The sequence below is a fragment of the Acinetobacter puyangensis genome (assembly GCF_900096995.1).
Classification (GTDB): Bacteria; Pseudomonadota; Gammaproteobacteria; order Pseudomonadales; family Moraxellaceae; genus Acinetobacter; species Acinetobacter puyangensis.
Genome location: NZ_OANT01000008.1, coordinates 57672 through 115342 on the forward strand (window position 1 = coordinate 57672; position 57671 = coordinate 115342).

The window sequence follows — 57671 nt, forward strand, 5'->3', positions numbered from 1 at the left end:
TGATTTCCCTAGCCTAAAATAGCGTCGATTATTTGTTTTATGCAAGCGATACAGCCCTTAAAATCCAGTGTACCTTCAATGTCACAGCCAAAATCCGATGCTCCGATTGGAATCTTTGATTCGGGCATTGGCGGACTGTCGGTTGCTTTGGAGGTGCTAAAATATCTACCGAACGAGCATATTGTCTATTATGCCGATACGGCAAATGTACCTTATGGCAGCAGAAGTGATCGCAATATCCGTGAATTAACTGCGCAGGCGATTGAATGGTTGTATCGACAGGGTTGCAAGATCGCAATCGTGGCATGTAATACCGCATCTGCCTTTAGTCTGGATTATTTGCGTGAACATTATGGGGAACAGTTTCCCATCATTGGGCTGGTGCCTGCGGTCAAGCCTGCGGTGATTCAGTCTCAAACCAAAACGATTGCTGTACTGGCAACGCCTGCCACTTTTCGCGGTAAGCTGATTCAGGATGTCATTCAGCATTTTGCAGTCCCTTGCGGGGTAAAAGTGATTCCGGTGACCTGTCCGGAGTTGGTGCCGCTGATTGAGCAGGGCCGTGCCTTAAGTGCAGAATGTCTGTTGGCATTGCAACAGCATTTGCAGCCAGTGGTTGATTTGAGTGCAGACTATCTGGTGTTAGGTTGTACCCATTATCCTTTCTTAAAGTCGGCGATTCAGCAGCTTTATGGTGAACGCTTGATCATGGTGGATTCAGGGCCGGCTGTTGCAAGACAATGTGGGCGGATTCTGGCAAAGTTCAATTTACTTTCTGATCATGCTGCACCTGATCAGACCAGATTAATGTGTGTTTTTAGTGCCAATAATAGTCAGACGATGCAGCCAGTGGTGCACAATCTGGTTGGTACACCTGAGGCATGGCAATTTGTAGATCTCAAAAACTTTATCCAAATGTCAACGGATTAACATTTTTTGCGGACAGAAATAAAAAGTTGTATATAATTGCATCTGATAAAGTGATTGTTTTTATACCTAGTTTTAATACATAGTTTTATTCAGGTAGGGGTAATGATGAATTGTAACAGTCAAGTGCCAGTCATCTCAGTAATGGAATAACGAGTGTTTTAAGGTTGCTTGCTTTGGTATTACTGTCTCACCGTACATGAAGATTACCTAGCCATCATACTATCTCCATGATGATCGATCATATTATAGACTGCAATAAAAATGTTTTCATCAATACAATGAGAGTTGCGCTATTAGGGGTGATGAATGTAAGTTTGACGTTCATTTTTTGTTTTAGGTTCGTAGTAAGATTTTAAGCAAAGGTTTTTTGATGACTGAAAAACGCTATCACGTTTATATTTCAACTGCATTTTATGGTGATGTGAAAGCAGAACGCTTAAAAATGGAGTATGCATTATTAAACATGGGTGTATTTCCATGGGAATTTAATGAACGTCGTACCTCATTAAATACTGCGCAAGCGCGTAGACAAATTGATGATTGTGATTATGTGATCTTTTTGCTGGGTGGTAAATATGGTGATGTATCAGCCTCTGGCATCAGTTATATGCATCTGGATTTTTTATATGCGCTGAATAAACAGAAAACGATCATTAGTTTTATCGACATTGCACCAGAGCAACGAACCGATTTGGAACCGGAAACTAATCCGGAAAGCAGCAAGAAATTTATTAATTTTCGTGCCCAAATAAAAAAAGATAGTCAATATTGTATTGAATATAATGGATTATTAGATCTTGAGCGTGCTGTTCGCAATACTTTTATCAAAGCGATAAAAGAAACGCCAGCATTGGGTTGGGTCAGACCAAAAGATAACGATCTACTACAAAATGAAATCCAGCGCTTACGCCAGAAAATTACAAAGCTGGAACAGCACAATACCCAGACAAAATATGAAATGAGTACGTCTGTAGTGGAGCCAGCTGTAGGAAGTAGCGACGAGAAAATTTTGGTGAGTTATCGTACCCATGCCTATCAGGATGGCAATTTAAAAGATATACATGCACAAAAACAAATGACTTGGGTACAGTTACTAAACATTCTCGCATCGCATTTTAAACAGCCTGCACTGGAAAATAATTTCCTGCGTATCTTAAATCATTATTTAGAAAGTACTGCACTGGCCGATGCCCGTGAAATATTACCGCGTGCCCATGCCGTCGCTCGTACTCAGATTGATGCCCGTAGTTTGCAACAAATTAAGCTACAAATGAAATGGAATAACTGGATTGTACCGCAACATGATTCGGATTCGGGTAGTCGTATCTATTGGCAGTTGACGACGGAAGGACAGCGTTTCATCTCCCAGAAAAAAGCCTGAGTGATGTGTTTTGCGGCTTGAAACAGGCGTCTAGAAATTGTATTTTGCTTGTGGACAAAACCTGTTAAGGTAGTGATAAATATCTTTTAGAGATCGTGGTATGCCTAAACCTAGAGTTGCTATTATTATGGCAAATTTGGGAACGCCTGATGCACCGACAGCAGATGCAGTTCGTCGTTTTTTAAAGCAATTTTTATCTGATCAACGGGTGATTGAAATTCCTCGTCTGATTTGGCAAGTTATCCTGCATTTATTTGTTTTACCTTTTCGTCCAAAGCGTGTTGCCCATGCCTACGCGAGTATTTGGCAAGAGGATTCGCCTATGCGTTCGATTTTAATGAACAAGGTGAAGGTGGTACAACAACAGTTAAGTCAGGAATATCCGGATCTGGACATCGAAGTTATTCCAGCCATGACCTATGGCAATCCCGGTATTCAGCAAGTGCTTGATCGTCTGGCGGGACAGCCCGTCGATCAGATTATCCTGCTGCCGCTTTTTCCGCAATATTCTGCGACTTCGACTGCACCATTATATGATGCCTTAGCAAAATGGATTCCGAACCAACGCAATCTGCCGGGATTAAGTATTATTCGGGATTATTATGCCCATCCGGAATATATTGATGCACTGGCAAAAAGTGTACGCGATTATCAGCAGCAATATGGTGTGGCTGAAAAGTTATTGATGTCATTTCATGGTATCCCGCAACCGTATGCCGATAAAGGTGATCCCTATCCACAGCGATGTCGTCAGACAGCCGAACGTGTGGCGAAAGCATTAAATTTAAGCGATGAGCAGTGGGCGATAAGTTTTCAGTCCCGTTTTGGCAAACAGGAATGGGTGAAACCCTATACCAGTGAGCTATTGGCAGAATGGGCCAGACAAGGGGTGAAATCTGTACAGGTCATCAGTCCGGCATTTTCTGCTGATTGTCTGGAAACATTGGAAGAGTTGGCAATTGAGAATAAACAGATTTTTTTAAATGCGGGTGGACAGAACTATACTTATATCGCAGCATTAAATGAACAACCAGAACACATTTCGTTATTTATGAGTTTATTACGGGCCCAGTTAAATATGGTGTCATATCATTTTGCGCAATCCTGAGGAGATCCCATGTTACGTTGCCAGATTGTTCCTGTCACTGCATTCGCACAAAATTGCAGCATTGTTTGGGATGATGACAGTATGGACGCTGTATTGATTGATGCAGGTGGTGAACCGGAAAAACTGCAACAGGCTGTACGAGATTTAGGCGTAAATGTGAAGGCCTTATGGATTACCCATGGTCATCTGGATCATATCGGGGCTGTAGGTACCTTGGCCAAAGCCTATGCTGTGCCAGTGATTGGGCCACAAAAAGAAGACCAATTCTGGGTGGATAGCCTACAGGAAGTTTGTCGGAATTACGGTTTTCCAGTGCCTGAACCCGTTCATATTGATCAATGGTTAGAAGGCGGCGAAATTTTAAAGCTGGGGAATTATGAATTTGAAGTGCGTTATACGCCAGGCCATACCCCGGGACATGTGGTGTTTTACTGCAAGCAGATGAATATTCTCTGGACTGGTGATGTGTTATTTAAGGGATCAATTGGGCGCACTGATTTTCCACGTGGCGATTTTGATACCTTGATTGATTCGATTAAAACCCAGTTATTTACCTTGCCAGACGATACACAGTTTATTTCAGGTCATGGGGCAATCAGCAGTATCGGTCAGGAAAAACAATTCAATCCCTTTGTTTCTGGAAAAGCTGGCTAAATCAAGAATGCTGATTATGCGAGATAAAGCCAATTTTGATTGAAAATTTTGATATCAAAGTCCAGACTATTACATATCTCTTGCAGATTAAATTGATTTTTGTCTTCTGGTAATTGTATTAGGATAGGTAAGCGTGATACACCATTATCCCCAGTTGGAAATGCATAATGGCGTTCTTGTTGATTAATAGAAATGAATGATTCAAATTCTAGATAAACTGAAAGGTTTGGAAAAACCTTTGGAACTCTAATAATATCTAAATAAGCAGCATTTTTTATTTCATTCATTTTGGCTCTTAAACGTGCATCTTTTGTCAATAGGGTTTGCTTTTTATTGAAAAAACTTTTCAAAAAAGATTGTTCTCTATCTTCAATTAGCCTTTTATTTTCTTTTATTTCTAATAGTATCTCCCTATATTCTTTGAGGGCAGACTTACTGATTTGTTTTAATTGAAGGACGGGTTCAAGCATTTTCTGACTTTTTTGTTCCCATTCTTCAGATGACATCATGACAAAAATATTTTGACGACGTTTTTTTAATAAAATTAAATAAGCACTTAAGCGACTTTCTAAAAAATGAGCCTGCTTATTGAATATTATCCCAGGTTGAGATTGGAAATCATGGAAATAACTTAGGATATCACTCATAATTTTTTTAATACTGATATATAAATAATTATATTCATCCGAGTGATTAATCTGTTTTTTTAAAGCAAATGTCAAAGGCTCTAATATATGAATAACAAGTTTATGTTCAAAATCTAGCAGTTTTTGTTGAATGAGCTTATCTAATGTTAGATGTGTTGCATCCAGGGTTTCAAATAAAAATACTAAAAGTTGTTCACTATTATATAGTTCAACTTTTTCCACCAATTGGGTTATAGATAAATTTACATGTTTTTCAATACTAATAATTTTATTAATTTGTAGTTCGAACTGTTCTCGATGATATGAATTACTAATTAAATCTAGATTCAGAGCTACACCATGAAAATAAACTTTATCGGTATTTAAAAAGCTTTCTTCTTGCAAAAAGCGACGAATGGAAAAGAAATTATTATGTAACGTATTGGTTGGCGCAAGTGCAAAAATATACTTTGATGTCTTAATAATCTCCAGCTGACGTATATGTTGCTGCTGTCTTAAAAAATCTCGGAGTAAAGGATCTGTGTGTTGAGCGAGTTGTCTTGGTGGCATGGTTTTAAACCAGTAGCCTAATAATTTTTGTTTGAGAAAAACTTCTATAATAAATACCTTAATGGCATCTGTGGTCAAATTTCGAGTATTGGGTGTGAGTTCAATCTCTTTTTTTGCAAATATTATATCGGCACACGTATAAATAAAGTCTTTACGGATTGATTGTTTTATTTTTTGTAAACTTAAATCTTCTTGAATATCAATCTCATCAATCTGAATTAGCATACTTTCCAGATAATCTGCAATTTGAAAAGCATTATTATACTTTTTCAATTGTTCAAGAGAGTTGAGTATCCTCAGGGCAAAATTTTTTATATTGATGTCTTGCAGATGATCAATTGTTTTAAGAATAGAAATTTTGTTTTTATAAACAAAAGTATCGTCTTTTTTATTCCATTCAATACCTTTTGAGCGCAAGATCTGTTGATATATATTTTCTTTATCTTGTTGATTTATAGTGACGAAAATATCTTGGAGTGAAAGTTTCCAGTAAAGGTCTAAATGAGGATCAATTTGTGAAATTTGTTCTCTTAATTGATAAGGAATATAGTCGCTCATTTTTTACTCAATTTATGAATTTAATTGACAACGATTTAATATTTTTTAAACTGACATAAATTTACGCTTAATATTAGGTAAATTATTCTATCTTTTGGATAGAAGACTAAATTAGTCTTGGTCATACTCTGGAGTATCGTTGGACTTTGCGTCTTGTGTGGGAACACGATATTCTTCATTTGCCCAGGCACCGAGATCAATCATCTTACAACGTTCTGAACAAAATGGACGAAATGGATTGTCTGTCCACTGGCTTGGCTTGCCACAGCGAGGACAGGGGAAGATTTTAATAGCAGCTGTTACCATGGTCAAATCATTCTTTCTTTGATAAACACAGACAAATTGTAACGTAATTGTTAGACTTGTAGGTGAAATTCTTGTGTCTGCATGTATGTATGTCTTATCCAAATATTCGTCCGTTTCAATACCAATACTTAAAAGCGCCTCGTGATTTTCAGGCCATTGAAAATAGTTCAATTTGTCTGGAGATTGGTGCCGGTAAAGGTAAACATGCCTGTTTATTTGCTGTTGCAAATCCTGATCGACATTTGATTGCGATTGAACGCACCCGGGATAAATTTCAGGCCATGCAGAAGCTGCATCAATCACTGGCGCTGCACAATATATTACCAATCCATGCAGATGCTATTCCCTGGGTGGTGCATGCGCTTTATCCACAGCAAGTTGAACAATTATTGATACTTTATCCGAATCCGGAACCGCATAATCCAACACAGCGCTGGCTGAATATGCCTTTTTTTGAATATCTACTTTCCAGAGTAAAATCGGGTGCGACCATTACCTTGGCAAGTAATATCGAGGATTATATTCATGAGGCAGAGCAGCAGTTAAAGCAAGTCTGGCATTTGCCCTATCAAAAAGAAAAGATTGCTGCGGATTCGGCACGTACTCATTTTGAAGTGAAATATTTGCAACGCGGTGAATTATGCCAACAATTAATTATCACCAAACCTGAAGGATATCAGACCCGATTTGATCAGGTCTTGCCACGTTGCGGGCAGGATCAATGAAAGCAAGAGTGGTCATCATTGGCGCAGGTCCGGCAGGTCTGGCCTGTGCAGAAATTTTATCGGAATATGGTCTGTATGATATTGCTATATATGAACAGAAACCGTCCGCAGCACGCAAATTCTTGATGGCAGGAAAAACAGGTTTAAATATTAGCCATCATGAACCCTTTGAGGATTTTATCACGCGTTATGATCATGCCGATTGGTTATACCCGATCATTGAAAAATTTGATGCAAATGCGATTCAGATGTGGATGCAGGATTTGGGAATTTCTTCGTATGTGGGCAGTTCAGGACGTATCTTTCCCAATGAAATGAAAGCAGCACCTTTGTTGCGTGCATGGCTAAAACGCTTGCAACAGCGTGGTGTCAGCTTTTTCTACCGTCATCAGTGCCTTGCCATAGAACAGCAAAAACTGACTTTGCTTGATCTTAAACATGATCAAACGGTGCAAACTCATGCTGATGCAATCGTACTAGCGTGTGGTGCGGTATCCTGGCCGCAACTGGGCAGTGATGGCAAATGGCAAGGCTGGTTGCAATCTTCTTTAATTATGCCATTTCAGGCCAGTAATGTTGGGGTGCTGGTCGATTGGTCATCTTATATGGCTGATTATTTTGGACAGCCGTTAAAACGGATTCGCGCGTGGATAGATGGAGAAAATCCACAGTTCGGTGAAATGGTGATTAGTCATTATGGACTGGAAGGCGGGTTGGTTTATCGTTGTAATCGTGCCTTAAGAGCGCAGTTACAGCGGCAGGGTGAGGTGGCAGAATTATGTCTGGATTTATTACCAGATTTGAGCTTAGACCAGATTGTATATAAATTACAACAAGGCAAAAAACAGTCCTTAAATACTTTATGGCAAAAGATCGGTCTGGATAAAACCAAAATTGCCTTGATTCGTGATGTGGTGCCTAAACAGGACTGGACTGATCATAAAAAAATGGCACAGCATATTAAACAGCTGGTGATATCCGTGCGGGGCTTTCGCCCGATTGAAGAAGCGATTAGCTGTGCTGGTGGGATTAAGCTTGATGTGTTGGATGAAAATTTAATGATCATTGGTCGGCAAAGCATTTTTGCCTGTGGTGAGATGCTGGATTGGGATGCGCCAACTGGTGGTTATTTATTGAATGCATGTCTGGCAACGGGGCGGCGGGCAGGTGATGGTGTACATCGGTTTTTAACGCGTTGATCCTGAAATTTTGCTTTGTTGAAGTTTATTTAAAATTCATGTTTTTGTCGGAAATTTATGTTTAAGTGAAGAATAAATCATTCATATTCGACATGACACTACAGTCATAATACATATGAGATTATTTCTAAATCATTAGGACGATTAATCATGACAAAAGCACTGCAATTCTCTAAATTAATTTTTGGTGCCAATGTATTTGGCTGGACTGTTGATCAGGCAGAATCCTTTAATCTGCTGGATTATGCACTTGAGCACGGGATCAGCAGCATTGATACAGCGGATATGTATTCGGTCTGGGTACCCGGGCATCAGGGTGGAGAATCCGAACGTATTATTGGACAGTGGCTTAAACAAACCCCGTCGAATCGGGACAAAATCACCTTAATCACCAAAGTTGGCATGAAAATGTCGGATACGCAACAAGGTCTATCTAAAAAGTACATTAAACAGGCCATCGAAGATTCGTTAAAGCGTTTAAATACCGATTATGTCGATGTATATTTAAGTCATTGTGCGGATGAACATACCCCGATCGAAGAAACATTATCAGCTTATGCCGAGCTTTTACAGGAAGGCAAAGTTTTAAATATTGGTGCATCTAATTATTCAGGCGCACAACTTTTGCAGGCATTGCACACCAGTGCCGAAAAAGGATTGCCACAATATAGCGTATTTGAACCTGAATATAGTTTGGTCGATCGTGAGCAATATGAAACCGAATATCAGCCAGTCTGTGAAAGCCATGATTTAAAAGTTATTACCTATTTTAGTCTGGCATCGGGCTTCTTAACCGGTAAATATCGCACGCTGGCAGATGTGGAAAAATCTTCCCGTAAAGACATGGTGCTTAAATATTTTAATGAACGTGGCTTAAATATACTCACGACTTTGGATCAACTGGCTGCCAAGTATCACGCAGAAGTATCAGAAGTTGCTTTAGCCTGGACCATGGCCCACCCAAGCATTACTGCCCCTATTGCTTCGGCAACGTCTATCCAGCAATTGGCATCTTTGGTCAACGCTACGCAGTTGACTCTGGAAGATGAGGATATCGCTTTATTAACACAGGTTAGTCAGTACTAAATGATAGAACTTTGGGACTTGGCAATGATTGCCAAGTCTGCTTGATTTTTATTTAGCAGTTAATGCTGTACCTTCAAAACGCACGCCTTCCCAGCCATTTTCAATAAATTGACGAATATTTTGGTGATCTGTACCATTCGGTGTATCCAGAACGGCCTGATAATGCTCGGCAAATAAACTTAAGGTTTGAGCCTGATCTAAGCCATTTAATTTTGCAAAGCTGAATACTTTGGCGCTGCCTTGATTCTGGTCTGCTGCATTATGTTGTTCACCGTTTGTAAATGCGGTTGGGGTATGTGTATAACGTGCATCAATATAAGCAATAACATCGTTAAAATTGAATGTACCTGATTGAAGTTGCTGTAATAAATCTTGAGCCATTGTGCTATTCCATGTAAAAAATTGACAAAAGAGTAGCAAGTAACCATCAAAAGAACAATCTGCTATCAACCAGCCTAACATTTAAAACACGATTTTAGTTTGCAAGATGGATTTAGCCTGCCGTATAGTGAGTGAAAACAAAACAATATATGGATGTGAAATGAAGAAGAAAACAGTGTTGATTACAGGTGCTTCAAGTGGATTGGGTGAAGCATTTGCAAAATATTGTGCCAAACAGGGATGTCATTTGGCCTTGGTCGCGCGTCGTCTGGAACGTCTGGAGCAACTGGCAGAGCAGTTACGTGAACAATATGCGGTTCAGGTCGAAGTCGCACAGCTTGATGTTACCGAGCATGACAAAATTCTACCTATTTTTATCGGCCTAAGTGATTTATTGGGACAGATCGATATTGTCGTGATCAATGCCGGCATTAGCAAAGTTCGTCATCTTGGTGATGATCGTCTGGATAAGGACATTGAGGTGTTGAATACCAATCTGATCGCTGCCATTGCCTGTTCTGATGCTGCACAGAAAATGTTTAGAATTCAAGGTCAGCCGGGTCATATTGTGGCAATTTCCTCTTATAGTGCGTTTATCGGCTTGCCACAGGCTGCGGCTTATTCGGCCAGTAAGGCCGCATTGGCAACATATTTTAATGCCATTCGCACGGGGTTGAGCAAACGGGGAATTGCTGTGACGGTTGTCTATCCGGGTTTTGTCCAGACCGAACTATTACATGGTTTTAATCCGCAACTGCCTATTGTGGCGCAGCCTGAGGCTGTGGCACAGCAGATTTATACGGCCATCATCAAGCAAAAAGCAGAGGCCATTGTGCCACCATTGCCATGGAAAGTTTTATATGGTTTGCAGCAAGTGACGCCGAAACCTGTATTGCGCTGGATCACACAATTATTATAACAATTTATGATTTAACGTAGGATTTTAAAGTGTCAAGGTTGAGCAAAGGTGCGTGGCAAAGTAGAATAAATCTCAATTTCATCAATTATTTTTTAAGTATTGGAACACATTGTTATGGCTGCACAACAACATACTCAACAACAAGCACAATCCATGGCTGAATTTGAACAACAATTACGAGACAAAGCGCAAAAAGGTGATCCGGTTGCCTGTTTTCAAATCGTTGAACATTTTGAGCGTAAAGCACTTGCAGCCAATAAGCTTGAAGCACAAAACCGGATTAATCTTTTACTTGAAGCATCCAATAAAGGCGTCGGAGCGGCCAGTTTATTGTTGGGACGCTGGTATTTAAATGGTCATTATGTCAATAAAGATCCAGCCAAGGCGATTTTGTTTTTTGAACATGCTGGCAATGTATGTAAAGATTCCTATGGCTATTATCAACTGGCAGAGATGTTTCAAACCGGTGTTGGGGTAAAAGCCCACCCTGAAAAAGGTCTGGAATATTTGAAAAAAGCGGTTGATTTGCATAATCCCGATGCAATTTTTACCTATGCCAGTCAGGTACTAAAAACCGATGCAGACAAGGCATTACAACTGTTAAAAGACAATTATAAAAAACAGCATCATGTACGCAGCTTACTGTTTTTAAATGATTCGCCTGAAGTTGATCAAAGCAAAGTACAGACCTTTCTGGAAAATCAGCATCAGAATGATCCACTTATCAGTGCATTACTGGCATTTCGTTATTTAAATCAAGGCAAAATTGAACAAGCCAAACAACTTGCCGATTATGCAGCCAGGCAAAACAATGCAGTGGGTTGTCATGTTCGCGCCCTGATTGAATTACAGGATGAACATGGCTCACAGGAATTAGCACAGCAATGGATGCTAAAAGCTGCACAACTGGGACATGTGGATGCATCTTATCGTGTGGGTATCAGTTTATTGGCTCAGGCCGAGCAACAAAACGATCCGGCCCTTGAAGAAAAAATTGTACACCAGGCCCTACAATTTATTGCACAAGCTGCGCAGGCCGGTTTTGCACCTGCACAATTTTCTTTAGGGCAATGCTGGTTACAGGGTATCGGTGTTGAAAAAAATCAGCAAGAAGGTTTGGGCTGGATTGAACGTGCGGCACAGCAGGGTCATGTTGATGCCATGTTTACGCTGGCTTTGAATCTCCCGGTTGATCATGCACAGCATCTGCCATTATTGCAGGCTGCGGCACAGGCAGGTCATGCTAAGGCTATGCTTTGCGTAGGACTTTATTTACAAAACCATGCGCAACCTGAACAAGCTGTTGAATGGTTTAAGCATGCCAAAGAACGTGGTGATCTTCGTGCCGACTTTATGCTGGGTATGGCTTATTTAACCGGTAATGGCGTAGCAGCCGATGCTAAACATGCGGTTGAAGTATTGAATCAGGCGGGTGAAGCAGGTGATATTGATGCCTATTTTGCTTTATATCAGGCGTATCGGGATGGCAACGGCGTACGTAAAAACAAGAAATCCCAAGCTAAATATTTAAAACTCGCACAGCAAGGTAATCATCCAGAGGCATTAAAAATAGAACAAGCTTGATGATAAACTGATTTTTTGAGTCTATTGCTCCTTTAACTTTAAAAGGAGCAATATAAAATTAAAAAATAAGTATTTGAATTTATTTTAAATATATCAATTTTTATACCATAAATAGTGTTGTTGAAAATAGCCCAATAAATACTCTAAAAATAAATGTGTTTTCGGTGGAATGAACTTTCGATGAGGAAAAACAGCATAAATTGTTGTGGGTTCAACTTGGTGGTCAGGTAGTACTTGCACCAGTTTTCCGCTTTTTAAATCATCGGCCACATGCCAGATGGAATGATTAGAAATGCCTAAACCAGATAAAGAGGCTTGTCGGATGCCTTCACCAGAATTTGAAATAAAATATCCACTGACATTGAGCTGTTGCATTTTTCCATGTTGATCAATGAAATTCCATGTATCAATCAAACCATGTTCGTGTTGTTGCAGAATGCAACGATGAGCGGCTAGTTCAGATAAATTTTTGGGTATGCCATATTTTTGCAGATATGCAGGCGCAGCACAGAGTAAACGTTGGTTTGGGGAAAGTGATTTTGCAATAAGGCTAGAATTTTTTAATTTTCCAATGCGTATGGCAAGATCAATGCTGTGCTGGATAAGATCTAAATTCTGATCACTTAGATCCAGATAAATTTTAAGTTCGGGATGTAACAAGGAAAACTGGGCAATAATAGGCGTTAACACCTTTTCCCCAAAAGTTGCCGAAGTTGTGATTCTTAAAGTACCGGAAAGAACAGGTTTTTTTAATTGTTGATGTAGATTGAGAAAATCATCGATCCAGATTCTACCATGCTCCAGTAGGGTGCGTCCTTCATCAGTTAAGCTCAGTCTACGGGTGGTGCGATGTAACAATCGCAGTTGCAAATTGTGTTCTAAACGCTGGATTTTCTGGCTGGCAACAGATACAGAAATATTTTCCGCTTTGGCCGCTTTGCTGATTGAACCTAAATCCGCTACTCGAATAAAAAATTGAAAATCTTCTGTATTCATTATCAATAAAATCAGGAAAGTATTTACGCATTATCGTGGTTTTTTAAATAGTATCCTAGCGTTATTGTGTTTCTAAGTTCATTCACATGTAATGATAGAGGCACAAGATGAAATACAATTTTTTAGGTCATTCCGGTTTAAAGGTTTCGCAACTTGGTTTTGGTGCTGGTACGTTTGGTGGTCAAGGTGAAATTTTTGCTGCCTGGGGCCAAGCCAGCCAAGCAGAAGCCAATACGATGATTCAGCTTTGTCTGGATGCAGGCATAAATTATTTTGATACCGCAGATGTTTATTCTCATGGCGAATCCGAAAGAATGCTGGGTAAAGCACTTGTTTCTGAAAGACAAAATAATATCATTTCTACAAAAGTGGGTATTCGTACAACTGATCATATCAATGACGCTGGCTTTAGCCGAAATTATTTGACAAGTGCTGTTGAACAATCCTTGAAACGATTGGGCACAGATTATATTGATGTTTTGCAATTACATCAGTTTGATAGCTTTACTGCCTTAGCTCAACTGATGAAATCCCTTGATGAACTCGTGCGTAGTGGTAAGGTACGGTACATTGGGGTTTCAAATTTTTCTGGTTGGCAATTAATGAAAGCTTAAGCAATTGCCGAGCAATATGGGTATGAAAAATTTACAGTGAATCAGGTCTATTATTCTTTAATTGGTCGTGATTATGAATGGGAGTTGATGCCGCTCAACCATGATCAGCAGATTGGCGCAGTGGTCTGGAGCCCTTTAGGCTGGGGACGATTAACAGGTAAATTTGACAGAACCCATCCTATTCCCGCACATAGTCGCTTGCATGATACTGCGCAATTTGCACCGCCTGTCAATGAAGAACATTTATATCAGGTGATTGATGTATTGCGAGACATTGCAGATGAAACAGGCTTTTCCATTCCGCAAATTGCCTTACATTGGTTATTACAACGCCCTACGGTGTCGAGTGTGTTAATTGGTGCAAGAAATCAGGCACAGCTTCAAGAGAATCTAATGAGTAAAGATATTCTTCTCTCCGACCAACAAATAGAAAAATTGAATCAAGTCAGTGCAGTTTATCCACCTTATCCTTATTATCCCTATTGGAATGGTCAATTTACTGAGAGATTTAATGGGTTGGTCACATCCCAGTTTACGCAATAAATGAAATTCTCCTTTTCAAAGCTCCGCAAGGGGCTTTTTTTGCATAAAAAAAGCGAAGTCACACAAGGAGAAGTGACTTCGCCGGGGGAGGAGAACGAGAATAAAGGATTTAGCTGCGTTTAAAACGGGCAAAGCGTTTGTTAAAGGATGCAACACGGCCTTCATTGTTGGCTTGACGTTGTTCGCCAGTATAGAAAGGGTGTGAAGCACTGGAAATATCCAATGTAACATATGGATAGGTTTGACCTTCGTATTCACGAGTTTGGGTTGGTTTTAGGGTTGAGCCAATGATGAAATACACATCGGCATTGGTATCGTGAAACAGGACTTTTTGATAAGCAGGGTGTATATCTTTACGCATGGTGATGACCTCAATTTCTATAATTTTATTGCTTGTTGTAATGTTATAGTATTACATATAGATTATTCAAGTCTAAATTGTAATTATTTTTTTGTTGTGGATTGGATGGTTGATGTTGTTAAGTTAAGGGAAATTTGGATTTAACAGTAGTCTAAAAATTATGTTCTACATCAAAAGCACACTCATTTTTTCTAAATCTTGGTCAATGGATCAAAAAATAGTAAAAAGTATCAGGATTGGTTGGAAAATAGTCGAAATTTTTCAGTTGGCTATTGGGGTGAAATTAGATGTACTGCAAGTTATTGAAATGAATTGAGTATTTTGCATAAGGTCATATTGTGTTAATTTCAACAAACTTTAAAAGATTTAAACGGAATATATGAACTTAATTTCAGCAGTTTTATTAAAGGAACATTCTATTAGTAGATGTGTTCAAGATGGAAGTGGAAATCCTAAACCGTTTCCAATTCTTGCTATTGATGGGATTCCATTAAATATATGGATAAATAAAAACACTAATATTATCGAAGAAACAAGTACTCTAGTTCCAGCACAAGGATGGTTGTATGACTTTGACAATAATCTGTCTTTAAGTAATGCATGGAAACTTCTAAAACCTGAAGCTTCTGAATATGGTGCTGTCTCTACAGTCGTACCAATTTTAATTTGTCCTGATGATTTAGATCTTGTATGTAGTGTAATTATGGTTGAACAAGTTGTTAATGAGTCCGAAGTTAAATGGATTCGCTTTGGGAGAGCATGGGCTAATATAAATGATCTAGTAACATCGGTAATTTGGGAGAATCCTTTTTCTTCTCCTGTCTTAACATTCAAATTTAGTAATTTTGAAAAAGCATACAATGACTTAAAAAGCTTAGATAAGATTTGGAATGAGACTATTTAACATATGGATATTATGCAGAGTGCATAATTAAAAGTTATTATTTTTCAATAAATTAAGGTTTTAAAAATCAACAGTAATCCATAAGAAAAGCGATTTGGAAACAACTCGCTTGTTTCTTTAAGTAGTTTTGGCATCTTCTACCAAGAAATTTGATTAAAAATAACAATTTTTAGCTTGATAGCTATATTTTTGTGATACATTATTGTATATACAATTTTGAATGTTTTTTATGCAACAGTATTTTGAATGGGATGAGGCGAAGAATCAGAAAAAACATGATGTTTCTTTTGAAACAGCAAGCCTCATTTTTGCAGACCCGTTAAGGATCTCAATCCAAGATCGACATACTGATGGTGAACAACGTTGGCAAACCATTGGCATGGTTAAAGGCGTACTAATGTTACTTGTGGCTCATACCATCTTTGATGAAGAGGATGGTGAAATTATACGAATCATTAGTGCAAGAGAAGTGACCAAAGCGGAGCGAGAAAAATATGAGCATGGTTAGATATACACGCAAAGAACTGAATGAAAAATTCAGTGACAAGCAAGATGCTGAAATTAAACGCTTGCTTGCAAAGGGAACTATGCCAGATGATCAATTAGATTTGTCTGATATTCCTGAAATTACAGATTGGAGTAATGCTGTTCGTCATGGACAACTTTATCGTCCAGTGAAGCAACAGACTTCCATTCGTCTTGATGCTGATGTCCTTGCGTGGTTTAAAGCCCAAGGTAAGGGTTATCAAACACGTATGAATGAAATCTTACGGGATGCTATGCTGAAAGAGTTAAAGAATCATCGATAAAATTAGTAAAAAGTATCAGGGTTGATTGGAAAGTAGCCGAAATATTTCAATCGGGAAAAGGGTGAAATTAGATTCAATATAACTTATTGAAATAAATAAACTAATTTAAGTATTTTGCATAAGGCGTATTATGTTAATTTTAGAAAAATTAGATTCTAATTCCTTTAGAGATCATTAATCCAATGTTCAAATTTATTATTCCTATCCTTTTAATTATTAGTCCAATTACCTATGCTGGCTATAATGTGTATATAACAAAAAAAGAATTCTATCTTAATGATGGAGAATGTATTACTAAACAAGAATGGAACACATATTTAGAAACAGACCCAACAATAACGGTAGATCTTCAAAATTCAGAAGAAGACTTTCTTGTATCCATTGATGAACAAGAGTTTCTTCTATGGTATGATCGTAATTCTTGTGACTTATTAACGAAAAATCCAACACCTGAAGCTATTGGTAAAATGATTGATATATCAAAAAAGTTAAAAGCTACTGTACAAGGTGAAGAATCAGAAATTTATCTAACTCCTAATGATGTGATTAAACGATAACTTAACATAAAACCACTCATCCAAACCATTTAACCTAACCCGATGGCACCAAATCTTCAAATAAATCATTCAGATTGTCATGCACTTTAAGATGAATCAAATTCCAATAATGTCCCGATACAGTACGGTTAATCATCAGAGTATCGGGTGAGGGTTGGAAACAATCCCAATATTTAAACGATTGTTTTGCCAGTTTTATCCCATCATGATGTGCAGAGTTCGCAGCAAAATCATAATTCGTGACCAACGGACGCATCAGAATTTCAAGCCAAGCCAAATACCAGTCCTGCGGAATTTGTCCTTTTTCCGTACGCACATTTAATGTGTGTAAATCATCTTCAATTGCCGGAATATTCTGTTGTCTTGCGGCATTGATCAAATGTTTATACGTACTGACGATTTCATTGCTTAAAGTTTTGACACCGCCATAATCATAAATAATTACGCTGCCATCTTCTCTAAATGCGAAATTACCGGGATGTGGATCGCAGTGGAAACGCTTCAGATAAAATATTTCTTGTCCAATCGCCTGAAACAAGCGTCGCCCCAGTTCATTGCGTTTTTGCTGTGACCAAGTGCTGGCTGTTTCAATACTTTCGCCAGTTTCTTGGCTTAATGTCAGGATACGGCGTGAGGAATAGTCGGGATAGACCTGCGGAATAATGATCTTTTCATCAAGTTGTTGATGAAAAGTACGAAATACCTGTAAGTTTTGCGCTTCGATTTCGTAATTTAGCTCGGTGTATAGACTTTCCTGAATCTCATGAAATATTTCATCTTGTAGCTTTCGGTCAATTTTAAGAACGCCCATCAGGCGCAATGCCAAACGCACTTGTTTTAAGTCGCTGTCGCAGGCTTCATCCACGCCCGGATATTGCACTTTTACTACGACGGCCTGTCCATTGTTTAAGATGGCTTTATGCACTTGACCAATGGATGCTGCTGCAAAGGGCTCATTGTCAAAGTGTTGGAAAAGTTGCTCGAGTGGTTTACCCAGTTCATTTTCAACTTGCCGTTTGATTTGATCAAAGGGCATGGAAGGGGCTTGACGCTGTAATTTGGCAATTGCAGTCTGAACTTCGGGTGGGAAAATATCTTTATATTGTGAGGCAATTTGTCCCACTTTCATCACTGCGCCTTTCATTTCACCCAGTGTTTCGGCTACTTTTATGCCAATTTCTTGATAGAGTTGCGTGCGTGATTCGAGTTTTTTGTCTTCATCGGCATTGATATTTTTAATCGAGTTGGAGACCGCCTTGCCTGCAATGCTGGCGGTCATTCCCGCAAGTTTCATAAAACGGCGACCTGCCGATGAATTCGAGTTTGCCATCGTAATCTCTGTAGAACCTCTAAATTTTAATTAAGTATGTCGAGATTTAATTCGTTCATCATGCTGCTGGCAATTAATACCTATGCAAAACACCGTGATGACGTGTTTTGAATGTACTTTGCTTCACGGCTCTTGGCAAGGCATGTTATGTGAGGAATGGTTACATGATGGTGAATAGCACATTAAATGGCTAGCAATTGCTACGCTAACCAAAAATGAGTGGTGATAAAAGTATAGTTAGCGTTTGCCTGTCGCAAGTTTATGATTGGTCATGATTAATCGACCAATCAAGAGAGTACAGGCAATCACCAAACCTACAATTAAACCAATCCAGACGCCTGCCGCCGAAAAATCGGCATAACGTGTTAGATAAACACCGACCGGAAAGGCAACGATCCAGTAAGCCACCAGTGTAATCCACATCGGACCTCTAGTGTCCTGCATACCGCGTAAGCATCCGGCAGCAGCGACTTGCCAGGCATCCATCAATTGATAAACAATGGCATACAACACCAGACCATAGGCAATATTAAATACCTCGGGATTATCATTATAGGCATGAATAATCCAGCTGCGGGAAAACCACAAAAAGATCATGGTGATCAATGCAAACAGTGTGGCAACCACAAAACCTAACTTTTGTACCTGACGCATGGCATCCCAGTTTTTGGCCCCGTAATATTGTCCGATCCGAATGGTCAAAGCAAGTGCAAGAGAAAGCGGGATCATAAACAATTGTGAAGTAATTGATATGGCAATCTGATGTGCAGCAATCACAATATCGCCAAGTGGACTAATCACCAGTGCAGCGGTACTAAAAATACTGACTTCAAAGAAAATTGCCAAGCCGATAGGAAAGCCCAGCATAAAGATACGTTTTATCCAGAAAGCATTGAGTTTCTCAAATTTCTGGAATAATCTGAACTCCTGAAATACCTTGGCTTTCTTTAAATAAATGATTAGAACAAATAGCATGGACCATTGCAAAATCGCATTTGCAACACCACAACCGGCACTTCCCATGGCCGGAATACCGGCAAAACCATGCATAAATAAGTAATTCAGTGGAATTAAAATCGGTAATGCCAATAGACTGATTGCAGTGACGATCCGTGGATGTCCCAAGGCTTCGCTATAACAACGTAATGCTGTATATAGCGTAATGGCTGGAATGCCAAAAGCGATGGCATGTAAAAATAAGGCTGCTTTTGCATGCAGATTTTCAGGAATTTTCAATAGATCAAAAAATTGCGGCATAAGATGCAGAATCATCATGCCTGCAATACCTAAAAAAATTGCAATCCATAAAGCCTGATGGGTGATGGTAGCAATATCTTGTTTTTGTTTGGCACCTAGTGCGGCAGCAATCAAGGGTGACGTTGCCATCATAATGCCACTACATAACAGCATTACCGGCATCCAGATCCCGACTGCAACAGCAATTGCCGCTAGATCGGCTGCCGATAACTGTCCTGCCATGACAGTATCAATCAAGCCAAAGCCCGCTTGTGCAAACTGGGTAATCAAAATAGGAATTATCAGTTTTAATAATTGTTTAATCTCAAAACCTAGATTGGTTGTTATTGACATAAAAATCTCAAAAAATTAATGTTGTAGCGTAAAAATAATACCCACTGCAATGAGTCCTGCACCAAAGGCACGTTGCCAGTTGATGGGATTTTTCTCCACACCCAGTAAGGCAAATTGATCAAGCAACATAGATGTAATGATTTGTCCAAATAAAACCACACCAGTAAATGTTAGAAACCCAAGTTTAGGTGCACTATAAATACTCATACTGATAGCATATACACCCAATAAACCGCCCGTCCATAACCAAAGGGGAACGTGTGTAAGTTGCTGTAGGGTTGGCTGATCAGCAGGTTCAAATAAAACCAACAGGGCAAGGCATATTGTACCGATTAAAAAAGAAAAAAATGCAGCTTGAAGCGGGCTGTTTAGATATTGTTGTAATTGGCTATTCACCGCAGTTTGGCTCGCCATTGCAATGCCGATGGCAATGCTCAGTATTAGAAGTAAAATCATATGAGATCGGCGCATATATAAAATATGTCAAAGAATGATGAGCTTCATTGTAATGGAACTCAGTTGGATAAGCGAAAGAGAAAAGTTAATACTGTACGCTTAAATAGAATAGTAATCATTATTATCTGAGTATATAATATCCACATTCCTTACAGATATTGATGTGATGACTTGCCCATGAATAGATCGAATGATGATGAATCAATCCACACAACAAAGCCAGAATAAGCAAGCTTTTACTCGGTTTTATGCGGAAAACTATAGCTGGCTGTTTAACTGGTTACGTAAAAAATTACAAAATGGCAGCAAGGCTGAAGATGTCTTACAAGACACTTTTACCAAAATTCTTAGTCTTGAGCGTTTGCCTTATATTCAGGAAGCAAAAGCGTATCTGACAGTGACAGCCAGTCGCATCATCATTGATCAAGCCAGAAAAGAGAAAATTGAACAGCTTTATTTACAGTATTTAGTTGAAAATCAGCAAGCAGATGATGAATGCTCACCTGAGCAGATTCTGCTTGAGATTGATGTGCTGAACCGAATTGCCAGTGTCTTGCGGGGACTGGAAGAGCGGCCTCGCAAAGTTTTATTGTTGCATCATATTGAAGGAAAATCTCAGACTGAAATTGCACTCATCTTAAACATCACTCGGAAAACCGTAAAAGCGGATTTGGTCAAAGCCATGATGTACTGCAATAGACAGTTAAAAAGCGAAATATGCTAAGTTACGCTTTTATATTCCACCTCTACTATTGATCTGTTTATGTCCGATTTGTCGAACCAGCAAGATCCACAGCATGATGCTCAACTTCCGGAAGAAATATTAGAGCAGGCAGCGCTGTGGCTGGTGACATTGGCTGATGAAGAAGCGACTGATGAGGATATTCAGGCATTTAAACAATGGCAACAACAGGATGTGCGGCATGTCGAGGCTGTGGCAGAAATGCAGCAGACCATGGGACTTTTTCATGAGGCACAACAGAGCTCACAAAAACATATTGCCAGTCAGGTGATTGAACAGGTTTTGACAGATACGCAATTAGACGAGCACAATAAAAGTTGGTCACAACCCCGTAATTTATTGCTTTTGGCAGGCATGGCAATTTTGCTGACGTTATTGTCATGGCAAATATTACCGACGGATTACTGGCTTGCTGATGCACGTAATGGTTCACAGGATTGGTCGGAACAGATGTTATCAGATCAAAGCCAGATCCATATGAGTGGTAAAACTGCATATAATGTCAAATATAATGCGGATCAACGTACCATCGAATTATTACAGGGCAATATTCTGGTTGATGTGGCAAAAGATGCGCAACGTCCCTTTGTTGTACAGACCGGATTTGCAAAAATTAAAGCACTGGGTACACGGTTTATTATCCATCATAACGAGCAACGTACCACATTGATCATGTTGCATTCTGCAACCGAAGTGGCACCAGTTGAAATTAATCAACACGCAGTTATCGTCAAGGCAGGACAGCAAGTCAGTATTGATGAACATGGGGTAAGTTCTGCATTACCGATTCAGCCTAGTACGATTGACCAAGCATGGCAACAACATGCTTTGGTCGTAGATAAAATGCCGCTTGATCAGGTTCTGGATATTTTACAAAGTTATCAATCCAAGACTTTATATTATCGTGCCGAAGATTTGCAGCATATTCAGGTCAGTGCGATTTTGCCTTTGAATGATTCTGCACTGACTTTATTACAGCAAAGTCTGGATATTCGCATCGATAAGACTTTACTTGGACAGATTAAAATTGAGGCTAAAAAATAAAATTTTAAGATGGAATAGGTGGTGATGGGATTTAAATGATGTTCCGCTCTAGGTATGCATTTTATGATACAAGAAATATTTAAAAATAAATAACTTTATAATTCAATATGTTGAATTGCTAATAAGAAAATTCTAAAAAAAGATTACCCATTTTTGTGCAATACGCAGTCTTAGTTAGTGAAAGTTTTTAATCACAAATGATGGGGATAATATGAATCAATCGCAAAATACTTTAATGAAACTGGGCTTAAAGCCTATGATACTTTCGATCCATATGATTCTGGCAGCAGGCGTAGCGATCACGACGCAAAGTGCGATAGCAAATACAGCGCCTGCCATTGAATATAACGTAGCGGCTGGAACATTAACGCAGGCATTGAATCAGTTTGCTTTGCAGTCTGGGGTAAAGGTATCGGTAGATAGCCAAAAACTGGCAGGATTACACAGCTCGGGTTTACAGGGAAAATATTTGATTGCGGAAGGTTTTGCAGAGTTATTAAAAAATAGCCCTTATCAAATTCAGAAAATTGATGATGGCTATACTATTGTTGAAAAAATAAAAACACTACCTACTCAAGCACGTGATATGGGACAGTTAAAACCGATTGATGTTTATACACAAGGTTAGGCAAATCGGAATCCGAATGTGGCGCAGTTGCCGGTGATTACTGTAAGTGCAGAACAAAGTACAACTGAAGGAACAGCTTCATATACAGCCAAAAGTAGCAGTACCTCAACCAAGCTGAATCTATCGCATCGTGAAACACCACAAACGGTCAAAGTGTTAACCCGTGAATATTTAGATGACAAAAACATTGATTCCTATCAACAACTCATAGATCAAATAACAGGCGTCACACTTATACGTTATGATACTCGAGGAACCCCTTCTTCAAGAGGATTTAGTACGAATTATATGCTATTTGATGGTAATCCGCTGGGAGTGCAGACTCTTCACTGGATGTTGCAGATTTTAGTCTTACCATTTTTGACCGTATCGAGGTTGTCAAAGGAGCCAATGGTTTAATGACAGGTGCAGGTAATCCGGCAATGGGGATGAATTTTATCCGTAAGCGTGCCAACTCCAAGGAGTTAACTGGTTCATTGGAGCTATCGGGAGGTTCATGGAATGATTATAGTAGCACTGCCGATTTATCTTTTCCCTTAAACAGTGATGGTTCAATCCGCGGACGAACTATATTTAGCTATCAGGATAAAGATTCTTTTCAGGACGTACGTCACACGACCAGAAAAACGGCTTATGGCGTAGTAGATATGGATTTAACCGAAGCTACTTATCTATCATTAGGCCTCAGTTATCAGGATGCAGAACGATATGGCGTAACATGGGGAGGTTTACCTGCATTTTATAGTGATGGCACACGTACCAATTTTGACCGTTCTACCAATGTAGGGACCGACTGGACAGAACGTAGTTACTCCCGAACCGCTGTATATGCCGATTTTAAACAGGAATTATGGAATGGAATTAGTTTTAATTTAAACGGTATCTATGGTCAGTCCAAAACTTGGGGAAAAATGTATAGTGCTGGTAGTGCAGTTGATAAGACAACAAATTTGAGTACAACCAACTCAAGTACATCAGCCAGAGAGAATAATGATAATGACCTAAATATGGATGGTCATTTTAAAATTCCATTTAATTTATTTGGATTAGAGCAAGAAGTCTTATTTGGAGCCAGCTTTAATCGATATGAAGTCGAAGATGATCTTTCAGCAACCATCACTCTAACTTATCCTACTGTTGATTTTAATAACCCTAACTATAATCCAATTGTTTCAATTGCACCTTATAATGCGAGCTCTCCAAATACAGTGACTCAGACAGCTACCTACTTTGCTAGCAAACTACATATATTTGAACCGTTAAAAGTCGTTGCGGGTGCTCGTTTTTCCAATTGGAAATATGAACAAGATAATGGTGTAGGGAATCGTAAATTCAATGATCAATTTACCCCGTATTTTGGAGTGATTTACGATTTTCTGCCAGATCACTCATGGTATGCCAGTTATACCGATATTTTTACTCCTCAAAATCGCAAAGAACAAAATGGTCAATATCTTGACCCAATTACTGGTAAACAATATGAAACAGGAATTAAAAGTGACTGGTTTGATGATCGTTTGCATACCTCATTATCTGTTTTTCAGATCCAACAGGATAATACTGCCGAAGCGATTGATAACGTATATGTAGTAAACACGACTGATCAGGCTTATCGAGGAGTTGATGGTGTTAAAAGTAAAGGCTTTGAGCTGGAAGTTGATGGTGAAATAACGGATAGCTGGCACATTAATTTTGGTGTTGCCAATTTTGATGTAAAAGATGCAAAAAGTAATAAGGTTAATACAACGTATGCGAGAACGACTGCCAATTTATTTACCAAATATACTCTGGATAAATGGTCTGTCGGTGGCGGTTTAAGCTATAAAAGCAAATTTTATAGTGATGTTGCTACATATAACCAGCGTGTACAACAAGATGGCTATGTCTTAGCCAATATGATGTTAGGTTATGACGTCGATCAAAATATTAAAATCCAGTTGAATGTAAATAATCTTTTTGATAAAACCTATTATGAAACTGTAGGCTCAAGTATTATTTATGGCTCACCACGTAATGCTACATTGAGTTTGAAGTATAAGTTTTAAATCTCTTAATGTGACTATATGTGTAAATACTTAACTTTCATTTATCCTGACAAGGATAATTATAGAAAGTACCTCACATGGATGCGGCAACAATCAGAAAAATGGCTGCCAAATTGGCTAAAGGTCTAAAAGACCTAAACCAAATGACAGCAGCCTTTAAAAATTCATGATAGAAACTGTATTCAATACATAGCTTTCAGATTATCTCAGGTATTAAAAAAGATTAGATGATGATAAATTATCATTATCTACTGAATAATATTGTGCTTATCACAGTAAAATTTAAATATATTTCAATTTCTTAATATAAGTTAACAAAACAATTCGAAAAATAATGAGCTTTTTTCAATCTCGTTTGCTATGTATATAGGAACAGGAAGTTTTAAGCATATTTTTGGATTAGTGACGTTGAGATAGTAAGTCTTAAATTTTAATGCTTAGGATTTATACCTTGCGATGCAGTGCATCTCACCCTTACAACACAAATTTAATTCATGAGGAGGGCGTATCGTATACGCCCGATTTCTGGGTTTAAAAAAGATGTAGGTAAACGTCAGTTCTTATGAGGAGATTGAAATAGCCTATTTTGCTTCCGTTTTGAAAAATTAAACGTGCGTACGGCCAGCTTCAAATAGGAACCATGTACGGCGTTCTGTTTCATCAATCCAGTTTTCAATCAGACTTGATGAGGCAATGTCGCGATATTCATCGGTAACATTATGTGCTTCACGTAATTTTGCAGTGAGATTTTTATTATCTTCACGTAATTCGGCAAGCATATCCTGTGGATCGACAAAATCTGAATCATTATCCACGACACGTTGGGTGCGGCTGACATGGCCAATCGAACGTAATGTGGTGCCCCCGACTTTACGAATACGTTCTGCAATTGGATCGCTCATGGCAAATATTTGTGTGGCTTGCTCATCAAACAATAAATGATAATCACGAAAATGCGGACCACTGACATGCCAATGAAAGTTTTTGGTTTTTAAGTAGAGTGCAAATACATCTGCCAGTAGACCATTTAAGGCAGCAGAAATATCACGGGTGGCTTCTTTGGATAAATCACTTGGAGTACCTAAAGCGGTACGATGTTTTGCGATTTCATGTTCAAGTTTACTATTGTTTGTCATTGTATTGCCTCTTTTATCTTTTTAGATGATGTCTGGATATCGACATTTTTTATTTCAGGGAGAGAAATTTACCGATCAGGATAAATTTTTAATCCATGAAATATCTGTTACTTATACTAAGCCTAGTCTTATCGATAGAGGGTTTGTTTTGGTAAGCATATGTAGGCTATGTTGGGCTTTGGTATAGAAAATGTGTGATGATCTGGACTTTTATTTAGAGGGGGTTGCAACCAAAAGTTTTCAATTCTGATATAACATTTTAAAAAAGAGTTGTTATGATCATGCCTTGAGTAAATTTTATGACATGATTGGTTATGGCTGCACAATTAGAAATTAGTTCACATGGCAATGAAAAACCACTTTCACCTGCACAGCGCAAGTTCAATCGGTTGCTGAAAAAGATCGAGAAGCAAAAACAGGAATTACATGACTGGAAAGAGGCCCAACAACAGATTCAGAAACAAGCTGCACAGGAACTTTTACCTAAATATGCGCAGTGGCATCAATACCTGTTTCAGCAAGTTGAGCAATTACAGCATTATAAACAACATTACAAAGTCGCAAAAACACATTTAAGCAAACTCGATTATCTTATCGAAAATCTGGTGTATATGTTATTGCATGTAGATACCTTAAAACCACTACAATACGAGTATTTAAAGGAAATTTATAAAGATTATTCGCAGCAAGAGATAGATTTGCCTAATGCCGCTGAATTAGCTAATGAACAAATCAATGAAGAAGACATCTTGGATTTTCAAAAACAAATGATCATTGATGATTTTGCAGAGAAATTTGATATAGATCCAGCATTGATCGATTTTGACTTTGATCCTGATGATCCTGAAAGTTTTGTAGAGAAATTTGCACAGATTTTACAAGCGGATCAGCAGCAAAAACAGCAGGAGTTTATTTCACAATTCCATTCAGAAGATCAGGCGTATTTTAATAAAATGCTGGAACGTGATCGTAAAAAAGAACAAAAGAAATTGGATAAATTGAAGCTGGCACAACAGCAGGCAAAAAAATCATTAAAAAGTATTTACTTACAACTTACAGCATTAATTCATCCGGATCGTGAACAGGATGAGCAAAAGAAAATTGAAAAAACAGAATTGATGCAAAAAGTCACTGAGGCGTATAAACAAAAGGATTTATTGGCATTATTGCAAATTCAGATCGAATTAGACCAACTCAATGCCGACAATATTGGCAAATTGGCGAAACAGCAATTGGAGTTGTATAACTTAAATTTGGAGCAACAATCAGGGAAAATTCAGGAGGAAATAGAAAGTATCATTTACTCATTTGATTGGCGTAAAACGATTTCGCCTTATAAAACCAAAATTACCGTGAGTGATTTGAAATCTAAATATCGAATAGAGTTAAATGAAGTGAATCAATTTATTCGTTTGTCACAAAACCGGGTGGAATTATTTTCCAGTGCGGAATCAATCAAGGTGTTTTTACGCCATTATCGGATTGATGAAGATCAACATTTTGATCTGTATTATTAGCATATCGCAGTATCTTAAAATGGACATGCTACACTATGTGATAAATTTTTGAGTCAAGCTGTATCCATGTCCTATCAGCCGCAAGCCATTCCATTATCATTATATATTCATATGCCGTGGTGCGTCCGAAAATGCCCCTATTGTGATTTTAATTCGCACGAACTGGCAGATGGACAACTGACACTGGATCTGGAGCAGCAATATTTACAGGCACTGGTTGAGGATTTTCGTTCACAACTGCAATTTGTGCAGCAGCGCAGTATTCAGAGTGTATTTATTGGTGGCGGTACACCATCGTTAATTTCTGCAACAGGCTATCAATGGCTGTTTGACCAACTCCGCCAACTTACAGCATTTTCCTCTGATTGTGAAATCACCATGGAAGCCAATCCCGGTACACTGGAACATGCACCATTTGAACAATATCTAAAAGCAGGGATCAACCGACTTTCGATTGGTGTACAAAGTTTTAATAGCGAGCATCTGGAAAAGTTGGGACGTATTCATAATGCGGAAAATGCCCGGTCTGCGATTGCCAATGCTGCCTTGGCAGGCTTTAAACGTATCAATGTTGATTTGATGCATGGTCTACCGCAGCAAACCTTGCAACAGGCATTATTTGATCTGCAAACAGCGATTGATCTGGGTGCAACGCATATTTCCTGGTATCAACTGACCATTGAACCTAATACCGTCTTTTATCGTTCACAACCGACTTTACCGAACGACGAGGTGTTGGAGCAGATTCAACAACAGGGCGAGCAAGTATTAAGTCGGCATGGCTTTTATAATTATGAAGTATCGGCTTGGGCCAAGGAGTTACCAAGTCGGCATAATCTGAATTATTGGCAATTTGGCGATTATCTGGCAATCGGTGCAGGGGCACATGGCAAAGTTTCTTTGCAAGACGGTATTTACCGCTTTCAGAAAACCCGCTTGCCAAAAGATTATCTGGCAAAAAGACCTGCTGATCATTTGCAATTCAAAAAAATTGCAGAGGATGAAATGCCATTTGAATTTATGATGAATGCTTTGCGTTTAACTTCCGGCGTGGCGAGTGCGTATTATGCGCAAAGAACAGGTCAGGATTTGCAACGGTTACAACCGATATTGAATCAGCTTCGAGAAAAGCAATTATTATTGCCTGATGCCGAACAACTGGCGTGTACCGCATTGGGTAGAATGTATTTAAATTCGGTACTAGAAGATTTTTTATGAATGTATGCCATTGATCAGCGACAATAAAAAAACCTCCCATCAAAAATGATGAGAGGTTTTTTAGAATTCTGGTGGGTCGTCCGCGGCTCGAACGCGGGACCAACAAATTAAAAGTCTGCTGCTCTACCAACTGAGCTAACGACCCCACAAGATCAAAACTTAAGATGGTGGGTCGTCCGCGGCTCGAACGCGGGACCAACAAATTAAAAGTCTGCTGCTCTACCAACTGAGCTAACGACCCTGAACAAACATTCAAACGTTGTTTGAATGTGCAGTGCAAGAAAAGAAGAAGTCTTCTAGCACCATCTCGTTTTGATGCTGCGTATTGTAGCAATTTATTTCGTGAACACAAGGAAAAATTAAGGTTTTAGGATATATTTGGCTATAAATAAGCCATCTAAAGCCGGATTTTTGCACTTAAACATCTGATTCGACTTTTGATCTCAAATCTAGAGTAAAAATCAGACCCGGAATGTTTTTATACAGGCCGGGTTTAGCGTGGATATTTAAAAGCGATATTTAGATGCTTGAATATCTTTAAAAATTTCAGGCGTGATTTCGCAATATTGATTTTCTCCGGGTAATAAAGCATATAACGTTTCATTACAGGCTTGCGGATCAAAGGCTTCATCTTTTAGCTTGTTTTTGGAATATTTAAAAGTGGCGGTGGTTTCAACCTGTTGCTGAATGCGTAAAAACACAGGAACGGCATAGGCCGGTAATTCAGCCTTAAACTGGCTTGCCATCTGCACCAAGTCCTGCTCATCAAGCGATTGCTGATCTTTGAGGGTGATGGCTGCCATGCCTGCACGTCCATTGGTATTGGGAATCTCTACGCCATACACCACGGCTTCTGAAATTTTAGCGTAGTCTGCAACGATATTTTCGACTTCTGTGGTGGAGACGTTTTCACCTTTCCAGCGGAACGTATCGCCTAAGCGGTCAACAAATTGTGCATGACGGAACCCAATATCCCGTACCAGATCACCCGTATTGAAGTAACTGTCTCCTGTTTTAAAGACGTCTTTAAAAATAACGGCTTTATTTTTTTCGGAATCGGTATAACCGTCAAATGGGCTACGAGAGGTGATTTTTCCGAGCAATAAACCTGTTTCGCCGGTTTTGACTTTTTGGCAGAAACCATTTTTGTCACGGATTGGCGCATTCGTTTCTTTATCAAATTTGATGATGGCATAAGGTAGGGGTGAAAAACCGACGGTATTGTCAAAATTAAACAGGTTGCTGAATCCAATATTACCTTCACTTGAAGCATAGAGTTCCAGTACTTCTTCAATGCCAAAGCGTTGTTTAAAGTCATTCCAGATATTGGGACGCATACCATTGCCAATCATTTTGGTAACGCGATGCTGGCGTTCTTTTTCCGAAGGGTCTACGTCTATCAGATAACGGCAGAGTTCGCCGACATAACCAATGGCAGAGGCATTATATTTTTGCACATCATTCCAGAAATTGGATCTGGAAAATTTACGCCGAATAGCGAAAGCCGCCTGACCTGCGATGACACCACACCAGCACACCACCATACCGGTTGCATGATAAAGCGGTAATGTCGAATACATGACATCATCTGCATTTAGATTGAGAATATGACCATAAGTGCCATAAGCCAATGTCCAGCGACCATTGCTAAATACCACTGCTTTGGGTAGACCGGTTGTTCCTGAGGTATAGATATAGAACAATCCATCATTCGCATAGACATGTTTTGTGGTGGGTGGATTGAATTTTGCGTAAGCGGAGATTTTCTCGGCAAGATTGCTAAAGAAGGTCGGCGCCTTGCCTGCATCCTGTTGGGTAGCCTGATCGGCAAACCAGTAAAAACGATCGGCTTTGAGATGCAGTTGTTCACGAATATTTAAGATCGCATCTTGGGTTTCCTGTCCTGCAACCAAGGCAATCGGTTTGACCAGATTAATGCTGTGGGTCAGTACCTTATTGGTTTGAGAGGTATTGACCAGTGCACTAATGACACCGATTTTTGCCAGCCCCAGAATGGTTGCAATCAGTTCTGGACGGTTTTCCAGCATGACGGCAACGACATCTCCTTTTTTGGCACCGATAGAGAGGAAATAATAAGAAATTTGGTTCGCCCATTGGTTTAAGGCATCGTAGGAAAATTTTTGCTCTTCATATAAAAGTGCTGTGCCTGAAGGATTTTTTTGTACTGCTTTTTCAAAAGCCCATGCCAAGCCCGTAGGTGTGGTTGCTTTGCGTAAGTAAACTTGGCGTAAACCATCTAAAATATGTGGCAGTTTCCTTGCAACACCTGGAACACGCTTAACAACGTCCGTTATACCAATGACTTCATGCTTAGCACTTGGGTTCATACTGAGAGTTCCTATCTATTCTTTTATATACCAATACTTGAATTTTAAAAACCTGACCATTTTATACAGAAAATCAATCCTTAAAATGACGGAAAGTGACGAAAGAGTTACTCACTGGTCAGGTTGTAGACTATAAAAAAACCTAGTCAAGGTCATTGACTAGGTTGTTTGGCATTAGAGGCAATTATGCATCTGTTACTGGGGGTGTTTTTTTCGGTGGACGTCCACGGGGACGACGAGGGCGAGCTTTGTCATCCTCTACTTTCACTTTACGACTACGGGTCGTTTTGGCTTTGCTTTCTTCAGGCGCTGCTTCAGCTGTTGTTTCTGGCTGAGTCTCATCCAAAGCAATTTCAACCTGAGCTGTTTGGTCCGCAGTATCCGTTGAGGTCGCAGCAACTGGTTCTGCATCTACAGGTGTTTCTGTCACGTCACTTGCTTGCTGTGTTGCAACATCAGGAGACGTTAAGGCGAAGTCCTGTTCGGCAGGTGCATTATCGACTGTCTCAACCTCTGCAATAGTTGCTGTTTCTGCAATGTTTGATTCAGCAGGTGTTGTCGTTGCCGGTTCAACAGTTGCTTTTACCTGAGCTTGTGCATCTGCCAACAGTGCTTGTTTGGCCTGACGACGACGTTCGCGTGGGTCATTGGCAACACGAGAACTTGGTGTTGGTGGTGTTAAAGGCAAGGCTTCAACCGGTTCCGGATTGACCTGAGTCGCCAGCTTGACATCGCGTGTTACAGGTTGTTGAGGTTGCTGATCTTCTTCACTTTCCTCAACGGTCGCAACCACAAAACTTTCAAGGTGCTTTTGCAAGGCACGATTAAAGGTCGGGATCAGACCAAACTGATCAATAAAGATTTTACTGTCTTCATTGAAAACCAGTTGAATCAGACTGCCTACATTATACTGAGCAAGACTTGCCAGTGCCTGTGGTGTTAATAATGCAGCCTGAGCCTTTTTGTTGGCTTGTGCAGCACGTTTTTCTGCTTTAAGACGGCGACGTTCACGTGGATCATTGATGGCACGTTTCGGTTCCGACTGATCCACTTCTGCCTGTTTCTCTGTTTTTGCAGCTGCGACAGCAGTTTCTTTTGGTACTGCTGACGACTGGACTGCATTTTCAGTGACTGGCGCAGTTGATTCTGCAATCACAACAGTTTTGGCTTTTGCAACAGGACGTTTATTTTCCTGTGTTTTAGCTTCAGATCCTGCATGCGTTGCACTGCTATCGGATTGACCGAGTGCCAAAATTTCTGTTTGAGCCGTATCAAGATTGACCAGCAATGCCGTAGGTAAAATTTCCGGCTTGGTCTGTTCGATAATATGCACCTGAACGCCATGATCCTGTGATAGACCTTGTGACTGATCCTGTAAATGGTCTTCAGCTACCGGCGTTGTCTGATTTGCTTGCGCTAAAACAGACTGATCACGATGACGCTGTGGACGAGGCGGACGACTTTGATTGCGTTCACGACGTGGCACACCCACATGTTGCTCTTGTTGCTCCGCCCCATGATTTTGCTCATTCGGGCGTTTGTTGTTACGGCGTTGGTCTTTATTGCCATTGTTGTTTTGACGAGGCTGTTCCTCTAGCACTTGTGCTGCGACAGGTGCTTGTTCAAAACGCTGCTCACGCTGATCGATGCGAGGTTCACGCTGTTCATTGCGTTGTTCAAAACGTTGCTCATTGCGAGGTTCGCGCTGATCGCTACGAGGTTCTTTACGGTTACGCTTATCTTTACGACGAGGTTGACGTTCTTCCTTGTCATGTTGTTCTATGTCGGCTGTCACTTGAGGCGCAGTTGCTTGCTGACCCAGATAGGCATTGCCGTAATCGGTATCTGGTGTGGCAGATGCAGGTGCAGCAACTGGTGTGGCGATTTGACCGTATTGTCCACGACTTACTGCGCCATTATTGACCAGTTGTTCAATGGCTGCGGCAGCATGTTGAGCAGTACGACTTTGATCAACGGTTTGAGCCTGTTTTTGTACAAATAGGTTTTCCAGCCATGCGCATGGGCTGGCAGAAGGCGCTTTACTTTTTACGACTGTGGGTGTTGCAGCTGGTTGTGCTGCGGTGGCAATTTTTGGTGCAACAGGCTGTTCTATTGCTGCTGGTGCAGCTTCATGCAACTGTTCTTCGATGTGCCAGCCAGTAGATTCGTAGCCTAGATCTTTTTCGCTGGAACGTGTAGCCGCAGTACGTTCATAACTGGTTGGGGCAAACCCTTCCGGATTGTACTGGATTTCGTAATGCGGGGTTTCCAGATGCGGATGTGGCAATACGGTGACACGTACACCGGAGGTTTGTTCCAGATAAACGATGCTGTGACGTTTTTCATTTAACAAGAAGGCTGCAATTTCAACCGGAACTTCAACCTGTACTTCACCGTGACGTTCACGTAATGCAATCTCTTCTACTTTACGCATAATCGACAGAGAGAGCGAGCGCAGATCACGCACCATGCCGGTACCGTGACAGCGTGGACAAACATAACCGGTGGCTTCTTCCAATGACGGACGTAAACGTTGACGGCTCATTTCCATCAAACCAAAACGGGACAATTGTCCGAATTGAATACGGGCACGATCACTTTGAGTGGCTTCACGCAGTTTGGCTTCAACCATGCGTTGATTGCGCTCTTTACCCATGTCGATAAAGTCGATCACAATCAGGCCACCCATATCACGCAAGCGCAATTGACGGGCAATTTCTTCGGCAGCTTCAAGATTGGTATTAAGTGCAGTATCTTCTACATCCTGACCACGGGTTGCCTTGGCAGAGTTAATGTCAATTGCCACCAGCGCTTCGGTTTGGTCAATGACAATCGAACCACCGGACGGTAATTTCACTTCACGTTCATAAGCAGTCTGGATTTGGCTTTCGATGGCAAAATGGGCAAACAAGGGCTCATTTAAGGTATAGGTTTTAAGTTTATCCAATTGACGTGGCATGACTGCTTTGACAAAGTTATAGGCTTCGTTATAGGCATTTTCACTGTCTATCAGGATTTCTGCGACATCATCACGCAGATAATCACGAATTGCACGTGTTACCACACCGGCTTCCTGATGCACCAGCATCGGTGATGTCCCAGCTTTTGCGGTGCTTTGAATTTGTGCCCAAAGATCCAGCAAATGCTGTAAATCAAGCTGCAATTCTTCCTTGCTGCGGCCAATCCCTGCGGTACGTACAATCACGCTCATACCTTTGGGGATATCCAGCGCAGCCAGAATTTCTTTTAGCTCTTCACGAATTGATCCGGAAATCTGACGGCTGATGCCACCCCCTTTGGGATTGTTTGGCATTAATACCAAATAGCGACCAGCAAGTGAAATGAAAGTAGAGAGTGCAGCACCTTTGTTGCCACGTTCTTCTTTTTCCACTTGGACCAGTAATTCTGTCCCTTCGGTAATCAGTTCACGGATATTGTGGTTGTGGCGAGGATCACCATTTAAATAAGAATTGGCGATTTCTCTTAAAGACAAAAAGCCCTGACGTTGTGCGCCATATTCGACAAAAACGGCTTCTAAAGAGGGTTCAACACGGGTCACATGACCCTTGTAGATGTTGGCTTTTTTCTGTTCTCTTGTACGGTTTTCCAAGTCAAAATCGTATAAGCGATTGTCAGTGACAAGTGCAACACGAACCTCTTCGGCATGTGTTGCATTAATCAACATACGTTTCATGGGTGTAATACCTTCTAGTGATATACACCAACAAATTGGCAAGGTGGCGCAAATGCCTAACAGACTCAATTATCGATAATTTGGGTAATTGAGCTTAGGGTGGATTTTGAACATATCATGATGTCAAAGCCACAATAATCATTGAACCTCAAGCTACCTGAATATTCACTGGTAAACATGCTGTATATAAGGTGATCTAAATGGTGATCTTTCGCAATGCTATATCTTATTTGTCATCTATTCATGGCATTCTCATCATGAAATAGGCGTATGGCAGCAGACCTTAATATATCGTTTCGAGTTACCTGAATATCTCTCTAGGGCGCAATTTGTGTGATGCAATCAGTTTACATATAAACTAACAAGATTGTTGTTAGCGACAATTTGTACGGAGCAATATGATTTGTGCGATTAATTTGCAAAAAACACAAACACATCACCAATTTGCCGATATAATTTGCCCTCGGCAAAGGCATATTCTTTGAGGACCGACACGCAATCTTATGTGCATCATTTAATCGCTTAAAAGTCGATTAAGTCACGAGATGGACTGTTACGCTGGTATCCGTGCGCTGAATATAGCAAATGCTTCACCATCTGCCTATGGGGTAGATCCTTTTTTTTAAACATAAATGCTGTTTATTTGTTTAGAAAATATCCAAAAATGAATTTTTTAGAGCAATAGACCATATGACTGAATCCAAACCTTCCCATTCTGATCAACCTTGGCAGAATGTCACCTGGTTTGATGTGACAGAACATCAAGAGGGGCAGAGAATTGATAATTTTTTATTTAGTCGCCTCAAGGGTGTACCGAAAAGCAGGATTTATCGATTGATTCGGGAAGGCGAAGTGCGTGTGAATAAAAAGCGCATTAAAGCTGATACCAAGTTAAATATTGGTGATCAGATTCGGGTTGCACCGATTCGGTGTAAACAGACAAATAGCCAACAGGCCAGTACCGAACAACAGCCGCCGATTGGAGACAAAATCGCAAAGGGCTTGCTTGATCGTATTGTTTTTGAAGATGAAGGTCTGATTGTGGTGAACAAGCCTTCCGGTATTGCCGTACATGGCGGCAGCGGTGTTGCCTATGGTTTGATCGAAGCATTGCGTCATGCAACAGGGAAAAAATATCTGGAGTTGATTCATCGTATAGACCGGGATACTTCCGGGCTGGTGATGATTTCCAAAAAGCGCAGTGTGCTCAAAGCTTTGCAGGACGATTTGCGTGCGCATCGTATCAAGAAAACCTATGCTGCGATTGTGAAAGGTGTGGTGACCATGGATGAGCAATTGATTGATGCCCCCTTGTTGCGTTATGAACTTGCCAATGGTGAGCGTCGTGTTCGAGTCGCCAAAGACGGTAAACCCAGCCAAACCGAATGGCGTGTAGCGGAGCGCTTTAAACAGGCAACCTTGATTCATGCCTCACCTTTATCCGGACGTACCCATCAGATTCGTGTCCATGGTTTAAGTATTGGCCATCCATTGCTGGGTGATGATAAATATGGGCATCAGACGCCGTTTCGTGCAGTAGAACCACGGCGGTTATGCTTACATGCCAAGCGCTTGCAGATTCCGGGTTATCCTGTGATCGAAACAGCTTTACCCGAAGATATGCAAAATGTGCTTGCGCAATTACGAAAACTTTAGACAGGAACAACAGGTGAACGCAGGGTCTGATTTGGGTGATTTTAGTGTGATGGATTTTGATTTAATCGTATTTGACTGGGATGGTACGCTCTATAATTCGGTTGGTCAGATTGTCAACAGCCTGCAATTTGCAGCACAGCAATATCAGCAACCTTTAACGGATGATGCCGCAAAAAGTGTGATTGGTTTGGGGCTGCCGGAGGTAATGCAGACTTTATTTCCAGATGTCCCGCATTTACAGCAGAATATTTTGGAAGCGTATTCTGCCCATTATGTGGAAAATTCCGGACAGGATGCATGGTTTGATGGCGTAGCAGAGTTACTGCATGGCTTAAAAAAACAGCATAAAAAACTGGCCGTGGCGACAGGCAAAAGCCGTAAAGGTCTGGATCGGGTTTTACATCACACCGCGAGTCTGGATTTATTTGATGTGACCCGCGCCGCCAGTGAAACACGTTCCAAACCTGATCCATTAATGTTACGACAGATTCTGGCAGCAACAGGTATTACAGCTGATCGGGCGATCATGATTGGCGATACCAGTTATGATCTGCATATGGCACAAAATATCGAGATGCCAAGAATTGGCGTGAGTTATGGTGTACATTCGGTTGATGTGTTGACACAGTTTAAGCCGCTTGCGATTGCCGACAATGTTCAGCAATTACATCAACTCTTATTATCTGATTGATGAATGGATTAAATGCGATGATAACTTCGTGTATTGACAGGTATCATTATGCTGCTGGTTCACACTGTGTATGATCAAAAAAATCTGCCTGAGTTTTGCATCAAGATCAATTTTTATTTGAAATTCGCTATCATTTGGGCAGATAATTCCACAAATTTTTGATGTTCCTGACTATGTCCATTTCTAAAGATATTTCGCTTTCTGCTATTGTTGCAGGCTTTATTGCTGTGGTAATCGCTTATGCCAGTTCTGCGGTCATTATTTTTCATGCTGCACAAATGGGGCAACTGTCGACATTGCAAACCGCGTCATGGCTGGCTTCCGCCTCACTGGGCTGTGGTGTGGTAACGCTGATTTTAAGTCTAAAATTAAAAATGCCGATTATTACTGCATGGTCTACACCGGGTGCTGCATTACTGGTGACCGCATTACCCTTATATTCCTTGAGTGAAGCGGTAATGGCCTATATCGTTTCGGCGGTTTTGGTGATTATTTTTGGGGTAACAGGACTATTTCAAAAAGTGATGCAAAAAATCCCGATGAGTATCATTGCTGCCATGCTGGCGGGGATTTTATTACAGTTTTGCTTGCAGGCATTTATGCAGATTCAATTGCAGCCCGTTTTGGTTCTGTTAATGTGCATCACATATTTTATTGCGAAATTGCTTTTACCCAAATATTCCATTGTATTGACCTTATTGGTCGGGATTGCAATTGTTTTACTACAAAATGATCTGGCATGGTCCAGTATTTCATGGGCAGTTGCACAGCCGGTCTGGACCACACCGACTTGGTCATTGTCTGCGATTTTTGGTATTGCCTTGCCTTTATTTATTGTGGCGATGACCTCGCAAAATGCCAGTGGACTGGCGGTCATGCAAACGTCCGGCTATCAAGCACCAGAATCCAAACTGATTACCTATACTGGCGTGGCTTCATTATTGACTGCGCCATTTGGTTCGCATGGTGTGACATTATCTTCGATTACTGCTGCCATTTGCACCAGTCAGGATTGCCATCCTGATGCCTCGAAACGCTATATTGCAGGTTTAAGCTGCGCATTTTTTTATTTTCTGTTTGCGGTTTTTGCGCAAAGTATGGTGCAGCTCTTTGCACTGGTACCCAAAGCATTTGTGGTTGCAATTGCTGGCTTGGCATTATTTTCTGCCTGTAGTCATGCCTTAAAAACGGCATTGTCCGAGATGCAACATCTTGATGCGGCGATGTTGACATTTATGGTGACGGCATCCGGTTTAACGCTGTGGGGCGTTGGATCTGCATTTTGGGGATTATGTGCCGGCATTGCGTTATATCTATTAAAGCAGGTGATTGATTTACGTAGCCATACATAGACGATCATACTTAAAAGATCATACATAACATATGCTGCTCTATACAAAAAATTGGATTAGACTAGAGAGAAATATCACACTTTGAATCCCTATAAAACAGATATGACCACAACACCTGCTAAAATAGAAAAAACACATTCCAGTCGTATCGTTGTATATGCCGCTTTGGCTGGAAATTTTGCCATTGCCATTGTCAAATTTATTGCCGCTTGGTGGACCAATAGTTCGGCCATGCTCAGTGAAGCCATTCACTCTTTGGTGGATACTTTAAATGAAGTGCTGTTATTGCATGGCTTAAAGAAATCCGAACGTGCACCTGATGCCACGCATCCTTTTGGATATGGGCGTGAACTGTATTTCTGGGCATTTATTGTGTCCTTAATGGTGTTTGCCTTGGGATCAATTGTGTCTATTTATCAGGGTGTGCACCATATTTTAAATCCGGAAGAAATCAAGGATCCTCTGGTGAACTACATTGTGTTGGGTATCGCCATGTTGTGTGAAGGCACGTCATGGGGCGTAGCACTGAAAAATTTCCGTAAGGAAAAAGGCAAGCTTGGTTATTTTGAGGCTTTTCGGCGTAGTAAAGATCCCACTACTTTTACCGTGTTATTCGAAGATTCCGCAGCATTGATTGGTTTAACGATTGCCTTGGTTGGTATTGCCGCCAGTCAGATTTTTAATCTACCGATGCTGGATGGTGTTGCATCTATTTTGATTGGTGTGGTGTTGGCGATTGCTGCAACCCTATTGGCACGGGAAACCAAGGGGTTATTACTTGGTGAAAGTGCCGATCCAAAATTACGCAATCATTTAATGTTGATCGCTGCCGAAGATGAAGCGGTGTTAAATGCCAATGGCGTATTGACCGAACAAATCGGTGCACATCAGGTACTAGCATTGTTAAGTCTGGAATTTAAAGATAGTCTGACCAGTGACGATATCGAAAATTGTATTAATCGTATCGAAACTGCTGCCAAAACAGCGCATCCGGAAATTGTCACCTTGTTTATCAAACCACAAACCCAAAAAGTCTGGTTGCAACGTATGCAGGGGCGACTGGAGCAATAGCATTATCATTCCCATAGCAGTTGGTTTATCTTATGACGAAAAATAGCAACAGCACAGATCAGCATTTGCAATATAGGCTATCTACTCAAAGCTGTATTCGGCATACCTATATTCGCTTAAACAATGCGTATGAAACATCGGACCATTGCACTGGTGATGAATTTCATAATCTTGCGCCACGTCCGGAATATCAAACGCTTAGCAATATTTTAAAATGGATTGCGACACGACATAAAAGCAAATCGACATGGCTGGCACAGGAAAATGCTCCACAATCTGATTTGCCTCAGCAATGTGATGCTGCCGAAATTACAGATTGGCAAGTCTATTTTATTGGCCATGCCACGGTATTGTTACAAATTGGCCGCTATAATTTTTTAACCGATCCGGTGTGGTGTGATTATGTCAGCCCACAACAGGGCAGTGGCCCCAAACGCTTTCGTCCGATGGGACTTGCACTGGAACAATTGCCAAAGATTGATGCAGTGTTACTGAGTCATAATCATTATGACCATATGGATCTGGCCACGTTAAACTGGCTGGTAGACCGTTTTGATATGCCGATTTATACAGGTCTTGCCAATGGACAATATTTGCCCAAACATTTTAAAGTGATCGAAATGGATTGGTGGCAACAGCAATATTTTGGTGATCAGGGTGAATTAAATATCGTGTATGTTCCCTCACAACATGGTTCTGGTCGGGGCTTAAGAGATCAGAATCAGGCATTGTGGGGCGGCTTTTCGATTTTATCTGATGCCGGACATGCCTATTTTGCTGGAGATGCTGCATATAGCGAGCATTTTAAACAGATTGCTGCGAGACTAACGCCGCCGAAATTGGCATTATTACCCATCGGTGCCTATGAGCCGCGTCGTTTGATGCAATACTTGCACATGAATCCTGATGATGCAGTCAAGGCACATCTGGATTTACAGGCCGAGCAGAGTGTGGCAATTCATCATCGTATGTTCCAACTGACCGATGAAGAGATGTTTGCACCCGAACAGGATTTACACACGGCCTTATGTCATTATCAAGTGCCAGAGCAGCAATTTGTTTGTCTTGAAGAAGGACAGATGATTCAAGTCTAGGCGATAGATAGCATGAAATAGGATGTGTTATGCCGAAAAATTACGCCTTACTGATACATCGGACGGTCTTCACTTAAGGTAATGAGACCCCGAATACAGCGATACACATGCCAGATCCATGCAATCCCCACAATGCTCAAGCCGAGTAAGGGGGTAGCACTCCACCAAGGTGAATGATAGACAAACACCACCAGACAAACACAGGCAATGGCAACAACATTCCAGAATAAATACCACCAGAAACTACGGATTTGCCAGATAAAATGGCTTTCCAGCGCAGTACCTTTGACTGAATCAAGCTTGATATAATTGATAATAATGGCAATGATCGACAAAATCCCAGCACTGAAAATCGATGCAATATAAAGTGCGTAAAGCACATAAGTCAGTGTTTTATTGTCTTGAGAACCAAAGTTTTGATGATTCATCTCTTGTAGATCTCTGTTTTGTATCGTGTCCATGAGGATTGACCTTGATTATATTAAATACTCTTGTGCAAATACTGCAAAAGCAATTAAAACAAGGTTTAAGACAATCGACAGTGCAAAATAGGTTTTAAATGGTTGTTTTTGTGTCTTATGACGAAAATGTTGCCGTGCAAACCATGCGGCTGTCCAGCCGCCCAACACATTCATCAATAATAAATGCTGCTCGGAAATCCGAAAATCACCATTTAAAGCCGCCTGTTTATCTTTCTGATAGAGCCAATAGGTATAGGCATTGATTAGCATAATGATCATTATGCTTAGCATTGGCAGTTTGCCAAAAGAAGACAGCACAAAAAGTGCAACCCAGTAGATCAGCATGAGTATATACATTGGATGCCAAGCATTTTTTTTGCTCTGTTTTGAAGCTGAAGCTGCGCTTTGTTTACCTTTTACTTGCCCAGCCTTGACATAACTGACATTGATGGCTTGCGGGCGAGATTGATTGTCCAACCCAAGATCATATTCCACCACACAGCCCTGAATCGGGCGAGGGCCGGAACGCTGAAAACTTTTAATATGTAAAAATACCCGTTGATGTTTTGGATCGCTAATACCCTGAATAAAGCCATAACCCTGTTCATCATGCCACTCTACCAATCGCCCCTGATACCGTGCCATTAGATGTTGTACTCCTGTGTCAGGCGATTGATCAGCATCAAGCGCATTTCTTGCGGATCTTTTTGCAAAATATCACTGCCGGTCCGGCCTTCTGCCTGATTGCGCTCTGCCACTTGTAGTCGTGATAACCAGAAGCGACATGCTGCCATGGCCAGATAAATGTTCAGGCAGGCTTTTTCATCTGTGCTAAGCGGACGGATCTGTTGATAGGCAGTCATAAAGGCTTGTGCTTTGTCATTGTCTAGACTGACATCGGGAAAATTGCTACAAAAATCATTGAGCGTAATACTGATATCCAGTAGTAATTCATCACCATTTAATTCGGAAAAATCCAGAATCCCGGTCAGTTGATCTCCGACATACAAGGTATTGTCACGGAATAAATCGGCATGGATTAATCCTTTGGGACGATCCGGAAACTGCGCTTGAGCCGTTTCAAATTGTCTAAATACCCGATCTAGCAATTGCTGGTCATCTGCGGACATGCGTTGATATAAGGTTGTTGCAGTTTTTTGCCACCAGACTTGTCCATGATTATTTTCACGTTCCAGCGGAAAGTTTTGCAGTGCCAGATGCATTTTTGCCAATGCTTGTCCGATTGCTGCGACTTGTGCAACTGTTGATGGAATCGGATGCCCGCCTGCTAGACGAGGTGCGATTTGTGCGGGTTTATCTGCAATAAAATGAATGGCTTCACCATCATATTTTAAAGGTACAGCGACAGGTAGATGCTGCTGACCCAGATGTTGTAATGCCGGAATCAATTCGGAAGCAGCCGCTTTGTCCAGTTCCTCAAAAACGGTCAGTACATATTGCTTATTATCCTGAGCAGTTAAAAAATAATTGGTATTTTCAATGCCGCCCTGAATGGGCTGGATCTCAACAATGTCTAATCCAAAGTCTTTGGCAAAGTGTTGTACTTGTTCAAGGCTAAGTTGTGTATAAACCGACATAATGAAGAAAACCTGCGGACAAATAAAAGATTTTTGTTAGAATAACGCCTTATTGTCATAAGTTGTAGCTTTCCTGACAATTTATCAAGCATCTCTATAGCGTTTGGACGAAATTATGCTAGCAAAACGAATTATTCCATGTTTAGACGTCGATAATGGTCGAGTGGTCAAGGGCGTCCAGTTTGTCGATATTCGTGATGCAGGTGATCCGGTCGAAGTGGCCCGCCGTTATAATGAACAGGGTGCCGATGAAATTACTTTTCTGGATATTACCGCCACACATCATGGTCGGGATACCACCTATCGGACTGTCGAACGCATGGCAGAAAGTGTTTTTGTACCGTTAACTGTAGGCGGTGGTGTGCGTAAAATCGAAGATATTCGATTGCTGTTAAATGCTGGCGCAGATAAAGTCAGTATTAATTCGGCTGCGGTATTTAATCCGGAGTTTGTTGCTGAAGCTTCCAATCGTTTCGGTGCGCAGTGTATTGTTGTCGCGATTGATGCCAAAAAAGTTGCCGACAATAAATGGGAAATATTTACCCATGGTGGGCGTAAACCAACAGGTATTGATGCCATAGAATGGTCGGTGAAAATGGCCGAACTCGGTGCTGGTGAGTTACTGGTGACCAGTATGGATGCCGATGGTACCAAGGCTGGCTATGATCTGGGATTGATGCGTACCATTAATGATCGTGTCACGATTCCAACCATTGCATCTGGCGGTGTTGGCAATTTACAGCACTTGGCGGATGGGATTTTAAAAGGCGGTGCAGATGCCGTGTTAGCGGCCAGTATTTTCCATTTTGGTCAGCATAGCATTCCGGAAGCCAAAGCTTATCTGGCAGCACAAGGGATAGAAATGCGTTTATAAAAAGATGGAATGCTAAAAAAGTTAATTCTATATAAGATGAGTAATAAACATTTGCTACGTGGAAAGTCATTTGCATTGTTCGAGGCAGCATAGCATCTTTAAGATACTGTTGTGTGATGAATTAGGTAGAAATAGGTATTGGACGAGTTTGCAAACGACAAATGGTTTTGCCTACTTTTCCCGAAAGAAAAGTAGGTCGAACCTGAACAAGATTGAAATATATTTCAATCGCAGTACAAGACGAAGTGGGTTATTCCAATAATTGGCTTTTAAACAACAAGACACCGCCTTAATGGTGTTACTTTTTTTCAAAATATTGTTTAATTATTTATCTTGAGCTGATATTAAAAAATTACTTAATCATGATGTTGGGTTTTTATTGCTGTTCCTTACCCCCAACGACCTTATACAGTAAAGCGCCAATCACACCACCAATGATCGGTGCCACCCAGAATAACCACAATTGACCTAATGCCGCAGTTTCGGCAAAGAAGGCAACACCGGTACTACGTGCAGGGTTTACCGAAGTATTGGTGACCGGAATACTGATTAAATGAATTAAGGTCAATGCCAGACCAATGGCAATCGGTGCAAAACCTGCTGGTGCACGACGGTCGGTTGCCCCTAAAATCACAAATAGAAAACCCGCAGTTAAAACAATTTCAATAATTAATGCTGATAAAAGGGAATATTTACCAGGAGAAAGCTCGCCATAGCCATTAGAGGCAAAACCGCCTGTACCAGCAAAACCAGCCTGACCCTGAACAATTAGATAAAGAATAAATGCCGCAATGATGGCACCAATCACTTGAGCAACAACATAAGGTACAACCTGACCGGCTTGGAAGCGTCCGCCAGCCCATAATCCCACTGTGACAGCCGGATTAAAATGTCCACCCGAAATATGGCCCACTGCATATGCTGCGGTGAGTACCGTTAAACCAAATGCCAGTGCGACACCGGCAAAGCCAATCCCAAGTTCTGGAAATGCTGCTGCAAAAATAGCACTACCACAACCACCAAATACCAGCCAAAATGTCCCGATAAACTCTGCTAAATACTTATTCATCATTTTTCACCCGAATAAAATCAAATTGAGATGTGTTTTAGTTTTAAAATGCGAGTTTAGCATGTGTAAAACATTAAATAATTCGCATTTTCATGTATCTTATCCAAGATAAATGATTTAAAAAAGCAAAATTGTTGAAAATTTATACTCACATTGTTTGGGGTAAAAAAATAGTGCTGTTTTTTTCATCAAATCTTCATAACAATTTGGTAGTTTTTCATACAAAGAATTTTATTAAATTCAGTTTGATCATGAGGTGTGCTATGGGGCAAATAATCTATAGCTTAGACGATATTAAAGACTGCTATTTAAACTTTCTACAGAAATCGGATTGCCCAAAAATAGAGAATTTAACCAATTGGGGGCGCAATAGATTCTTTTTTAACACCTATTTTACGGTAAAACACTGTCATCATACATCGAGTAAAATATGGATAGAATTTAACGCCAAAACATATGATCTTGATATTGCTCAGGCACCGGATTTTTTAGATCAACGCAATTATATTGCATGGTTACAGCAACATTTTTTACACGCCTAATGTTTTAAAGGTGAATTAGCTAAAAAACATACTTATCTAAGAATTCATGGTTTAAAAACCAATTCTCTAATAATCAAGGCTTTTTCTGCCAGAAAGGATTATCAACTTCTTCTGCATCTTCGGGCGGTGTTAATTTTTCGGGTAATGTTTGTTGTTCCAGATAATCAACCATTTCGTTCAGTAGCTGTTGTAATTGTTTGGCATAGTGCAAACCTTGTTGATCAAGGGTGATTTGCAGACTGCCATAAATCGATAAGCGCTCACCCTGATTTTCCAGTGTGAGATTATCGATCGTGCGACTGCCTGTTGCATCTTTAAAGGGTGTAAAATCCATGGCATTCTCGAGTTTAACTTCTGTTTGGGACTATTCCTGTTGTTTTAACCAACGCAGCAAAGGCAATAAGATCTTATTGAGATTGGAGAGTTTGTCTTGCTGTTGATTGATCTGATCCAACTGTTCATCTATTGGCGATGTATTCGGATTCTGTTGCACTGAGGGTATCGCTAAATCTAAACCAGAAGTATAATTTTTTCCAACGATAAATTGTTTTTGTGTGGCTTTGATTTGATCCGCCGAAATATCTGGCGCACATTGACTGATCAGATCATTTTGCAAAAATTTGGGCTGTTGATTGGCCTTAACCTTTCTGGCTTGCATGGGCAAAGCATAGACCTGCCGTTTAGTGTTTTCGGCGGCTTGCGGGAAAATATTAATGCCGATGGCTTCTTCTAATGCACAAATGCTGATGAGTTTTGCACTACGACTGTTATCGTTGCTGGACAAATACGCACTCGCCATACCGATTCTAGGAAAATAAACTGCTTTATAGACATGACTCGGAACAAGGACTGCATGTCCTTTTTTAATATATTTTACTTTGGCATTTAAATAAGCAGGTCCGGTTACCACGTAGGCATCCAGTTTATACTTACTGACCATGGCCCGTGTGGCTTCTTCAATTTCACGCCATGTATTTTGGTTATTGTCAGGCGCTTGCGGAATGATATTGGCAAGGGAAAAGCTGTCATATTGTGAGACTTTATCGCCCATATCGCCATTGGGTGCCATATGCCCACGATCATAACCAGAACCGCGATAATCTTCGAGTAATGCACGGGCATTTACGGGTAATCTTGCTTCAATATGGAAATTATCTTCACGTTTGATTTTTTGCGCTAAACGCTGTGGCGTAAGTTTTTCTGCGACCCATAATGGTGTTTTGGAAATACCAGAGTAGTTTAAACTGAAGCCTTGATAGCACAGAGGATAGGTTTGATTTTTTAATTTCGGATTGATCAGTTCGGGTGCGGCTTCCTGATGAAATTGATTTAGACATAAATCTCGATTGAAACTGAAAATATTGCCACTACTCTGATTGGTCATCTTCCAGCTAAAAAATGCAAGCACCGGGACAAAAACAGAAATAAGACGCTTTTTTAAAACCATTGAATAGCCAAAAGAATAAAAGTTACAAGAATGCTGTGTTGCCCGAATCTTAGCAATCAAAGTTTACGCTGTATATGAACAAGTCCTGTTTTTCTTACAAGATCATTACAGGTGTTATGAATTTGAACAACCTGAAACCAACAAAGTTCACAAAGCAGTGCTTTACCGTACTCACTCAATAGAGATGCTACACCGCTCTGGAAACTGGAAATATTGATCCAATGTGACAAAAACGTCCGGAATGGTGTTCGAGAAAACCCGTTAAATATACTTCTCTCTTTACCCGAATTTTCTCATATGGCCTCTTAGCATGACTCAATCATTGATAAAAAGGAGATGATGATGACCAAAATACATTCAGGACTGGTTTCAATTGCAACCATGGTCTGTGCAAGTGCTGCTTTTGCAGAACCCCCTTTGCAGCCTGGCGATACTTTAGAAAGTTTGGCTCAGGTTAAAGTTGAAACCACCATCAATGGACAGCCCGGTTCACTGGAACAGATGGGTATTCCAAAACAGGTCATTGCACAAGCAATTGCGCAAAATGCAGTGATTGACATACAAAATCAAACCTTAATCGCTGCATCAAGCATAGCACATGCTGGTGCTGATGACTCACTGGCACAGCATACACAACCTTCATCAACCGATATTCAGGCACAGGCAGAAAATCCTGTGGTGGTCAGCGATGACCCAAATGTTGTGGCACAGTATGAACAGCAACAATTGGCAGATGAATCGCAACACCTTGCAGCACAACATGCAAATTCTGATTCCGCTATAGTTGCTGAGACAGATTCAACTGCATTGGCACAAAGCGAACCACAACCATTGGCAGACGAATCGCAACATCTTGCAGCACAGAACACTGGTTCAGATCCATCAGTAGCGGCTGAAGTAGATTCAACTGCACTAGCACAAAGTGAACAGCAACCATTGGCAGACGAATCACAACACCTTGCAGCACAACATGCAAACTCCGATTCCACTGTAGTTGTCGAAGCAGATCCAAATATGGTAGCGCTTCAACCCAATCAGCAGATTGATCAAGATAGCGCCGCTGCAATACCAGAGCAAAGCCTAGAGCAAATTGATCCAAATGCACAGGCTGTCCCTGCGCAAAGTGAACAAATGGATAATACGCAACAATACGGTGATACTGAATCAGGTTTACCTGAACCATTGCAGTAAATTTTTGATTTTGAAAAAAGCCTGTTTTTACAGGCTTTTTATTGGTCTAAATTTCGATTTGGGTACCGAGTTCGACCACACGATTGGTTGGGATTTGATAGAAATCACTAACAGGGCTGGTATTACGCTGCATGGAAATAAACAATTTTTCACGCCATGGTGCCATGCCTTCGCCAACTTTGGAAATCACCCGATCACGGGAAATAAAGAAGCTCATTTGCATCATATTAAATTCGATATCCAACTCATGACATGCCTGTTCTAAAGCTTTTGGAATATTAGGTTCATCTTTAAAGCCATAATACACTACGATTTTAATAAAACGTGGATTTAAGCGATCAATATAAAGCCGATCCTGATCGGTCACATACGGGACATCTTGCGTCACAACATTAATTAAAAAATTCAGCTCATGCAGGATTTTATTGTGTTTAAGATTATGCAGCATCGCATGTGGCACAATCTTAGGTGTGCTGGTCATAAAAATTGCCTGTCCCTTGACGATTTGTACATTGTCACCCAGATGCTTGATAAATGTTTCCAGTGGTAAGGCATCTTTTTCTAGTTTGGTAAACATCAGCTCACGACCACGTTTCCACGTCATCAACAAAGTAAATACTACGGCACCAATTGCAATCGGCACCCAGCCACCGGCAATAATTTTAAAGGCTGTAGAGCCGACAAAGATTAAATCGACCACAAAAAAAGGTGTCATCACCAAGATGGTTTTTAGTAAAGACCAACGCCAGTATCCATACGCCAATAAGGCGATTAATACGGTGCCACACAGCATGGTCATGGTGACAGCAACACCATAGGCACTGGCAAGACTTAAGCTGTCTTCAAACAATAAAATCAGAATAAATACCGAAATAAACAGTGTCCAGTTTAAAAAAGGCACATAAATCTGCCCTTGTTCGGATTCCGAGGTTTGTTGAATCGATAAACGCGGTAGGTAACCAAGCTGAATGGCCTGTTTTGCCATCGAAAAAACCCCGGTAATCACTGCTTGAGATGCAATAACCGCTGCCAGCGTTGCCAATCCGATCATGGGATACAAACCCCATTCTGGCACCATGAGATAAAATGGATTTTCGATGGTTGCCGGGTTACGTAATAATAATGCACCTTGTCCGGCATAATTTAATAATAAACACGGCATGACAATAATAAACCAGGCCATACGAATAGGCAGTGCGCCAAAATGTCCCATATCGGCATAGAGCGCTTCACCACCTGTAATGGTGAGAATGACTGCACCCATAGTAAAAAACGCCACTAAAGGCTGATGCCATATAAATTCGACTGCCCAGTGTGGACTCACCATAGTCAGCACAATCGGTGTTTGCACGATACTGTAAATACCCAAAAATCCCAGACTTAGAAACCAGAGCAGGGTGATCGGACCAAAAAATTTGCCCATCACCGCTGTACCGTGTCGTTGTACCAAAAATAATGCTGCCAGAATACCGATGGAAATTGGCACAATCCAGTCATTAAAAATAGGTGTAGCAATGCTGAGACCTTCAACCGCAGATAACACCGAAATTGCTGGTGTGATAATGCCATCGCCAAAAAACAAAGAGGCACCGATAAAACCAATGGCGATCAGTACAATCTTATATTTCTCAATAAATCCCTTGGCACGCAAATTCAATGCAAGCAGCGACATGATGCCACCTTCACCATTATTATCGGCCCGCATGATAATACTAATATATTTGATGCTGATGGTGAGCGTCATACACCAGAAAATCAACGATAAGATGCCTAGAACACTTTGGGTCGAAACAGCGATGTGTGCCGCAGCAAAACATTGTTTGATCGCATAAAGTGGACTGGTTCCGATATCACCAAATACGACACCAAGTGCAGCCAGCGTAATCGCAGGAAGTGCGGTTTTTTTAACGTGATTCATCTTTTTTTAAAGGTCAGCTTCGGTATTTTTGCGCAATGTTAGCATTGTTTTCACTTTTAACGTGTAATTCACTTGGCAATCTTTACATTTTTCGTTATTATCGCAGCCCTTGGTGAGGTGTCCGAGTGGCTGAAGGAGCACGCCTGGAAAGTGTGTATACGTTTGCGCGTATCGAGGGTTCGAATCCCTCTCTCACCGCCAAGATTCATTCCAAAGATGTCCGGTGGAATACGAAAAGGCTTAAGCTGCAAAGGTTTAAGCCTTTTTTGTTGTCTCATGCTATCGGATGATATCTATTGCAATCCTGCTATAGTTGGGGGTATAAATGGGGGTACATATTGATCCCCCCATTTTTTGTACCCCCAAATCTTCTCCAGGATATGTAGTCATGCTCACAGATGCCAAAGTCAGAAAGATCAAACCATCAGAAAAGAAAACCCGTTATGCTGATGAAAAAGGCATGTATTTGGAGGTTACACCATCAGGTGGTATGTATTGGCGTATGAAATTTCGTCTTAATGGCAAAGAGAATATTTTTAGTATTGGCATATACCCTGAAACCACACTTGCACAGGCAAGAAGGATTCGAGATGAAGCACGGTTACAAATAAAAGATGGAGTTAATCCAAATGAAGCGAAAAAACAAAAGAAACAGCAAGTAGATGAAAATCTCCTCTTTAAAGCTCTTGCAATGGAATGGATGGAAGACCGTAAGGCAGTGATAAAAGAGGCTACTTATTTACGTGATTTATCTGTATTTGAAAAAGACCTGTTTCCTTTTATTGGGCAAACTCCAATAGACCAGCTCAAAGGTAAAGATATTCTTGCTTGTGCGAAAAGAATTGAGGAACGTGGTGCTCAAGAAATGGCTAAACGCTCAATCCCTCTGGCTGGACGTATCTTTCGCTTTGCGATACGAAAGGGCATCATTGAAAATGATCCGACACCTCATCTTCAGGAAGCCTTAAAGCCACGTAAAGTAAAACATATGGCAAGACTTGATATCTCTGAATTCCCAGCTTTTATTGAGCGCATGGATCGCTATCACGGTAATATTATTATCAAATCTGCATTACAACTGATGACACTTACATTTGTCAGAACAGCAGAACTAAGATTAATGGAGTGGGAAGAAATCAATTTTGAAGAGAAATTATGGCGTATCCCTGCCGATAAAATGAAAATGGCTTTACCCCATATCGTACCACTGTCCACTCAAGCTATTGAAATTGTTGAGGCATTGAAACCAATTACAGGGCACAAGCAATATGTGTTCTATAATCATAGTACAGCTAAACCGATGAGCAGTAATGCGCTTTTATGCGCAATTCGTACAATGGGATATAACGGGAAGATGACCGGACACGGTTTTCGTGGACTGGCTTCAACAACACTTCACGAACAAGGCTATATGCATGATGCGATAGAAATCCAGCTTGCACACAGGGTAGGTAATGCCGTTTCTCAAGCCTATAATCATGCGCAGCATCTAGAATATCGTATCAAGATGATGCAGGAATGGTCTAATTTTATTGATGGATTGAGGAGTAAAGTGATTTCATTTCCTAAACAAAAAATTGTATAAAATTTTTAGTAGAATAATATAAAGAACAACCAGCCGCTATGTCTAAGGAAGCTTAATTAAATTAACATAACTGATTCTGGTTTTGTATATCATGCAATTGTATATGAAGTCTATAATTTAAAGGGTATATCTAATAATTAGTCACAAAGTATTCCAGTAAAAATTCAAATTTGATATATTCTTAAGCTAACCCTGATCTTTGATCAAAGGATTTACATAGTGATGTAGATGAAAGTTTATTTTAGTAGAAATTTATCATGACCTTAGATATTAAAGGTGGTTTAAAAAATACTCCTCCTAGTGTAAACAGATATGTTGTTATTGAGGAGTTGCTAGCTAACGCTATTGATTCGTATTTAATACGTAGAAATGAAGACTTAAATCCTCCCAAGCTTTCTATCACTTTTGAAATAGAGTTTTATCAGAAATCATTATTTGAAGATGACGAATATGATTTGGCTATTTCTTGCTTGGATAATGGAGCAGGATTTGGTAATGCACAAGTCAAAGCTTTTATTACGAAAGATTCAACATTTAAAGATTACTTACAGATAGAAGGGCTTGGGAAATGTAAGGGTGCAGGAAGAATCCAGTTCTTTCATTACTTTGAATCATTAAATATCGATAGTAATTATTTAGATACAAAAATTTTAAAACGTAGAAAACTATCTATAAACTCAGAAACGATAGAAGTTTCAGAATCACAATTCAATCAATATGATGTTGAATCTCAAGATATACATACAAAAATTACTCTTAAAGGTATCAAACAGAACGCATTTAAAAACTTTAGCGATATATCTATTCGTAACGATTTTTCAGCACTTTCAATTAAAAATTATATTTTAACAGCATTTCTTCAGCGTTTTCTTCTTTTAAAAGATATAGTTGGAGAGTTTTCTATTGTTTTTAATGAAAATAATAATAATAAAAAATCTTCCTTTGAAATTTCTTCTATGGACTTACCCACTCCTGTAGATACTAAAACAATATATATAAAATGTTCGCATAGTAATTCTATTAAACCAAAATATAATCTAAAAATTACAAGGTATTCAATTACTTCATCTGAAAATATTAATTTACAACACGAAATTGCCCTCTGTGCAAATTCTGCAATAGTTTATTCTCTAACAAAAAAATTTTTCCGTACAGCATCTGATATAAAAAAACCTATTGATGGTCAATTTGAATTGATCCTAGTAGAAAGTGAATTTCTTGAAGGCAAAGTGAATCAGCAACGTGATGGGTTCAATATTCCAAAAGACTGTGGGAATGGTGAAGATCTTATTGATGAAATTTCAATGCAAGATCTCATTGAATCTCTAGAAGACTATGTCTATTTAATTTTAACTCCAAAAGATTTTGATAAGAATTCTTTAATAATCTCTACTCAGGAGAGATTTGGTATATCTCGGACAATGCTTGAAGAAACTAACATTAAAATTCACTACAGTGATACTGAAGAAAATATTGCCAAACGTGTTTTAAAAAAACTTCAAGATGAGATTGTCAAAGACACATCAAACTTATTTGATATAAAACAGGAGGTACTAGAATTAGACCCTCGTAGTGAAGATTTTAGAACAAAAATTAACGATCTTTCTTGGAAATACACAAGTACCCTCAAAAAAATGGATATGGCTAACTTATCTCAACTTGTGGTTCGCCGTTCCTCTATGATTGAAGTATTACGAAAGGCTGTAAAGCTTATGCTTGCTTGTCAAGATAAATCCTCTTGTGTCCGACGTGAAGATGAAAGAATAATTCATAATATTTTTTTTCCGACTGGAAAAAATAATACTGAAAGCATAGATCATGATATTTGGATATTAAATGAGGAATACCATTATTTTGAGCATATAGCCTCAGATAAACCACTTTCATCATTTACATTTAAAGGTAATAAAAAATTATTTGAATCAGACATTGATGAAAGTTTGGAAGCTTTATTCAAAAAAAATAATCAAGACCATTCTAAAAAACGGCCTGATATTGCAATTTTCAATGAAGAAGGTTCTGCTATTATTATTGAATTTAAAGCCCCTAATGAACCTCTTCAAGATCATATTCCTGATTTAGTCCAGTATTCTAGACTTCTGGCAGCAAAATCTGGTGGGAGAATAAAAAAATTTTACGGTTACTTGATTGGTAATACATTAGATGAATCAAGAATGCCAACGCATTATGAGAGGTTTCCTAGTGGTGATGGATATTTTAACACGAGCCCTATCATTAATCCTGAAACAAGGGCACCATACGGTGAATTATACTCTGAAATTCTTTTCTATGATCAGTTTATAGATCGAGCAGAAAAAAGACTAAATATTTATAAGAAAAAATTAAATATTGAGTTTTAGTCTGCATAGTACCTAAATAGAACCAAAATGATTAAAACAACTCCTATTAAATAACTTCAAACAATAGCAAGTTCAATTGAGGTGATAGTAAAAGGAGGGCAAAATTCTAGTACAATTTGGCTGTAATTGGATCATAAGTCACTTGTGTAATAGTTTCATCCTTAATTTTTTCGACAATTTCATCAATGATATTTATTGGCACCAAAAACCACTCTTTAGGTTTTACTGGGTTTCCGAATCTATCATCAATAGTAATATCAAGTTGAGCTGATTGTAGAACTTTATGAATAAGTTTTTCTAACCTATGCGGAACAAGATTTTCAGGGAGAGAATACGTTGCCACAATTTCAACATCAGCTAATAAATATGTAGCATCTTTACGAGCTTCCTTAATACGTTTATTGACTTTCCCTGTAGTAACACCAATTTTATGGATAATATTTTTATTTTTCTTGATATAAGGGTGATCAGAAAGACTTTGTAATACATAAATTGAGCCACTTTTAATCTCAATTTCATTTTTTAGTTGAGGCAGATTTCCTGGATCAAATAATGGGCCTGTATGATTCGCAACTAATATACGTCTTCCGGCTACATCTTCATTTAAGGCTTTTTTTAATGACCGCATTAACAAATTACTTTCAGTTCCATTGGAATAGATTGTTCTTAGTCGTGCATCATTTTCACCATTAGGGGCCTTAAAATATTCACCTATTTCTGCAACGTAGACAATTTGTCCATCCACAATAAACCAATCATGTAATTCGATACTTGCATCTTTACCAAATGGCTTTGTAATCCGTAGTCCATTTTCTAGTTCTTTGGAGATTTGATCAAATATCCCTTTGAATACATCGAAGTCTGCACATGCTTTTCGAGTCGCTGTTAATTCATTTGCTTCACGTTCTTTTTGTGATCTAACATGTTGTAGTGCCATAATATTATCTTTACTTTCAACTTCAATCCCTAATTCAGAAAGTAAGTCATCATCCTCTAATTCAGACATATCAGATGGTGTGGAAGTAGTGCTATTTAATAGATCATGTTGATCAAAGTGCTCTAGAAGAGATATGGCTTCAGGCAATTTTCTAAGTTGATCAAGCCTAACAGCATAAAGGCGTTCAAAAATATCAGCATCATTTGAGTTTGATGGAACTCTTTGGTTTTTTTCATAGAATTGAATAATTTCCTCAAACCCAGAGATCAAACGTTCTTCTTTGGCTGTATAGGTCACCTGTTCTACTGGTGCTATATCTATACCTAATTCTGATAGTAAATCGTCATCAGAAATATCAGCCATAAAATTTACCTTTTTAACCTAATAGTTCGAACTTATCGAGATGGGTCACAACAGATCTCATTGCAGAGTTCTGCTTAATTTTTCCAAGACGAGATGCATATAGTTTTTCGAAAATATCTGCATCATCATTAAGGGATGGAACGCGTTGATGAGTTTCATAGAAAATATTAATTTCTTCAAAACCAGAAATCAGACGTTCTTCTAACGGACTTAGAACCTTCGCAGATTTTAACTCAAGTTCGATTTCTAGTTCATCTAAAATTTGTTCATCTGAAAGTCGTTTCATTGCTTATTATCCACTGTCAAATACTAGCTTTCGCTTTTTCTTGTGCCTTAAATCTTGTAAAAGCAGCAACACCTTCCGCCATTCTTTTTTCCCAAGCATCTTGAGAATTCATATCTGGTAAACGACCACGTTCTTTTTTAAATTGCACTGCACGAATTGCTAAGTCTTTTGCCTCTACAGGGCTTAGATTGATGCGCTTAGCAGAAATATGAGCTTGGACTTGACGCAGTGTAGCCTCATCCATTGCCTTTGAAAGTACAGCATAAGCTGATTCAAATGGGTTGATATGATCGATTAAGTCAATATCGAGATCTCTGACATTTATAAACCTTTTTACGCCTTGAATAAAGGCTAAATTTGATTCAGGTTTGTTATCAGGATCTGTAAATTGGGGAGTAGTGCCACCAAGCGTTTCCTGTGCTTGTTCAAGTTCTTTCTTTGCTTGTTGAATTAAGTTGAAAGCTGCAATTGCATGCTGACGAACAGCTTCTTGGTCTTCGGTTTCTAACTCTGGATATTTTTCCTGAACAATTTTACCCAATGCCAATTGTGTTAGCTCTTCTGGAACAATATTTTCTTGGTCGAATAAGCCTCGTTCGATTGCTGATTTATTCTGTACAAAAGCTGTGATGATCTCATTCAAATCTTCCTTGCAGATTCGATTAGCTTCTTCAGATGCGGGTTTTTTAAGGCCATTAATTTCAACATGGACTTGTCCTGTTTTATCATTAATACCTATATTACTTTTTCCTTTTTGATAACCGTCTTCACCATAATCAAAGCCATCTAAAGCACCTTGATCTTTGGGCGTGAACTCAAAACGAGGGGCAAGTACTTGTTCCATCAATAGACTTGCAGCAATCGCTTTTAGCATGTCATTGACAGCCTCAACTACAAGCTTTTCTGAAGCATCTGGTTCAGCAATTAAATTGGTAAATTTAGCACGATATTTACCTTCGGCATCACGTGTAGCACGACCAATAATTTGCACAATCTCCGTCAAACTACTGCGATAACCAATAGTGAGAGCATGTTCACACCAGATCCAGTCAAATCCTTCTTTGGCCATACCTAAGGCAATAATGATATCAACATGGTCACGATTAAAACGTTGCTTTGGATCTTTGAGTGCTGTTAATACTTTGGAACGCTTAGCTGCATCACTATCATCTACAAGGTCTGCAACTTTTAGAGTACGTTTGTTACCAGATTTGGTTGTGATTTCGACTAAATGAAATCCTGTCTCATCATCTACGCCTTTCCACGTGCCTAGCTCATCCATGATATGTTCAACTTCAAGATGTTTACCAATTTTGGTACTTTCTTTAGAGTTGACGTTTGGGATATGGATAATCGTTTTTAGGCTAGGATCTAATACTTTCATTACAGCATCGGTATATTTTCCTGTATAGAAGAAATAACCAATATCCAGTGCTTTTAAATAGCTATAACCATTTAATTGCTCATAGTAAGTATAAGTAACAGTCTCAAATTTATTTTCATCAGTTGGAGAGAGTACAGCTTCTGAATCACCCCTAAAATATGAACCTGTCATTGCCACAATATGAGCTTTATCACGTTCAATAAATTGGCCTAATTGATTACCCAATTTATTATCAGGATTGCTGCTTACATGGTGGAACTCATCAATTGCTATAAGCCGATTGTCAAAAACTTCTACACCGAGTTCTTCCACTGCAAAACGAAAAGTTGCATGTGTACAAACTAATACTTTGTCATCACTCGTTAGGAATTCACCGACAGCCTTTACCTTTGACTTAGCAACTTTTTCATCATCGGCATTTGGAGCATTGCATAAGTTCCAGTGTGGTTGTACTTTCCAATCTGCCCAGAAACCGGACTTAGTCAGTTCTTCATCTGCGAAGCTACTGCCAATAGAACGTTCAGGAACGACAATTAAAGCTTGTTGAATACCTTGATGGGCTAATTTGTCTAGGGCAATGAACATCAATGCACGTGATTTACCAGAAGCAGGTGGAGACTTAATTAATAAGTATTGTTCTCCCCGTTTTTCAAAGGCACGTTCTTGCATAGGTCGCATGCCTAGCTCATTTGCTTTGTTTGATACCCCTGTGCAAGCAGTTTTGATAGAAACAGCAGGAACAGTCCGTTTATTTGTTGGATTTTCTGAAGTTGTCATGCTTATTTCTTTCCTACTTGTTTTGAAGTCATTTCGGTATACATTGAAAATAGTTTCTCAAGACGCTCTGTATCATTCTTAAAGCGACGGCCAATATAAATACGTTCTAGAACTTCATCATTTTGCTCATGAGCAGCACGTAAGTTTTCGGGCATTTTTTCTGGATCGTAAAGGTCTGCAATCGTTGCAGGGAAATGTGCTTCCCGTGCCAACAAAATATTTTCAGCACAACGGATTAAATCTGCTTTATTTTTTTCTGTTAACTTAGGGAGTGGAAAAGTGTTCCAACCCAAAGTATTAGAGTATGAAAAGCTAAGTCCCAATCTAACGCAAACAGTACCTATCCATATCCAGTGCAATCTGGACGCAATTAGTGAAATACACCATATTGGAGCATCGTATAAAGCAAAATTTCTGTCCCCTATTACAGAACTATTATCTAAAAGACCAACAGGT

The 57671-nt window shown here is 39.8% G+C and carries 52 protein-coding genes, 3 tRNA genes and 1 pseudogene (1 of these 56 only partly in view); 32 read left to right on the forward strand and 24 right to left on the reverse strand.

Annotated elements, in window-relative coordinates; genetic code table 11:
- Window positions 1-39: 39 nt before the first annotated feature.
- The 4 genes from murI (at window position 40) to CRO21_RS13610 (ending at window position 4073) form a co-directional block, all read left to right on the forward strand.
- Window positions 40-930 (forward strand): glutamate racemase, encoded by an 891-nt coding sequence (murI, locus tag CRO21_RS13595; protein ID WP_097079863.1) that lies wholly within the window; start codon window positions 40-42, stop codon window positions 928-930.
- Between the two features lie 370 nt (window positions 931-1300).
- Window positions 1301-2311 (forward strand): DUF4062 domain-containing protein, encoded by a 1011-nt coding sequence (locus CRO21_RS13600; RefSeq protein ID WP_097079864.1) that lies wholly within the window; start codon window positions 1301-1303, stop codon window positions 2309-2311.
- 100 nt (window positions 2312-2411) lie between these two features.
- On the forward strand, window positions 2412-3419 hold the full coding sequence (gene hemH, locus CRO21_RS13605) for a ferrochelatase (RefSeq protein WP_097079865.1): 1008 nt from the start codon (window positions 2412-2414) through the stop codon (window positions 3417-3419).
- Between the two features lie 9 nt (window positions 3420-3428).
- Complete coding sequence (locus CRO21_RS13610; RefSeq protein WP_097079866.1) at window positions 3429-4073, forward strand: MBL fold metallo-hydrolase; 645 nt, start codon at window positions 3429-3431, stop codon at window positions 4071-4073.
- A gap of 14 nt (window positions 4074-4087) precedes the next feature.
- Here CRO21_RS13610 and CRO21_RS13615 read toward each other — a convergent pair whose 3' ends face one another.
- Together CRO21_RS13615 and CRO21_RS13620 are read right to left on the reverse strand one after the other, a co-directional pair.
- Window positions 4088-5827, reverse strand: coding sequence for a hypothetical protein (locus tag CRO21_RS13615; RefSeq protein WP_097079867.1), 1740 nt, complete (start codon window positions 5825-5827; stop codon window positions 4088-4090).
- Window positions 5828-5938: 111 nt separating this feature from the next.
- Complete coding sequence (locus CRO21_RS13620; RefSeq protein ID WP_097079868.1) at window positions 5939-6133, reverse strand: DNA gyrase inhibitor YacG; 195 nt, start codon at window positions 6131-6133, stop codon at window positions 5939-5941.
- 89 nt (window positions 6134-6222) lie between these two features.
- On the opposite strand from CRO21_RS13620, the gene CRO21_RS13625 reads away from it, so the two are divergent.
- The 3 genes from CRO21_RS13625 to CRO21_RS13635 all read left to right on the forward strand — a co-directional run bounded on the left by CRO21_RS13625 (window position 6223) and on the right by CRO21_RS13635 (window position 9143).
- A complete protein-coding gene (locus tag CRO21_RS13625) occupies window positions 6223-6858 on the forward strand; it encodes a DUF938 domain-containing protein (protein ID WP_097079869.1) in 636 nt (211 codons plus the stop codon).
- Window positions 6855-8057 (forward strand): TIGR03862 family flavoprotein, encoded by a 1203-nt coding sequence (locus CRO21_RS13630; protein WP_097079870.1) that lies wholly within the window; start codon window positions 6855-6857, stop codon window positions 8055-8057. Before CRO21_RS13625 ends, CRO21_RS13630 begins: the two co-directional genes overlap by 4 nt.
- Window positions 8058-8207: 150 nt before the next feature.
- Window positions 8208-9143 (forward strand): aldo/keto reductase, encoded by a 936-nt coding sequence (locus CRO21_RS13635; RefSeq protein WP_097079871.1) that lies wholly within the window; start codon window positions 8208-8210, stop codon window positions 9141-9143.
- Between the two features lie 48 nt (window positions 9144-9191).
- Here CRO21_RS13635 and CRO21_RS13640 read toward each other — a convergent pair whose 3' ends face one another.
- The gene (locus tag CRO21_RS13640; protein ID WP_097079872.1) at window positions 9192-9524 is read right to left on the reverse strand and encodes a HopJ type III effector protein; all 333 of its coding nucleotides are present in this window, start codon (window positions 9522-9524) and stop codon (window positions 9192-9194) included.
- Between the two features lie 160 nt (window positions 9525-9684).
- On the opposite strand from CRO21_RS13640, the gene CRO21_RS13645 reads away from it, so the two are divergent.
- Both CRO21_RS13645 and CRO21_RS13650 read left to right on the forward strand, forming a co-directional pair.
- The gene (locus tag CRO21_RS13645) at window positions 9685-10443 is read left to right on the forward strand and encodes an SDR family NAD(P)-dependent oxidoreductase (protein ID WP_171294053.1); all 759 of its coding nucleotides are present in this window, start codon (window positions 9685-9687) and stop codon (window positions 10441-10443) included.
- A 114-nt stretch (window positions 10444-10557) separates the two neighbouring features.
- Window positions 10558-12027 carry a tetratricopeptide repeat protein gene (locus tag CRO21_RS13650; RefSeq protein ID WP_097079874.1) on the forward strand — a complete coding sequence of 490 codons (1470 nt, stop codon included), beginning with the start codon at window positions 10558-10560 and terminating at the stop codon, window positions 12025-12027.
- A gap of 93 nt (window positions 12028-12120) precedes the next feature.
- Here CRO21_RS13650 and CRO21_RS13655 read toward each other — a convergent pair whose 3' ends face one another.
- Window positions 12121-13023, reverse strand: coding sequence for a LysR family transcriptional regulator (locus CRO21_RS13655; RefSeq protein WP_097079875.1), 903 nt, complete (start codon window positions 13021-13023; stop codon window positions 12121-12123).
- A 107-nt stretch (window positions 13024-13130) separates the two neighbouring features.
- On the opposite strand from CRO21_RS13655, the pseudogene CRO21_RS13660 reads away from it, so the two are divergent.
- Window positions 13131-14180: pseudogene (locus tag CRO21_RS13660) on the forward strand (aldo/keto reductase).
- 109 nt (window positions 14181-14289) lie between these two features.
- Here the strand turns inward: CRO21_RS13660 and CRO21_RS13665 are convergent.
- On the reverse strand, window positions 14290-14541 hold the full coding sequence (locus CRO21_RS13665) for a type B 50S ribosomal protein L31 (protein ID WP_097079876.1): 252 nt from the start codon (window positions 14539-14541) through the stop codon (window positions 14290-14292).
- A gap of 379 nt (window positions 14542-14920) precedes the next feature.
- On the opposite strand from CRO21_RS13665, the gene CRO21_RS13670 reads away from it, so the two are divergent.
- From CRO21_RS13670 to CRO21_RS13685, 4 genes are all read left to right on the forward strand, one after another.
- Window positions 14921-15445, forward strand: a complete 525-nt coding sequence (locus tag CRO21_RS13670; protein WP_097079877.1) for a hypothetical protein — start codon at window positions 14921-14923, stop codon at window positions 15443-15445.
- A 229-nt stretch (window positions 15446-15674) separates the two neighbouring features.
- Complete coding sequence (locus tag CRO21_RS13675) at window positions 15675-15953, forward strand: BrnT family toxin (protein WP_097079878.1); 279 nt, start codon at window positions 15675-15677, stop codon at window positions 15951-15953.
- On the forward strand, window positions 15940-16254 hold the full coding sequence (locus tag CRO21_RS13680; RefSeq protein ID WP_097079879.1) for a BrnA antitoxin family protein: 315 nt from the start codon (window positions 15940-15942) through the stop codon (window positions 16252-16254). Before CRO21_RS13675 ends, CRO21_RS13680 begins: the two co-directional genes overlap by 14 nt.
- Before the next feature lie 182 nt (window positions 16255-16436).
- Window positions 16437-16811 carry a hypothetical protein gene (locus tag CRO21_RS13685; protein WP_097079880.1) on the forward strand — a complete coding sequence of 125 codons (375 nt, stop codon included), beginning with the start codon at window positions 16437-16439 and terminating at the stop codon, window positions 16809-16811.
- Window positions 16812-16845: 34 nt separating this feature from the next.
- Here the strand turns inward: CRO21_RS13685 and CRO21_RS13690 are convergent, their stop codons facing one another.
- From CRO21_RS13690 to CRO21_RS13700, 3 genes are all read right to left on the reverse strand, one after another.
- On the reverse strand, window positions 16846-18141 hold the full coding sequence (locus CRO21_RS13690) for an ABC1 kinase family protein (RefSeq protein WP_097079881.1): 1296 nt from the start codon (window positions 18139-18141) through the stop codon (window positions 16846-16848).
- A gap of 237 nt (window positions 18142-18378) precedes the next feature.
- On the reverse strand, window positions 18379-19731 hold the full coding sequence (locus tag CRO21_RS13695) for an MATE family efflux transporter (protein WP_097079882.1): 1353 nt from the start codon (window positions 19729-19731) through the stop codon (window positions 18379-18381).
- A 15-nt stretch (window positions 19732-19746) separates the two neighbouring features.
- Window positions 19747-20202 carry a DMT family transporter gene (locus CRO21_RS13700; RefSeq protein ID WP_097079883.1) on the reverse strand — a complete coding sequence of 152 codons (456 nt, stop codon included), beginning with the start codon at window positions 20200-20202 and terminating at the stop codon, window positions 19747-19749.
- 178 nt (window positions 20203-20380) lie between these two features.
- Here CRO21_RS13700 and CRO21_RS13705 point away from each other — a divergent pair, with 178 nt between their 5' ends.
- The 5 genes from CRO21_RS13705 to CRO21_RS13725 all read left to right on the forward strand — a co-directional run bounded on the left by CRO21_RS13705 (window position 20381) and on the right by CRO21_RS13725 (window position 24646).
- The gene (locus tag CRO21_RS13705) at window positions 20381-20911 is read left to right on the forward strand and encodes an RNA polymerase sigma factor (RefSeq protein ID WP_228150454.1); all 531 of its coding nucleotides are present in this window, start codon (window positions 20381-20383) and stop codon (window positions 20909-20911) included.
- Between the two features lie 39 nt (window positions 20912-20950).
- Entirely contained in the window at window positions 20951-21973 is a 1023-nt protein-coding gene (locus CRO21_RS13710; protein ID WP_097079884.1) for a FecR family protein, read from the forward strand.
- Between the two features lie 211 nt (window positions 21974-22184).
- Window positions 22185-22601 (forward strand): STN domain-containing protein, encoded by a 417-nt coding sequence (locus CRO21_RS13715; protein ID WP_097079885.1) that lies wholly within the window; start codon window positions 22185-22187, stop codon window positions 22599-22601.
- Window positions 22602-22619: 18 nt separating this feature from the next.
- Complete coding sequence (locus CRO21_RS13720) at window positions 22620-23000, forward strand: TonB-dependent receptor plug domain-containing protein (protein ID WP_097079886.1); 381 nt, start codon at window positions 22620-22622, stop codon at window positions 22998-23000.
- The gene (locus CRO21_RS13725) at window positions 22970-24646 is read left to right on the forward strand and encodes a TonB-dependent siderophore receptor (RefSeq protein ID WP_265734867.1); all 1677 of its coding nucleotides are present in this window, start codon (window positions 22970-22972) and stop codon (window positions 24644-24646) included. Before CRO21_RS13720 ends, CRO21_RS13725 begins: the two co-directional genes overlap by 31 nt.
- Window positions 24647-25251: 605 nt before the next feature.
- Here CRO21_RS13725 and CRO21_RS13730 read toward each other — a convergent pair.
- Window positions 25252-25782, reverse strand: coding sequence for a Dps family protein (locus CRO21_RS13730; protein WP_097079888.1), 531 nt, complete (start codon window positions 25780-25782; stop codon window positions 25252-25254).
- A gap of 314 nt (window positions 25783-26096) precedes the next feature.
- Here CRO21_RS13730 and CRO21_RS13735 point away from each other — a divergent pair, with 314 nt between their 5' ends.
- Window positions 26097-27299 (forward strand): hypothetical protein, encoded by a 1203-nt coding sequence (locus CRO21_RS13735; RefSeq protein ID WP_097079889.1) that lies wholly within the window; start codon window positions 26097-26099, stop codon window positions 27297-27299.
- 66 nt (window positions 27300-27365) lie between these two features.
- On the forward strand, window positions 27366-28517 hold the full coding sequence (gene hemW / locus CRO21_RS13740; RefSeq protein ID WP_097079890.1) for a radical SAM family heme chaperone HemW: 1152 nt from the start codon (window positions 27366-27368) through the stop codon (window positions 28515-28517).
- Between the two features lie 69 nt (window positions 28518-28586).
- Here hemW and CRO21_RS13745 read toward each other — a convergent pair.
- The 4 genes from CRO21_RS13745 to CRO21_RS13760 all read right to left on the reverse strand — a co-directional run bounded on the left by CRO21_RS13745 (window position 28587) and on the right by CRO21_RS13760 (window position 34559).
- Window positions 28587-28662 (reverse strand) — tRNA-Lys (locus tag CRO21_RS13745).
- Window positions 28663-28682: 20 nt separating this feature from the next.
- Window positions 28683-28758 (reverse strand) — tRNA-Lys (locus CRO21_RS13750).
- 265 nt (window positions 28759-29023) lie between these two features.
- Window positions 29024-30865: a long-chain-acyl-CoA synthetase gene (locus tag CRO21_RS13755; RefSeq protein ID WP_097079891.1), complete on the reverse strand. Its 1842-nt coding sequence runs from the start codon at window positions 30863-30865 to the stop codon at window positions 29024-29026.
- Window positions 30866-31049: 184 nt separating this feature from the next.
- Window positions 31050-34559 carry an Rne/Rng family ribonuclease gene (locus CRO21_RS13760; RefSeq protein WP_097079892.1) on the reverse strand — a complete coding sequence of 1170 codons (3510 nt, stop codon included), beginning with the start codon at window positions 34557-34559 and terminating at the stop codon, window positions 31050-31052.
- Between the two features lie 690 nt (window positions 34560-35249).
- Between CRO21_RS13760 and CRO21_RS13765 the strand changes: the two genes are divergently transcribed.
- From CRO21_RS13765 to CRO21_RS13785, 5 genes are all read left to right on the forward strand, one after another.
- Complete coding sequence (locus CRO21_RS13765; RefSeq protein ID WP_097079893.1) at window positions 35250-36215, forward strand: RluA family pseudouridine synthase; 966 nt, start codon at window positions 35250-35252, stop codon at window positions 36213-36215.
- 49 nt (window positions 36216-36264) lie between these two features.
- Window positions 36265-36906 carry an HAD-IA family hydrolase gene (locus tag CRO21_RS13770; RefSeq protein WP_097079923.1) on the forward strand — a complete coding sequence of 214 codons (642 nt, stop codon included), beginning with the start codon at window positions 36265-36267 and terminating at the stop codon, window positions 36904-36906.
- 173 nt (window positions 36907-37079) lie between these two features.
- Window positions 37080-38258, forward strand: coding sequence for a benzoate/H(+) symporter BenE family transporter (locus CRO21_RS13775; protein WP_171294055.1), 1179 nt, complete (start codon window positions 37080-37082; stop codon window positions 38256-38258).
- A 102-nt stretch (window positions 38259-38360) separates the two neighbouring features.
- Window positions 38361-39329 carry a cation diffusion facilitator family transporter gene (locus tag CRO21_RS13780; protein ID WP_097079924.1) on the forward strand — a complete coding sequence of 323 codons (969 nt, stop codon included), beginning with the start codon at window positions 38361-38363 and terminating at the stop codon, window positions 39327-39329.
- A 32-nt stretch (window positions 39330-39361) separates the two neighbouring features.
- Window positions 39362-40423, forward strand: coding sequence for an MBL fold metallo-hydrolase (locus CRO21_RS13785; RefSeq protein WP_097079895.1), 1062 nt, complete (start codon window positions 39362-39364; stop codon window positions 40421-40423).
- A gap of 47 nt (window positions 40424-40470) precedes the next feature.
- Here CRO21_RS13785 and CRO21_RS13790 read toward each other — a convergent pair whose 3' ends face one another.
- The 3 genes from CRO21_RS13790 to CRO21_RS13800 are packed head-to-tail and all read right to left on the reverse strand — an operon-like array spanning window position 40471 to window position 42482.
- Window positions 40471-40851, reverse strand: a complete 381-nt coding sequence (locus tag CRO21_RS13790) for a DUF4870 family protein (RefSeq protein ID WP_097079896.1) — start codon at window positions 40849-40851, stop codon at window positions 40471-40473.
- Between the two features lie 48 nt (window positions 40852-40899).
- On the reverse strand, window positions 40900-41529 hold the full coding sequence (locus CRO21_RS13795; RefSeq protein WP_097079897.1) for a DUF1294 domain-containing protein: 630 nt from the start codon (window positions 41527-41529) through the stop codon (window positions 40900-40902).
- Window positions 41529-42482, reverse strand: a complete 954-nt coding sequence (locus CRO21_RS13800) for a homoserine kinase (protein WP_097079898.1) — start codon at window positions 42480-42482, stop codon at window positions 41529-41531. Before CRO21_RS13800 ends, CRO21_RS13795 begins: the two co-directional genes overlap by 1 nt.
- A gap of 115 nt (window positions 42483-42597) precedes the next feature.
- Between CRO21_RS13800 and hisF the strand changes: the two genes are divergently transcribed.
- The gene (hisF, locus tag CRO21_RS13805; protein ID WP_097079899.1) at window positions 42598-43356 is read left to right on the forward strand and encodes an imidazole glycerol phosphate synthase subunit HisF; all 759 of its coding nucleotides are present in this window, start codon (window positions 42598-42600) and stop codon (window positions 43354-43356) included.
- Between the two features lie 376 nt (window positions 43357-43732).
- Here the strand turns inward: hisF and aqpZ are convergent, their stop codons facing one another.
- Entirely contained in the window at window positions 43733-44425 is a 693-nt protein-coding gene (gene aqpZ, locus CRO21_RS13810; RefSeq protein WP_097079900.1) for an aquaporin Z, read from the reverse strand.
- Window positions 44426-44688: 263 nt separating this feature from the next.
- On the opposite strand from aqpZ, the gene CRO21_RS13815 reads away from it, so the two are divergent.
- Window positions 44689-44967 (forward strand): hypothetical protein, encoded by a 279-nt coding sequence (locus CRO21_RS13815; RefSeq protein WP_097079901.1) that lies wholly within the window; start codon window positions 44689-44691, stop codon window positions 44965-44967.
- Between the two features lie 73 nt (window positions 44968-45040).
- Here CRO21_RS13815 and CRO21_RS13820 read toward each other — a convergent pair whose 3' ends face one another.
- On the reverse strand, window positions 45041-45301 hold the full coding sequence (locus tag CRO21_RS13820) for a hypothetical protein (protein ID WP_097079902.1): 261 nt from the start codon (window positions 45299-45301) through the stop codon (window positions 45041-45043).
- A gap of 30 nt (window positions 45302-45331) precedes the next feature.
- Window positions 45332-46414 carry a DNA/RNA non-specific endonuclease gene (locus tag CRO21_RS13825; protein ID WP_097079903.1) on the reverse strand — a complete coding sequence of 361 codons (1083 nt, stop codon included), beginning with the start codon at window positions 46412-46414 and terminating at the stop codon, window positions 45332-45334.
- A 342-nt stretch (window positions 46415-46756) separates the two neighbouring features.
- Here CRO21_RS13825 and CRO21_RS13830 point away from each other — a divergent pair, with 342 nt between their 5' ends.
- Entirely contained in the window at window positions 46757-47605 is an 849-nt protein-coding gene (locus CRO21_RS13830) for a hypothetical protein (RefSeq protein WP_097079904.1), read from the forward strand.
- 46 nt (window positions 47606-47651) lie between these two features.
- Here CRO21_RS13830 and CRO21_RS13835 read toward each other — a convergent pair whose 3' ends face one another.
- Window positions 47652-49523 (reverse strand): potassium transporter Kup, encoded by a 1872-nt coding sequence (locus CRO21_RS13835; RefSeq protein ID WP_097079905.1) that lies wholly within the window; start codon window positions 49521-49523, stop codon window positions 47652-47654.
- Between the two features lie 111 nt (window positions 49524-49634).
- Between CRO21_RS13835 and CRO21_RS13840 the strand changes: the two genes are divergently transcribed.
- From CRO21_RS13840 to CRO21_RS13850, 3 genes are all read left to right on the forward strand, one after another.
- A tRNA-Ser gene (locus CRO21_RS13840) sits at window positions 49635-49724 on the forward strand.
- Window positions 49725-49911: 187 nt separating this feature from the next.
- The gene (locus CRO21_RS13845) at window positions 49912-51108 is read left to right on the forward strand and encodes a tyrosine-type recombinase/integrase (protein ID WP_097079906.1); all 1197 of its coding nucleotides are present in this window, start codon (window positions 49912-49914) and stop codon (window positions 51106-51108) included.
- A gap of 257 nt (window positions 51109-51365) precedes the next feature.
- The gene (locus CRO21_RS13850) at window positions 51366-53468 is read left to right on the forward strand and encodes a VRR-NUC domain-containing protein (RefSeq protein ID WP_097079907.1); all 2103 of its coding nucleotides are present in this window, start codon (window positions 51366-51368) and stop codon (window positions 53466-53468) included.
- 106 nt (window positions 53469-53574) lie between these two features.
- Here CRO21_RS13850 and CRO21_RS13855 read toward each other — a convergent pair whose 3' ends face one another.
- The 4 genes in view from CRO21_RS13855 to CRO21_RS13870 are tightly spaced (at most 16 nt apart) and all read right to left on the reverse strand, a layout consistent with a single transcriptional unit that may run on beyond the window.
- Window positions 53575-54768 (reverse strand): GIY-YIG nuclease family protein, encoded by a 1194-nt coding sequence (locus CRO21_RS13855; protein WP_097079908.1) that lies wholly within the window; start codon window positions 54766-54768, stop codon window positions 53575-53577.
- Window positions 54769-54781: 13 nt separating this feature from the next.
- Window positions 54782-55054, reverse strand: coding sequence for a hypothetical protein (locus tag CRO21_RS13860; protein WP_097079909.1), 273 nt, complete (start codon window positions 55052-55054; stop codon window positions 54782-54784).
- A 16-nt stretch (window positions 55055-55070) separates the two neighbouring features.
- Entirely contained in the window at window positions 55071-57215 is a 2145-nt protein-coding gene (locus CRO21_RS13865) for a DEAD/DEAH box helicase (RefSeq protein ID WP_097079910.1), read from the reverse strand.
- A gap of 2 nt (window positions 57216-57217) precedes the next feature.
- Window positions 57218-57671 carry the 3' end of a class I SAM-dependent DNA methyltransferase gene (locus CRO21_RS13870; protein WP_097079911.1) on the reverse strand. The gene runs 2309 nt beyond the window's last position, so the window shows 454 of its 2763 coding nt (coding positions 2310-2763); the start codon falls outside the window, past its right edge; it ends in the stop codon at window positions 57218-57220.

What these genes read in the sequence shown, in the direction of transcription:
- CRO21_RS13855 (WP_097079908.1), bottom strand. Translation starts at nt 54,768, where the DNA reads ATGGCTGATATTTCTGATGACGATTTACTATCAGAATTAGGTATAGAT.
- CRO21_RS13760 (WP_097079892.1), bottom strand. Translation starts at nt 34,559, where the DNA reads ATGAAACGTATGTTGATTAATGCAACACATGCCGAAGAGGTTCGTGTT.
- aqpZ (WP_097079900.1), bottom strand. Translation starts at nt 44,425, where the DNA reads ATGAATAAGTATTTAGCAGAGTTTATCGGGACATTTTGGCTGGTATTT.
- CRO21_RS13795 (WP_097079897.1), bottom strand. Translation starts at nt 41,529, where the DNA reads ATGGCACGGTATCAGGGGCGATTGGTAGAGTGGCATGATGAACAGGGT.
- murI (WP_097079863.1), top strand. Translation starts at nt 40, where the DNA reads ATGCAAGCGATACAGCCCTTAAAATCCAGTGTACCTTCAATGTCACAG.
- CRO21_RS13630 (WP_097079870.1), top strand. Translation starts at nt 6,855, where the DNA reads ATGAAAGCAAGAGTGGTCATCATTGGCGCAGGTCCGGCAGGTCTGGCC.
- CRO21_RS13650 (WP_097079874.1), top strand. Translation starts at nt 10,558, where the DNA reads ATGGCTGCACAACAACATACTCAACAACAAGCACAATCCATGGCTGAA.
- CRO21_RS13615 (WP_097079867.1), bottom strand. Translation starts at nt 5,827, where the DNA reads ATGAGCGACTATATTCCTTATCAATTAAGAGAACAAATTTCACAAATT.
- CRO21_RS13645 (WP_171294053.1), top strand. Translation starts at nt 9,685, where the DNA reads ATGAAGAAGAAAACAGTGTTGATTACAGGTGCTTCAAGTGGATTGGGT.
- CRO21_RS13695 (WP_097079882.1), bottom strand. Translation starts at nt 19,731, where the DNA reads ATGTCAATAACAACCAATCTAGGTTTTGAGATTAAACAATTATTAAAA.
- CRO21_RS13860 (WP_097079909.1), bottom strand. Translation starts at nt 55,054, where the DNA reads ATGAAACGACTTTCAGATGAACAAATTTTAGATGAACTAGAAATCGAA.
- CRO21_RS13820 (WP_097079902.1), bottom strand. Translation starts at nt 45,301, where the DNA reads ATGGATTTTACACCCTTTAAAGATGCAACAGGCAGTCGCACGATCGAT.
- CRO21_RS13865 (WP_097079910.1), bottom strand. Translation starts at nt 57,215, where the DNA reads ATGACAACTTCAGAAAATCCAACAAATAAACGGACTGTTCCTGCTGTT.
- CRO21_RS13770 (WP_097079923.1), top strand. Translation starts at nt 36,265, where the DNA reads ATGGATTTTGATTTAATCGTATTTGACTGGGATGGTACGCTCTATAAT.
- CRO21_RS13600 (WP_097079864.1), top strand. Translation starts at nt 1,301, where the DNA reads ATGACTGAAAAACGCTATCACGTTTATATTTCAACTGCATTTTATGGT.
- CRO21_RS13635 (WP_097079871.1), top strand. Translation starts at nt 8,208, where the DNA reads ATGACAAAAGCACTGCAATTCTCTAAATTAATTTTTGGTGCCAATGTA.
- CRO21_RS13675 (WP_097079878.1), top strand. Translation starts at nt 15,675, where the DNA reads ATGCAACAGTATTTTGAATGGGATGAGGCGAAGAATCAGAAAAAACAT.
- CRO21_RS13790 (WP_097079896.1), bottom strand. Translation starts at nt 40,851, where the DNA reads ATGAATCATCAAAACTTTGGTTCTCAAGACAATAAAACACTGACTTAT.
- CRO21_RS13655 (WP_097079875.1), bottom strand. Translation starts at nt 13,023, where the DNA reads ATGAATACAGAAGATTTTCAATTTTTTATTCGAGTAGCGGATTTAGGT.
- CRO21_RS13680 (WP_097079879.1), top strand. Translation starts at nt 15,940, where the DNA reads ATGAGCATGGTTAGATATACACGCAAAGAACTGAATGAAAAATTCAGT.
- CRO21_RS13765 (WP_097079893.1), top strand. Translation starts at nt 35,250, where the DNA reads ATGACTGAATCCAAACCTTCCCATTCTGATCAACCTTGGCAGAATGTC.
- CRO21_RS13825 (WP_097079903.1), bottom strand. Translation starts at nt 46,414, where the DNA reads ATGGTTTTAAAAAAGCGTCTTATTTCTGTTTTTGTCCCGGTGCTTGCA.
- CRO21_RS13705 (WP_228150454.1), top strand. Translation starts at nt 20,381, where the DNA reads ATGATGAATCAATCCACACAACAAAGCCAGAATAAGCAAGCTTTTACT.
- hemH (WP_097079865.1), top strand. Translation starts at nt 2,412, where the DNA reads ATGCCTAAACCTAGAGTTGCTATTATTATGGCAAATTTGGGAACGCCT.
- CRO21_RS13780 (WP_097079924.1), top strand. Translation starts at nt 38,361, where the DNA reads ATGACCACAACACCTGCTAAAATAGAAAAAACACATTCCAGTCGTATC.
- CRO21_RS13775 (WP_171294055.1), top strand. Translation starts at nt 37,080, where the DNA reads ATGTCCATTTCTAAAGATATTTCGCTTTCTGCTATTGTTGCAGGCTTT.
- hisF (WP_097079899.1), top strand. Translation starts at nt 42,598, where the DNA reads ATGCTAGCAAAACGAATTATTCCATGTTTAGACGTCGATAATGGTCGA.
- CRO21_RS13815 (WP_097079901.1), top strand. Translation starts at nt 44,689, where the DNA reads ATGGGGCAAATAATCTATAGCTTAGACGATATTAAAGACTGCTATTTA.
- CRO21_RS13785 (WP_097079895.1), top strand. Translation starts at nt 39,362, where the DNA reads ATGACGAAAAATAGCAACAGCACAGATCAGCATTTGCAATATAGGCTA.
- CRO21_RS13690 (WP_097079881.1), bottom strand. Translation starts at nt 18,141, where the DNA reads ATGGCAAACTCGAATTCATCGGCAGGTCGCCGTTTTATGAAACTTGCG.
- CRO21_RS13730 (WP_097079888.1), bottom strand. Translation starts at nt 25,782, where the DNA reads ATGACAAACAATAGTAAACTTGAACATGAAATCGCAAAACATCGTACC.
- CRO21_RS13700 (WP_097079883.1), bottom strand. Translation starts at nt 20,202, where the DNA reads ATGCGCCGATCTCATATGATTTTACTTCTAATACTGAGCATTGCCATC.
- CRO21_RS13800 (WP_097079898.1), bottom strand. Translation starts at nt 42,482, where the DNA reads ATGTCGGTTTATACACAACTTAGCCTTGAACAAGTACAACACTTTGCC.
- hemW (WP_097079890.1), top strand. Translation starts at nt 27,366, where the DNA reads ATGTCCTATCAGCCGCAAGCCATTCCATTATCATTATATATTCATATG.
- CRO21_RS13685 (WP_097079880.1), top strand. Translation starts at nt 16,437, where the DNA reads ATGTTCAAATTTATTATTCCTATCCTTTTAATTATTAGTCCAATTACC.
- CRO21_RS13670 (WP_097079877.1), top strand. Translation starts at nt 14,921, where the DNA reads ATGAACTTAATTTCAGCAGTTTTATTAAAGGAACATTCTATTAGTAGA.
- CRO21_RS13610 (WP_097079866.1), top strand. Translation starts at nt 3,429, where the DNA reads ATGTTACGTTGCCAGATTGTTCCTGTCACTGCATTCGCACAAAATTGC.
- CRO21_RS13665 (WP_097079876.1), bottom strand. Translation starts at nt 14,541, where the DNA reads ATGCGTAAAGATATACACCCTGCTTATCAAAAAGTCCTGTTTCACGAT.
- CRO21_RS13710 (WP_097079884.1), top strand. Translation starts at nt 20,951, where the DNA reads ATGTCCGATTTGTCGAACCAGCAAGATCCACAGCATGATGCTCAACTT.
- CRO21_RS13625 (WP_097079869.1), top strand. Translation starts at nt 6,223, where the DNA reads ATGTCTTATCCAAATATTCGTCCGTTTCAATACCAATACTTAAAAGCG.
- CRO21_RS13845 (WP_097079906.1), top strand. Translation starts at nt 49,912, where the DNA reads ATGCTCACAGATGCCAAAGTCAGAAAGATCAAACCATCAGAAAAGAAA.
- CRO21_RS13715 (WP_097079885.1), top strand. Translation starts at nt 22,185, where the DNA reads ATGAATCAATCGCAAAATACTTTAATGAAACTGGGCTTAAAGCCTATG.
- CRO21_RS13620 (WP_097079868.1), bottom strand. Translation starts at nt 6,133, where the DNA reads ATGGTAACAGCTGCTATTAAAATCTTCCCCTGTCCTCGCTGTGGCAAG.
- CRO21_RS13830 (WP_097079904.1), top strand. Translation starts at nt 46,757, where the DNA reads ATGACCAAAATACATTCAGGACTGGTTTCAATTGCAACCATGGTCTGT.
- CRO21_RS13640 (WP_097079872.1), bottom strand. Translation starts at nt 9,524, where the DNA reads ATGGCTCAAGATTTATTACAGCAACTTCAATCAGGTACATTCAATTTT.
- CRO21_RS13835 (WP_097079905.1), bottom strand. Translation starts at nt 49,523, where the DNA reads ATGAATCACGTTAAAAAAACCGCACTTCCTGCGATTACGCTGGCTGCA.
- CRO21_RS13850 (WP_097079907.1), top strand. Translation starts at nt 51,366, where the DNA reads ATGACCTTAGATATTAAAGGTGGTTTAAAAAATACTCCTCCTAGTGTA.
- CRO21_RS13735 (WP_097079889.1), top strand. Translation starts at nt 26,097, where the DNA reads ATGGCTGCACAATTAGAAATTAGTTCACATGGCAATGAAAAACCACTT.
- CRO21_RS13755 (WP_097079891.1), bottom strand. Translation starts at nt 30,865, where the DNA reads ATGAACCCAAGTGCTAAGCATGAAGTCATTGGTATAACGGACGTTGTT.